The organism is Roseateles sp. PN1, from assembly GCF_038419725.1.
GTDB lineage: Bacteria > Pseudomonadota > Gammaproteobacteria > Burkholderiales > Burkholderiaceae_C > Paucibacter_A.
In genome coordinates this window covers 112602-170272 of sequence record NZ_JBCARA010000008.1, presented here as the reverse complement: position 1 = coordinate 170272, position 57671 = coordinate 112602, and the positions used below count along the sequence as shown (strand labels likewise).

48 protein-coding genes (2 of these 48 cut by a window edge) are annotated in these 57671 nt (G+C 63.3%); 24 read left to right on the top strand and 24 right to left on the bottom strand.

Annotation, left to right across the window (positions count from 1 at the left end; all coding sequences use genetic code 11):
• The 8 genes in view from bamA to AABB87_RS14100 are tightly spaced (at most 14 nt apart) and all read left to right on the top strand, a layout consistent with a single transcriptional unit that may run on beyond the window.
• Window positions 1–1892 carry the 3' portion of an outer membrane protein assembly factor BamA gene (gene bamA, locus AABB87_RS14135; RefSeq protein ID WP_058720369.1) on the top strand. The gene continues 424 nt to the left of window position 1, outside the view, so the window shows 1892 of its 2316 coding nt (coding positions 425–2316); its start codon lies off the left edge, out of view; its stop codon occupies window positions 1890–1892.
• Entirely contained in the window at window positions 1892–2413 is a 522-nt protein-coding gene (locus AABB87_RS14130) for an OmpH family outer membrane protein (RefSeq protein WP_058720368.1), read from the top strand. Before bamA ends, AABB87_RS14130 begins: the two co-directional genes overlap by 1 nt.
• Before the next feature lie 8 nt (window positions 2414–2421).
• Window positions 2422–3492 carry a UDP-3-O-(3-hydroxymyristoyl)glucosamine N-acyltransferase gene (gene lpxD / locus AABB87_RS14125; protein ID WP_341971829.1) on the top strand — a complete coding sequence of 357 codons (1071 nt, stop codon included), beginning with the start codon at window positions 2422–2424 and terminating at the stop codon, window positions 3490–3492.
• 2 nt (window positions 3493–3494) lie between these two features.
• Entirely contained in the window at window positions 3495–3938 is a 444-nt protein-coding gene (gene fabZ, locus AABB87_RS14120) for a 3-hydroxyacyl-ACP dehydratase FabZ (protein WP_058722291.1), read from the top strand.
• 14 nt (window positions 3939–3952) lie between these two features.
• Complete coding sequence (gene lpxA / locus AABB87_RS14115; RefSeq protein WP_341971828.1) at window positions 3953–4735, top strand: acyl-ACP--UDP-N-acetylglucosamine O-acyltransferase; 783 nt, start codon at window positions 3953–3955, stop codon at window positions 4733–4735.
• A 7-nt stretch (window positions 4736–4742) separates the two neighbouring features.
• Window positions 4743–5909 (top strand): lipid-A-disaccharide synthase, encoded by a 1167-nt coding sequence (gene lpxB, locus AABB87_RS14110; protein ID WP_341971827.1) that lies wholly within the window; start codon window positions 4743–4745, stop codon window positions 5907–5909.
• Entirely contained in the window at window positions 5875–6507 is a 633-nt protein-coding gene (gene rnhB, locus AABB87_RS14105; RefSeq protein WP_341971826.1) for a ribonuclease HII, read from the top strand. Before lpxB ends, rnhB begins: the two co-directional genes overlap by 35 nt.
• Complete coding sequence (locus AABB87_RS14100) at window positions 6508–7281, top strand: TrmH family RNA methyltransferase (protein WP_341971825.1); 774 nt, start codon at window positions 6508–6510, stop codon at window positions 7279–7281. It abuts the gene before it with no gap.
• A 2-nt stretch (window positions 7282–7283) separates the two neighbouring features.
• Here the strand turns inward: AABB87_RS14100 and AABB87_RS14095 are convergent, their stop codons facing one another.
• Together AABB87_RS14095 and ppsR are read right to left on the bottom strand one after the other, a co-directional pair.
• Window positions 7284–8159 carry an EamA family transporter gene (locus AABB87_RS14095; protein WP_341971824.1) on the bottom strand — a complete coding sequence of 292 codons (876 nt, stop codon included), beginning with the start codon at window positions 8157–8159 and terminating at the stop codon, window positions 7284–7286.
• A 1-nt stretch (window position 8160) separates the two neighbouring features.
• Complete coding sequence (gene ppsR / locus AABB87_RS14090; RefSeq protein ID WP_058720362.1) at window positions 8161–8982, bottom strand: posphoenolpyruvate synthetase regulatory kinase/phosphorylase PpsR; 822 nt, start codon at window positions 8980–8982, stop codon at window positions 8161–8163.
• Between ppsR and AABB87_RS14085 the strand changes: the two genes are divergently transcribed.
• The 9 genes from AABB87_RS14085 (at window position 8969) to AABB87_RS14045 (ending at window position 18555) form a co-directional block, all read left to right on the top strand.
• Complete coding sequence (locus AABB87_RS14085; RefSeq protein ID WP_341971823.1) at window positions 8969–9358, top strand: hypothetical protein; 390 nt, start codon at window positions 8969–8971, stop codon at window positions 9356–9358. The genes ppsR and AABB87_RS14085 overlap by 14 nt on opposite strands.
• Window positions 9307–11715 carry a phosphoenolpyruvate synthase gene (ppsA, locus tag AABB87_RS14080; RefSeq protein ID WP_058720361.1) on the top strand — a complete coding sequence of 803 codons (2409 nt, stop codon included), beginning with the start codon at window positions 9307–9309 and terminating at the stop codon, window positions 11713–11715. Before AABB87_RS14085 ends, ppsA begins: the two co-directional genes overlap by 52 nt.
• A 164-nt stretch (window positions 11716–11879) precedes the next feature.
• Window positions 11880–13943 (top strand): sodium:solute symporter family protein, encoded by a 2064-nt coding sequence (locus AABB87_RS14075; protein WP_341971879.1) that lies wholly within the window; start codon window positions 11880–11882, stop codon window positions 13941–13943.
• Window positions 13944–14113: 170 nt separating this feature from the next.
• Complete coding sequence (rpsF, locus tag AABB87_RS14070; RefSeq protein ID WP_058720359.1) at window positions 14114–14476, top strand: 30S ribosomal protein S6; 363 nt, start codon at window positions 14114–14116, stop codon at window positions 14474–14476.
• 34 nt (window positions 14477–14510) lie between these two features.
• Window positions 14511–14819 (top strand): primosomal replication protein N, encoded by a 309-nt coding sequence (gene priB, locus AABB87_RS14065; RefSeq protein WP_341971821.1) that lies wholly within the window; start codon window positions 14511–14513, stop codon window positions 14817–14819.
• Window positions 14820–14863: 44 nt separating this feature from the next.
• Window positions 14864–15154: a 30S ribosomal protein S18 gene (gene rpsR / locus AABB87_RS14060; protein ID WP_058720357.1), complete on the top strand. Its 291-nt coding sequence runs from the start codon at window positions 14864–14866 to the stop codon at window positions 15152–15154.
• 13 nt (window positions 15155–15167) lie between these two features.
• Window positions 15168–15623 (top strand): 50S ribosomal protein L9, encoded by a 456-nt coding sequence (gene rplI, locus AABB87_RS14055; protein ID WP_058720356.1) that lies wholly within the window; start codon window positions 15168–15170, stop codon window positions 15621–15623.
• Between the two features lie 245 nt (window positions 15624–15868).
• On the top strand, window positions 15869–17317 hold the full coding sequence (dnaB, locus tag AABB87_RS14050) for a replicative DNA helicase (protein ID WP_058720355.1): 1449 nt from the start codon (window positions 15869–15871) through the stop codon (window positions 17315–17317).
• A 44-nt stretch (window positions 17318–17361) separates the two neighbouring features.
• Window positions 17362–18555, top strand: a complete 1194-nt coding sequence (locus tag AABB87_RS14045) for a PA0069 family radical SAM protein (protein ID WP_341971820.1) — start codon at window positions 17362–17364, stop codon at window positions 18553–18555.
• 67 nt (window positions 18556–18622) lie between these two features.
• Here the strand turns inward: AABB87_RS14045 and AABB87_RS14040 are convergent, their stop codons facing one another.
• From AABB87_RS14040 to AABB87_RS14000, 9 genes are all read right to left on the bottom strand, one after another.
• Window positions 18623–18952: a hypothetical protein gene (locus tag AABB87_RS14040; RefSeq protein WP_058720336.1), complete on the bottom strand. Its 330-nt coding sequence runs from the start codon at window positions 18950–18952 to the stop codon at window positions 18623–18625.
• A 172-nt stretch (window positions 18953–19124) separates the two neighbouring features.
• A complete protein-coding gene (locus tag AABB87_RS14035; RefSeq protein WP_341971819.1) occupies window positions 19125–20735 on the bottom strand; it encodes a response regulator in 1611 nt (536 codons plus the stop codon).
• The gene (locus AABB87_RS14030; RefSeq protein ID WP_341971818.1) at window positions 20735–20947 is read right to left on the bottom strand and encodes a hypothetical protein; all 213 of its coding nucleotides are present in this window, start codon (window positions 20945–20947) and stop codon (window positions 20735–20737) included. Before AABB87_RS14030 ends, AABB87_RS14035 begins: the two co-directional genes overlap by 1 nt.
• Window positions 20948–21032: 85 nt before the next feature.
• Entirely contained in the window at window positions 21033–22181 is a 1149-nt protein-coding gene (dnaJ, locus tag AABB87_RS14025) for a molecular chaperone DnaJ (RefSeq protein ID WP_341971817.1), read from the bottom strand.
• Window positions 22182–22299: 118 nt separating this feature from the next.
• Complete coding sequence (gene dnaK / locus AABB87_RS14020; RefSeq protein ID WP_058720333.1) at window positions 22300–24261, bottom strand: molecular chaperone DnaK; 1962 nt, start codon at window positions 24259–24261, stop codon at window positions 22300–22302.
• 156 nt (window positions 24262–24417) lie between these two features.
• Entirely contained in the window at window positions 24418–24951 is a 534-nt protein-coding gene (gene grpE, locus AABB87_RS14015; RefSeq protein ID WP_341971816.1) for a nucleotide exchange factor GrpE, read from the bottom strand.
• A 213-nt stretch (window positions 24952–25164) separates the two neighbouring features.
• Window positions 25165–25605, bottom strand: a complete 441-nt coding sequence (locus tag AABB87_RS14010) for an RNA-binding S4 domain-containing protein (protein ID WP_341971815.1) — start codon at window positions 25603–25605, stop codon at window positions 25165–25167.
• The gene (locus tag AABB87_RS14005; protein ID WP_341971814.1) at window positions 25602–27080 is read right to left on the bottom strand and encodes a sensor histidine kinase; all 1479 of its coding nucleotides are present in this window, start codon (window positions 27078–27080) and stop codon (window positions 25602–25604) included. The genes AABB87_RS14010 and AABB87_RS14005 overlap by 4 nt, the downstream gene beginning before the upstream one ends.
• A gap of 10 nt (window positions 27081–27090) precedes the next feature.
• Window positions 27091–27801: a response regulator transcription factor gene (locus tag AABB87_RS14000; RefSeq protein ID WP_341971813.1), complete on the bottom strand. Its 711-nt coding sequence runs from the start codon at window positions 27799–27801 to the stop codon at window positions 27091–27093.
• A 261-nt stretch (window positions 27802–28062) separates the two neighbouring features.
• Between AABB87_RS14000 and AABB87_RS13995 the strand changes: the two genes are divergently transcribed.
• Genes AABB87_RS13995 through AABB87_RS13985 form a run of 3 tightly spaced genes read left to right on the top strand, consistent with a single transcriptional unit; the run spans window position 28063 to window position 31054 of the window.
• Entirely contained in the window at window positions 28063–29025 is a 963-nt protein-coding gene (locus AABB87_RS13995) for a Bug family tripartite tricarboxylate transporter substrate binding protein (protein ID WP_341971812.1), read from the top strand.
• A complete protein-coding gene (locus AABB87_RS13990) occupies window positions 29025–29558 on the top strand; it encodes a tripartite tricarboxylate transporter TctB family protein (RefSeq protein ID WP_341971810.1) in 534 nt (177 codons plus the stop codon). Before AABB87_RS13995 ends, AABB87_RS13990 begins: the two co-directional genes overlap by 1 nt.
• Window positions 29558–31054 (top strand): tripartite tricarboxylate transporter permease, encoded by a 1497-nt coding sequence (locus AABB87_RS13985; RefSeq protein ID WP_341971878.1) that lies wholly within the window; start codon window positions 29558–29560, stop codon window positions 31052–31054. The genes AABB87_RS13990 and AABB87_RS13985 overlap by 1 nt, the downstream gene beginning before the upstream one ends.
• A gap of 54 nt (window positions 31055–31108) precedes the next feature.
• Here the strand turns inward: AABB87_RS13985 and hemH are convergent, their stop codons facing one another.
• The 11 genes from hemH to argA form a co-directional block, all read right to left on the bottom strand.
• Window positions 31109–32203, bottom strand: coding sequence for a ferrochelatase (gene hemH, locus AABB87_RS13980; RefSeq protein ID WP_341971809.1), 1095 nt, complete (start codon window positions 32201–32203; stop codon window positions 31109–31111).
• 95 nt (window positions 32204–32298) lie between these two features.
• Window positions 32299–33057: a phytochelatin synthase family protein gene (locus AABB87_RS13975; protein WP_341971808.1), complete on the bottom strand. Its 759-nt coding sequence runs from the start codon at window positions 33055–33057 to the stop codon at window positions 32299–32301.
• Window positions 33058–33199: 142 nt separating this feature from the next.
• On the bottom strand, window positions 33200–34078 hold the full coding sequence (locus AABB87_RS13970) for a substrate-binding periplasmic protein (protein WP_341971807.1): 879 nt from the start codon (window positions 34076–34078) through the stop codon (window positions 33200–33202).
• Window positions 34079–34338: 260 nt separating this feature from the next.
• Window positions 34339–35316 carry an adenylate/guanylate cyclase domain-containing protein gene (locus AABB87_RS13965; RefSeq protein WP_341971806.1) on the bottom strand — a complete coding sequence of 326 codons (978 nt, stop codon included), beginning with the start codon at window positions 35314–35316 and terminating at the stop codon, window positions 34339–34341.
• Window positions 35317–35491: 175 nt separating this feature from the next.
• Window positions 35492–37723 (bottom strand): RNA polymerase sigma factor RpoD, encoded by a 2232-nt coding sequence (gene rpoD, locus AABB87_RS13960; protein ID WP_341971805.1) that lies wholly within the window; start codon window positions 37721–37723, stop codon window positions 35492–35494.
• 394 nt (window positions 37724–38117) lie between these two features.
• Window positions 38118–40148 carry a DNA primase gene (gene dnaG / locus AABB87_RS13955; protein ID WP_341971804.1) on the bottom strand — a complete coding sequence of 677 codons (2031 nt, stop codon included), beginning with the start codon at window positions 40146–40148 and terminating at the stop codon, window positions 38118–38120.
• Window positions 40149–40158: 10 nt separating this feature from the next.
• Window positions 40159–43368 carry a bifunctional diguanylate cyclase/phosphodiesterase gene (locus AABB87_RS13950; protein WP_341971803.1) on the bottom strand — a complete coding sequence of 1070 codons (3210 nt, stop codon included), beginning with the start codon at window positions 43366–43368 and terminating at the stop codon, window positions 40159–40161.
• A gap of 440 nt (window positions 43369–43808) precedes the next feature.
• Window positions 43809–44105: an H-NS histone family protein gene (locus AABB87_RS13945; RefSeq protein WP_058720319.1), complete on the bottom strand. Its 297-nt coding sequence runs from the start codon at window positions 44103–44105 to the stop codon at window positions 43809–43811.
• A 176-nt stretch (window positions 44106–44281) separates the two neighbouring features.
• A complete protein-coding gene (locus AABB87_RS13940) occupies window positions 44282–45331 on the bottom strand; it encodes an extracellular solute-binding protein (protein WP_341971801.1) in 1050 nt (349 codons plus the stop codon).
• A 264-nt stretch (window positions 45332–45595) separates the two neighbouring features.
• Window positions 45596–45868, bottom strand: coding sequence for an oxidative damage protection protein (locus AABB87_RS13935; RefSeq protein ID WP_058720318.1), 273 nt, complete (start codon window positions 45866–45868; stop codon window positions 45596–45598).
• Window positions 45869–45955: 87 nt separating this feature from the next.
• Window positions 45956–47296 (bottom strand): amino-acid N-acetyltransferase, encoded by a 1341-nt coding sequence (gene argA / locus AABB87_RS13930; protein ID WP_058720317.1) that lies wholly within the window; start codon window positions 47294–47296, stop codon window positions 45956–45958.
• 27 nt (window positions 47297–47323) lie between these two features.
• Here argA and hrpA point away from each other — a divergent pair, with 27 nt between their 5' ends.
• The 3 genes from hrpA to AABB87_RS13915 all read left to right on the top strand — a co-directional run bounded on the left by hrpA (window position 47324) and on the right by AABB87_RS13915 (window position 53939).
• Window positions 47324–51271, top strand: coding sequence for an ATP-dependent RNA helicase HrpA (gene hrpA / locus AABB87_RS13925; RefSeq protein ID WP_445944868.1), 3948 nt, complete (start codon window positions 47324–47326; stop codon window positions 51269–51271).
• Window positions 51272–51363: 92 nt separating this feature from the next.
• Window positions 51364–53211, top strand: coding sequence for a DUF294 nucleotidyltransferase-like domain-containing protein (locus AABB87_RS13920; RefSeq protein ID WP_341971799.1), 1848 nt, complete (start codon window positions 51364–51366; stop codon window positions 53209–53211).
• A gap of 95 nt (window positions 53212–53306) precedes the next feature.
• Window positions 53307–53939: a 3'-5' exonuclease gene (locus AABB87_RS13915; RefSeq protein WP_341971798.1), complete on the top strand. Its 633-nt coding sequence runs from the start codon at window positions 53307–53309 to the stop codon at window positions 53937–53939.
• A 93-nt stretch (window positions 53940–54032) separates the two neighbouring features.
• Here the strand turns inward: AABB87_RS13915 and AABB87_RS13910 are convergent, their stop codons facing one another.
• Together AABB87_RS13910 and AABB87_RS13905 are read right to left on the bottom strand one after the other, a co-directional pair.
• Complete coding sequence (locus AABB87_RS13910) at window positions 54033–55760, bottom strand: cation acetate symporter (RefSeq protein ID WP_341971797.1); 1728 nt, start codon at window positions 55758–55760, stop codon at window positions 54033–54035.
• On the bottom strand, window positions 55757–56065 hold the full coding sequence (locus AABB87_RS13905) for a DUF485 domain-containing protein (protein ID WP_058720313.1): 309 nt from the start codon (window positions 56063–56065) through the stop codon (window positions 55757–55759). The genes AABB87_RS13910 and AABB87_RS13905 overlap by 4 nt, the downstream gene beginning before the upstream one ends.
• A gap of 586 nt (window positions 56066–56651) precedes the next feature.
• Between AABB87_RS13905 and AABB87_RS13900 the strand changes: the two genes are divergently transcribed.
• Window positions 56652–57671, top strand: partial view of a serine/threonine protein kinase gene (locus AABB87_RS13900; protein WP_341971796.1) — the 5' portion only. Its footprint extends 855 nt past the window's final position; 1020 of the gene's 1875 nt are visible here — the first part of the coding sequence; its start codon is at window positions 56652–56654; its stop codon lies beyond the right edge, outside the window.

Genomic DNA, 57671 nt, shown 5'->3' with positions numbered 1-57671 from the left:
CCGACCGTGCCGAGCAAGAGTTGAAGCGCCAGTACCTGACGCGCAGCTTGTACGGCGCCGAGGTCACAACCACGATCACGCCGCTGGAGCGCAATCGCGTCAACGTCAGCTTCGCCGTGACCGAGGGCGAGCCCGCCAAGATCGGTGAGGTGCGCATCCTCGGCTCCAAGGTGTTCTCCGAGAGCACGCTGCTGGGCCTGATGGAGCAGACCACCTCGGGCTGGCTGACTTGGTACACCAAGACCGACCGCTATTCGCGCTCTAAGCTCAATGCTGACTTGGAAACGCTGCGCTCCTACTACCTGAATCGCGGCTATCTGGAGTTCGCCGTCACCTCCACCCAGGTGACGATCTCGCCGGATAAGCAAAGCATCAGCGTGGCCATCACGGTTAACGAGGGTCAGCCCTACACCGTCACGGCCGTCAAGCTCGAAGGTGAGTTCCTGGGCCGTGAAGAAGACTTCAAGCGCCTGATTCAACTCAAGCCTGGCCAGCCCTATCAAGGCGAGGCCGTGGCCCAGACCACGCGCTTGTTCAGCGACTACTACGGCACCTTCGGCTACGCCTTTGCGCGGGTCGATAGCCGGCCTGAAATCGACAAGGCCACCGGCCAGGTCGTGGTCACCTTCACCGGTGACCCAGCGCGCCGCGTTTATGTCCGCAAGGTCATCATCGGTGGCAATACCCGCACACGGGACGAAGTGATCCGCCGCGAGTTCCGCCAGTTCGAATCGGCCTGGTACGACGGCCAGCGCATCAAGGCTTCGAAAGACCGGGTTGAGCGTCTGGGCTACTTCAAGCAAGGTGAAGTGACCATCGACACCCAGGAAGTCCCCGGCACCCAAGACCAGGTGGACGTGCTGCTGACCGTGGTGGAGCGCCCCACCGGCAACATCATGGTGGGCGCGGGTTACTCCAGCCAGCAAAAGCTGTCGCTGACCGGCTCGATCCAGCAGGACAATATTTTCGGCTCCGGCCATTCCCTGGGTATCCAAGTCAATACCGCATCAACTGGCCGCGCGCTGGTGATCAGCGAGACCGATCCTTACTTCACGGTGGACGGCATCTCGCGCTCCTTCGACGTGTTCTATCGGACTCAAAAGCCAATCAACACCTTGGGCGAGCAGTACGAGCTGATCACCCATGGCGGCTCGATCCGCTTCGGTGTGCCCTTCTCGGAAATCGACACCGTGTTCTTCGGCTTCGGCTATGCCCGTACCCGCATGAGCACGACGGCTGGTCTGCCCAATAGCTATTTGCTCTACGGTCGCCAGTTCGGCAAGGACAGCTCGGAGTGGCCCTTCACCATCGGTTGGGCTCGTGACAACCGCGACAGCATCATCTCGCCCACGGTCGGCCGCTTCGCCCGGGTCAACCTGGAGCTGAGCACTTTTGGTGATGCGCAATACGGCCGCGCCAATGTGCAGTACCAGGAATACATCCCGATCACCAACAAGATCACCCTGGGCCTGAACAGCGAAATCGGCTGGGGCCAGGGCTTGGCTGGCAAGCCTTACCCCATCTTCAAGAACTTCTACGCCGGTGGCCTGGGTTCTGTGCGGGTGTTCGAGGCGGGCTCGCTGGGCCCGGTGGACGTGACCGGCTCCTACTCCGGTGGCAATCGCCGCATCAACATCAATGCCGAGCTTTACCTGCCGGTGCCCGGCGGCGGCAACGACAAAACCTTCCGATTCTTTGGCTTCGTGGACGCCGGCAATGTCTGGGGTCCGCAAGAGAAGGTGGACTTCGACTCATTCCGCTCCTCCGCAGGTGTGGGCTTGAGCTGGATTTCGCCAATGGGCCCCCTGCGTTTGAGCTATGGCTCACCGATGCGCAAGAAACCCACAGATAGAATCGAGAAATTCCAATTCCAGATCGGGAATGCATTCTGATGAAAAGCTTGTCTTTGAAAGCGGTGGCACTGTCCGCCATGTTGTCGGTGTCGGCCTTGTCCGGTGTGTCTGCTGCACAGGCCCAGGAACTCAAGATCGGCTATGTGAACAGCGACCGCGTGATGCGCGAAGCCAATATCGGCAAGGCTGCGGCTAGCAAGCTGGAAGCTGAATTCGGCAAGCGCGAGAAGGATCTGAAGGACACCGAACAAAAGCTGCGCGGCGCTGCCGAGAAGCTTGAGAAAGATGCCCCGACCCTGAGCGAAGCCGAGCGCACCCGCCGCCAACGCGATCTGGTCGAGACCGACCGCGAACTGCAGCGCAAGCGCCGCGAGTGGCAAGAAGACCTGACCCAGCGCAAGAACGAAGAAATGTCGGTGATGGTTGATCGTGCCAACAAGGTGATCAAGCAAATCTTCGACGCCGAGAAGTACGACCTGATCGTGCAAGATGCCATCATGTTCAGCCCGCGTGTGGACATCACCAAGAAGGTGATCGACGCGCTCAACGCGCAGAAGTGATTTCGCCGGTGACCACCACGGTTCACCTAGCTGATCTGATCGCCGCCTTGGGCGGCGATCTTCTTGGTGAGGCGCAAACGCCCATCGCGCGCATCGCGCCGCTGGACGAAGCCGATGGTCAGTCCATCAGCTTTTTGGCCAATCCCAAGTACCAAGCGCAACTGTCGCAAACGCAGGCGGCTTGCGTGATCGTGGCGCCGGCCTTTGCTGAAGCGGCTGCGGCCCGTGGCGCTGATGCCGGTGTCGCCATTTCGGCCGCCATCGTCACGCCCGACCCTTACCTCTACTTCGCACGCCTAACCCAGTGGTGGGCGGCGCGCATGCGCCCACAAGCGCCTGCGCGGGTGCATCCCAGCGCGGTGATTGATCCCTCGGCCCGTTTGGGTGCTGGTGTCGACATCGGCCCGCTGGTGGTGATCGAAGCGGATGTGGAGATCGGTGAGGGCGCGCGCATCGGCCCCCATTGCGTGATCGGGCAGGGCGCCCGCATCGGTGCAGGTACGCGCTTGAGTGCCAGCGTCACCGTGGGTTTTGGCTGCCAGATTGGCGCGCGCGGCATCGTGCATAGCGGCGTTGTGATTGGCGCCGACGGCTTTGGCTTTGCGCCCAATTTCAAGGCCGGTGATGCTTCTGGCTGGGTCAAGATCGAGCAACTCGGCAATGTGCGCATTGGCGACGATGTCGAGATCGGCGCCAACACCTGCATCGACCGTGGCGCCTTGGCCGACACGGTGCTGGAAGACGGCGTCAAGCTGGACAACCAGATTCAGATTGCCCATAACGTGCACATCGGGCGGCATACGGCGATTGCTGGCTGTACCGCGATTGCGGGCAGCACCAAGATCGGCGCCTTTTGCACCATTGCCGGCGCGGCCAATATCGTTGGCCACCTGAGTTTGGCCGACCATGTGCATGTGTCGGCCGCCACTCTGATCAGCCGCAGCATCAGCAAACCCGGGCTCTACAGCGGCGCCTATCCCTTCGAGGAAAATGCCAGCTGGGAGAAGAACGCGGCCACCCTGAGACAATTGCATGCCTTGCGCACCCGTTTGCGCGAGCTAGAGAAAAAGAACACATGACCATGGACATCCACAGCATCCTCAAGAAACTCCCCCACCGCTACCCGCTTTTGCTGGTGGATCGTGTGCTGGAGGTTGAAGCCGGCAAGCGCATTCTGGCGATCAAGAACGTCAGCATCAACGAGCCTTATTTCGTTGGCCATTTCCCGCATCGCCCGGTCATGCCGGGTGTGCTGATTCTCGAATCCATGGCGCAAGTCGCCACCTTGCTGGCCCTGGAAAGCTCGGACATCAAGCTGGATGACAGCACGGTCGTGTACTTCGCCGGCATCGATAACGCCCGCTTCAAGCGGCCTGTGGAGCCCGGTGACCAGCTGCGCCTGGAAGTGACGCTGGACCGCGCCAAGGCCGGCATCTTCAAATTCACCGGCAAGGCCTTTGTGGGTGAAGCCCTGGCGGCAGAAGCGCAGCTGATCTGCACCATGCGCAAGATCGACGCCCTCTGAAAGGTGCAGGGCCCATGAGCTTGATTCACCCGACCGCCATCATCGACCCCGCCGCGCAGCTGGACAGCTCGGTCGCGGTCGGGGCCTACACGCTGATCGGCCCGCATGTGCGCATCGGCGCCGGCACGGTGGTGGGCCCGCATTGCGTGATCGAAGGCCGCACCTCTATTGGCGCCGGCAACAAGATCTTTCAATTCAATTCCATCGGCGCGGTGCCGCAGGACATGAAGTACGCGGGTGAGCCGACCGAGTTGGTGATCGGCGATCGCAACACCTTCCGGGAGTTCTGCACCATCAATCTGGGAACGGCGCAAGACGAAGGCGTGACCCGCCTGGGCAGCGACAATCTCTTGATGGCTTACGTCCACATCGCTCACGATGTGCGGCTGGGCAACCACATCGTGCTGGCTAATAACGCCACGCTGGCGGGCCATGTGCATGTGGGCGATTGGGCCACCATCGGTGGCCTGTCCGGCGTGCACCAGTTCGTCAAGATCGGTGCCCATGCCATGGTCGGCTTCCAAGGCCATGTGGCGCAAGATGTGCCGCCTTTCATGACGGTGGACGGCAACCCGCTGGCGGCGCGTGCCGTCAATGCGGTGGGGCTGAAGCGGCGCGGCTTCTCGGCCGAGCGCATCGCGGTGATCAAGCAGATCCACAAACGCCTGTACCGCTCTTCGCTGACGCTGGAGCAGTCGCAGCAAGCCATTGCCGAGCTGCGCGGGCAGGGCGCTGACGAGGATGTGGACTTGATGCTGAACTTTCTCGCCGCCGCCACGCGCGGCATCGTGCGCTAAAGCAGTCATGACAGAACTTTCGCCTCGGGCCCTGTCCATTGGCATGGTGGCCGGCGAGGCCTCCGGCGATTTGCTGGCCGGCATGATGCTGGCTGGCTTGCGCACGCGCTGGCCCGTGCTGCGCTCGCAAGGCATCGGTGGCCCGCGCATGGCCGAGCAAGGCTTCGAGGCCTGGTGGCCGCACAGCAAGCTGAGCATTTTTGGCTATGTGGATGCGCTGCTGAATCTGCGCGAGCTGCTGTCGATTCGTCGCCAGCTGGGTAATCGCTTGTTAGCCGGCCCCGAGCGGCCGGTCGCCTTCATCGGCATCGACGCCCCCGATTTCAATTTCGGCCTGGAGCAGCGCCTGCGCGAAGGCGGCATCAAGACGATTCATTTCGTTTGCCCTTCCATTTGGGCCTGGCGTGCCGAGCGGGTCGAGAAGATCAAACGCTCGGCCGACCATGTGCTGTGCCTCTTCCCCTTCGAGCCCGAGTTGCTGCACAAGCATGGCATCGCCGCCACCTATGTGGGACATCCCCTGGCTGATGCGATCCCGCTGGAGCCGCCCAAGGCGCAGAGCCGTGCCGCGCTGGGTTTGAGTGAGACGGATACGGTGGTGGCGCTGTTGCCGGGCAGCCGGCGCAGCGAGATTCGTTACATCGCCGAGCCCTTTTTGCAGGCCGCGCTGCTGATGCAGCAGGCCAGGCCCGACATCCGTTTTGTGATGCCGGTGGCTCCGGGTTTGCGCCCGCTGATCGAGCCCCTGGTGGCGCGCTTGGCGCCTAGGCTCAATTTGCAGTTGCTCGACGGTCGCTCGCACGAAGCCCTGGCGGCTTGTGATGTGACGCTGGTGGCCAGCGGTACCGCCACGCTGGAGGCGGCCTTGTTCAAACGCCCGATGGTGATTGCCTACCGCATGCATTGGCTGAACTGGTGGCGCATGCAGGGCAAGAACTACCAGCCCTGGGTGGGCCTGCCGAATGTGCTGGCGCGCGAATTTTTGGTGCCCGAGCTGATTCAAGACGCGTGTACGCCAGAAGCGCTGGCGCGTGAGGGCTTGGCCTGGCTCGCTGAACCTGAGCGTTATGCCAAGGTGCAGGCGCGCTTTGCCCAACAACACGAACTGCTGCGTTGCAATACCGCGCAAAAGGCCAGCGATGCCATCGCCCAAGTCATTGATGGCCGCGCCTGAGCAGCTGGGCCTGGTCTGGGCCGGCGCGGGTTTGCTGGCCGGCGTGGATGAAGCCGGCCGTGGCCCCCTGGCCGGCCCAGTGGTGGCGGCGGCGGTGATTCTGGATGAGGCCGCGCCCATCATGGGCCTGCGCGACTCCAAGATCCTGAGCGAAAAAAAGCGCGAGTTGCTGTTTGATGAAATCCGCGCCAAAGCCCTGTGCTGCTGCATCGCCGAGGCCTCGGTCGAGGAAATTGACCGCCTAAATATTTTGCAAGCCACCATGCTGGCGATGCGGCGCGCGGTCGAGGGCTTGCGTTTGAAGCCCAGCTTCGTGCAGGTGGACGGCAACCGCCTGCCGGTGCTGAAGATTCCGGCCGAAGCCATCGTCAAGGGCGATGCCAAGGTGCAAGCCATTTCGGCCGCTTCCATCCTGGCCAAGGTGCATCGCGACCGCCAATGCATCGCCATGCATGAAGCCCACCCGGCCTATGGCTTCGCCACCCACAAGGGCTACCCCACGGCCGAGCATCTGGCTGCCTTGCGCGCGCACGGCGTCACCGCCTGGCACCGCCGTACCTTCGGGCCGGTGCGTGCAGTTTTAGAGTCAAGCAAGTAAATGAGCCAGCTGCATCACATCACCTCGCGGGACAACCCCGCCCTGCAACGCCTGCGCAAGCTCAGCCAAGACGGTGGCGCTTACCGCAAGCTGGGTTCCGTCTGGCTGGAAGGTGACCACTTGGTGCGCGCCTGCCTGCAGCGCGGCCATGCGGTGACGCTTGCCGTCATCACCGAAGCGGCCGCCCAGGACCCGGCACTGCGAGCCTTGGCCGATGCCGCGCCCAAGATCTTGGTGGTGCCGGCTGCGCTGTTTAAGAGCATCAGCGGCCTGGAGTCGCCGGCGCAGATCGGCTTTGAAGTGCCGCATGACGATGGCCAAGACCTCAGCCCTCGCCTGGATTCCGTCGTGCTGGACCGTCTGCAGGATGCCGGCAATGTGGGCACCATTCTGCGCAACGCGGCAGCGTTCGGCTTCAAGCAAGTGCTGGCTTTGAAGGGCACGGCGGCGCTGTGGTCGCCCAAGGTCTTACGTGCCGGCATGGGCGCGCATTTCGGCCTGCGCTTGATCGAGGGCCTGAGCCCGGCCGATCTGGATCGCCTGCAAGTGCCGCTGATCGCCACCAGCTCCTACGCCGAGTCGCAGATCCACCAAATCGCCTTGCCCCAGCCCTGCGCTTGGGTGATGGGTCATGAAGGGCAGGGCGTGCAGCCTGAGTTGATGCAGCGCTGCGCCTTGACCGTGGGCATCCCACAGCCGGGCGGCGAGGAGTCGCTCAATGTGGGCAGCGCCGCGGCCATTTGCCTGTACGAGAGCGCCCGCCAGCGCTTGTGAATCTATAGGCTCAGGTCGATCACGCCGCCCGCGATGCAGGCCGCGCCGGCCAAGCGCCAGCCGCGCTCGCCTTCCTTCAGCAATTGCCCGCCCAGCAGGGCGGCAAACAGCATCGAGACCTCGCGAGTGGGAGCCACCCGCGACAGCGGCGCCAATTGCATGGCGTAGAGCACCAAGATGTAAGCCAGCGGGCTGCACACCGCCACCAGCAGCACATAGCGCCATTGCTGACTGAGCGCGGCGGCAAAGCCCTGCGGGTCGCGCCACAGGCCGGGCAGCATGAAGGGCACGCGAAGCAGATTGCTGAAATAGTCAAGCAGCAGCGGCGAGATCAGCAAGACCTTGATGGCATAACCGTCCACCACGGTGTAGCCCGCGATCAAGACGCCGGTGATTCCGCCCCAGAGCAGGCCCAGCTTGCGGCGCCGATGGGCCTCCCCCGTGCGCGGGCGCCACAGCCCCGGCCCGGCGGCAATCAAAACAATGCCCAGCACCACCGCCAGCAAGCCCAGGCCGCCGCGCAGGCCCAGGTGCTCGCCCAGCAAGAACACGGCGGCAATGGCCGACATGGCCGGCGCACTGCCGCGCGCCACTGGGTAGACCACGGTTAAGTCGGCCAGGCGGTAGCCCGTCAGCAAGGCATTGAAATAGAGCAGGTGCAGCAAGGCTGTGGCCATCAGCACGCCCCAAGTCTTGCTGTCGAAGCCGGCAACCACTTCCCAGCCGACGATCCAAACGACCGGCAGCCAGATCACGCTGACCGTCAATGCGGAGGCGAGGGCGAAGTGATGGTTGCCGCCGGCCTTTTTGGCCGCAAAGTTCCACAAGGCATGCAGCAGCGCGGCGGCCAGCACCAGGGCAAGAGCGGAGCCGGGCACCTCAGTAGATCAGGCGGTCGGGTCGCAGGTCGCGCAGAATGGTGGTGGCGATCTCTTCGATGGATTTGTGCGTGGACGACAGCCAGGCAATGCCGTCCTTCTTCATCATCGCCTCGGCCTCGTTGACCTCGTAGCGGCAGTTCATCATGTCGGCGTACTTGCTGCCGGGGCGGCGCTCGTTGCGGATCTGGCTCAGGCGCTCAGGGTCGATCGTCAGGCCAAAGCATTTGCGCTTGTGCGCCACCAGCATCGAGGGCAGGCGGCCGCGCTCGAAGTCTTCGGGGATCAGCGGATAGTTGGCGGCCTTGATGCCGTGCTGCATGGCCAAGTAGAGCGAGGTGGGTGTCTTGCCGCTGCGCGACACGCCGACCAGGATCACATCGGCCACATCCAGATTCTTGGCCGATTGGCCGTCGTCATGGGCGAGAGAGAAGTTGATGGCCTCGATGCGGTCGTGGTACTCCTGGCTGCGCGCCACATCGGAGAAGCGGCCGACGCGGTGGTTGCTCTTGACCTCGAACTCTTCTTCCAGCGGCTCGATAAAGGTGCCGAACATGTCCATCACCCGCGCTTGGCAATGGTCGCGCACGATTTTGAGCACATCGCGATCCACCAGGGTGGCGAAGACGATGGCCCGCACGCCTTCGCGCACGCTGGTCTCGTTGATCTCGCGCACCACGGCATAGGCTTTTTCCGGGGTGTCGACAAAGGGGCGGCGCACATGGCGCGGCTTGATGGGGAACTGGGCCAGGATGGAATTGCCGAAGGTTTCGGCGGTGATGCCGGTGCCATCGGAGACAAAGTACACGGTGCGATTGGGCATGGTGGGCGATGAAAAGTTCGGCTTCATCATAGGGCTGTTGGCGCCGCTGCTGCCGCCGAACTGCCCGCTGATGTTGCCTCCGACCTACCGCGTGGCGGGGGAAGCGAAATCAGACTGGCGTGCCAAAAATGTCAGCACGCGCCACTCGGGCTTGCCCGTAGAATCAGCGCCAATCATCCCGTTCAGCCACATGACGCCCCTCAGCCCACAACAAGAATTCGAACTCGCTGGGGAGTGTGCCGTCTGTATCAGCCTGAAGGATGGCGCCGGTGGCGGCGTCGTCATTGCGGGAGCGCCGTTTTTTTATCATCCCGGAGCTTTCCCATGTCACAACGCTACGAGCCGACCGCCCTGGTCGTTCCCTTTGAGAATCTGAGAATGACGGATGTCGAGGTGGTCGGCGGTAAAAACGCCAGCCTCGGCGAAATGATCTCGCAACTGGCCGCCTCGGGCGTGCGGGTGCCGGGCGGCTTCGCCACCACGGCCCATGCCTTTCGCGAGTTCCTCAAGCACGAAGGTCTGGACAAGCGCATCGAAGCGCGCCTGGTCAGCCTCAATACCGACGATGTGCGCGCCCTGGCCGAGGCCGGTGCAGAAATCCGCGGCTGGCTGGAGGCGCAGCCTTTCCCGGCCGATCTGGAAGCACAAATCCGCGCCTCCTTCGCGCAGCTGACCGCTGAGAATCCCGGCGTGTCCTTTGCCGTGCGTTCTTCCGCCACGGCCGAAGACTTGCCTGATGCATCGTTTGCCGGTCAGCAAGAAACCTTCCTGAACGTCGTTGGCATCGAAGAAGTGCTGCACAAGATGAAAGAGGTTTTCGCCTCCCTCTACAACGACCGCGCCATCAGCTACCGCGTGCACAAGGGCTTTGCCCATGCCGATGTGGCCCTGAGCGCCGGCGTGCAGCGCATGGTGCGCTCTGACCTCGGCTCGGCCGGTGTGATGTTCACCATCGACACCGAGAGCGGCTTCAAGGATGTGGTCTTCATCACCTCCAGCTACGGCCTGGGTGAAACCGTGGTGCAGGGCGCCGTCAACCCCGACGAGTTCTATGTTCACAAGCCCGCGCTGGCGCGCGGCAAGCTGCCCATCATCCGCCGCAACCTCGGCTCCAAGCTGATCAGCATGGAGTTCGCCACGCCGGCCGAAAAAGCAGCCTCGGGCAAGCTGGTCAAGACGGTGGATACCGCGCCCGAAATGCGCAACCGCTATTCGCTGAATGACGCCGAGGTGATCGAGCTGGCCAAGTTCGCCATGATCATCGAGAAGCACTACGAGCGTCCGATGGACATCGAGTGGGGCCGTGACGGCGTGGATGGCCATATCTACATCCTGCAAGCTCGCCCTGAGACTGTGAAGAGCCAGATGGAAGGTCAAGTCGAGCACAGCTACAAGCTCAAGGGTCACAGCGCCGTGCTGGCCGAAGGCCGCGCCATTGGCCAGAAGATCGGTACCGGCCCGGTGCGCTTGGTGGAGAGCATTGCCGATATGGACCGCGTCCAGCCCGGCGACATTCTGGTGACGGACATGACCGACCCGAACTGGGAGCCGGTGATGAAGCGCGCCGCGGCCATCGTCACGAACCGCGGCGGACGTACCTGCCACGCCGCCATCATTGCGCGCGAGCTGGGTATCCCGGCCGTGGTGGGTTGCGGCGACGCGACCGAGAAGCTCAAGGATGGCCAACTGGTCACCGTGGCCTGCTCGGAAGGCGACACCGGCTATATCTATGACGGCTTGCTGGAAACCGAAATCAGCGAAGTGCATCGCGGCGAACTGCCTTACTGCCCCGTCAAGATCATGATGAACGTGGGCAACCCGCAGCTGGCTTTCAACTTTGCGCAGCTGCCCAGCAGCGGCGTGGGTCTGGCCCGGCTTGAATTCATCATCAACAACAATATCGGCGTCCACCCCAAGGCGATTCTGGACTATCCGAACATCGACGCTGACTTGAAGAAGGCGGTTGAATCCGTGGCCCGAGGCCACGCTTCGCCGCGCGCTTTCTACGTCGACAAGCTGGTCGAAGGCATTGCCACCATTGCTGCCGCCTTCTTCCCGCGCCCGGTGATCGTGCGTTTGTCTGACTTCAAGAGCAATGAGTACCGCAAGCTGATCGGTGGTTCGCGCTACGAGCCCGATGAAGAAAACCCGATGCTGGGCTTCCGCGGCGCTTCGCGCTACATCAGCGGCGAGTTCTCGGACGCTTTCGCGATGGAGTGCGAGGCTTTGAAGCGCGCGCGTGTCGAGATGGGACTGACCAATATCGAAATCATGGTGCCTTTCGTGCGCACCGTGCGCCAAGCCGAACGCGTGGTGTCGATGCTGGCTGAGCGCGGCCTCAAGCGCGCTGCCACCGGCGGCACCGATGGCCTGCGCGTCATCATGATGTGCGAAGTGCCCAGCAATGCAATTCTGGCGGACCAGTTCCTGGAGCATTTCGACGGCATGTCGATTGGCTCTAACGACCTGACTCAGCTGACCCTGGGCCTGGACCGGGATTCCGGCCTGGAGCAGTTGGCCGGCGACTTTGACGAGCGCGACCCCGCCGTCAAGGCCTTGATTTCGCGCGCCATCAGTGCCTGCCGCTCCACCGGCAAGTACATCGGCATCTGCGGCCAGGGCCCCAGCGACCACCCGGACTTCGCCGAGTGGTTGGCCGACGAGGGCATCGTGTCGATCTCGTTGAATCCGGATTCGGTGATCGAGACCTGGCAGCGTCTGGCCAAGCGTTAATCGCCGCTTTCTGAAAGCTCAACAGCCCCGCGAGGGGCTGTTTTCATATCGGGCGCGGGTTCCTCGCTATCGACAGCCAGCGGCCGCCGCTCGCATGATGGCGGCTCGCTTTTCTTTGATCTCCCGTGAATCCTCAGCAAGAAGCCTCCTCCTCCGCCACGCCCATGCCCGCCTTGCGGACTCGCCTGCATCGCATCTACGCCTGGTACACCTTGGGCTTTGTGGTGTTTGTGCTGGGCTTGGCGGTGTGCGAGTACTTGGGCATGCCCAAGATTTGGATCGGCTTTTGCTTTTTGGCCGCGACGGTGGGCATCTACGCTGTCATCGGTCTGTTTAGCCGCACGACGGACGCCGATGAATACTATGTGGCCGGCCGGCGCGTGCCGGCCATCTACAACGGCATGGCGGCCGGCGCCGACTGGATGAGCGCGGCCTCCTTCATTGGACTGGCGGGCACGCTCTATTTGGCCGGCTATGCGGGCTTGGCTTATGTGCTGGGCTGGACGGGCGGCTTTTGCCTGGTGGCGCTGTGTCTGGCGCCCTATCTGCGGCGCTTCGGGCAGTTCACCATTCCTGACTTTCTGGCCGCGCGCTATGGCGGCCATTCACCACGCCTGATCGGGGCGGCGGCGGCGATTCTTATTTCTTTCATCTACGTGGTCGCGCAAATCTATGCGGTGGGCCTGATCACCTCGCGCCTGACTGGCTTGACCTTTGAGATCGGCGTGTTTGTGGGCTTGGGCGGCGTTTTGGTGTGCTCCTTTCTGGGCGGCATGCGGGCCGTCACCTGGACGCAGGTGGCGCAGTACATCGTGCTGGTAATCGCCTATCTGGTGCCGGTGGTGTGGTTGTGTGCCAAGCAAACGGGGGTGCCTTTGCCGCAGCTGGTCTACGGCTATCAACTGCAAAAGCTCACCCTGCGCGAGCAAGAGCTGATCGACGACCCGAAGGAGCTGCAAGTGCGTGGCCTGTATGCGCAGCAGGCGGCGAACTACGAGAAAAAGCTGCAGGATGTGCCTGTGGCCCTGGCTCAAGACCGCCTGCATGCCTCGCAACTGGTGGCTAAGCTTAAAGCACAGGAAGCGCCCCTGGCCGAGATCCAGGCGGCCGAGAAGGGCCGCGCGGCCCTGCCCAAAACCACCTTGGACGCGGAGGAGCAGTGGCAGCGCGCCAAGCAGTTCAACGACTCGCGCGCCCAGCCGCTGGGCGGCATGCCGCGGCAGGGTCAGGTGTTTGCCGGCGACCCGGCGGGCACGCCTGCTGAGCAGCAGCAGTTTGGTGATTCACGCAGCAATTTCTTGGCCTTGATGTTCTGCCTGATGGTGGGCACGGCGGGCTTGCCGCATTTGCTGACGCGCTTTTACACCACGCCTTCGGTGGCCGAGGCGCGCCAGTCGGTGGCCTGGTCGCTGTTCTTTATCGCGCTGCTGTACTTCACGGCGCCGGCCTTGGCGGTGATGGTCAAGTACGAAGTGCTGACCGAGTTGGTGGGCCAGTCCTTCAGCCAGTTGCCGGACTGGATCGCGCAGTGGAGCCGGGTCGATTCCAGCCTGCTGTCGGTGTCTGACATCAACGGGGATGGCGTTTTGCAGCTTGGTGAGATGCGCATCAGCTCGGACATCATCATGCTGATGACGCCGGAGCTGGCTGGCCTGCCTTTTGTGGTGTCCGGCATGGTGGCGGCGGGTGCGCTGGCGGCGGCCTTGTCCACGGCTGATGGCTTGCTGCTGACCATCTCGGCCGCCTTGTCGCACGACGTCTATTTCCGCACGGTCAATCCGCAGGCGGTGATGACGCGGCGCGTTACCTTGTCCAAGGCCTTGTTGTTGGTGACGGCCTTGGCGGCAGCGGCAGTGGCGGCGCAGCGGCCAGCGGACATTCTTTTCTTGGTGGCGGCCGCCTTCTCGGTGGCTGGGGCGGCGTTCTTCCCGGCGCTGGTGCTGGGCATCTTTTGGCGCCGCGCCAATCGGCAGGGCGCGGTGGCAGGGATGTTGGCGGGCTTGGGCGTTACCGTCTACTACTTGGCGGTGGCCACGCCCTGGATGCGTGAGGCGCTGGGCTTGCCGGGTCCGGTGCAGCTGTGGTGGGGCATTCAGCCGGTTTCGGCGGGTTTGTTCGGTGTTGCCGCGGGCTTTGCCACGGTGGTGCTGGTGAGCTGGCTGACGCCGCGGCCGGACGAGACGCAGATGCAGACGCTGGCCCTGCTGCGCAGCCCGCCGCCGGCTTGATGGGCGAGCTTGCAAGTAAATGCTAGGCGAATCCCTAAAGCTGAGCTAGAATCGCGGGTTCCCCCTTGCCGTGATCACGTCAGTCGACGCCGTGGCACGGCTTCTACAGCTTTCGCAGCTGGCTGAAAACAGTCGGCATTCAAGCGGGCTGGAATCCACAAGGAGTACTTATGCGTCACTATGAAATCGTTCTGCTGATCCATCCGGATCAAAGCGAACAAGTTCCGGCCATGCTGGAGCGCTACAAGAGCCTGATCACCACCGGTGGTGGTACTGTGCACCGCGTCGAAGATTGGGGCCGCCGTCAAATGGCTTACCTGATCCAGAAGCTGGCCAAGGCTCACTATCTGTGCGTCAACATCGAGTGCAGCGTTGAGACGCTGCGTGAACTCGAAACCGGTTTCCGTTTCAACGACGCCGTGTTGCGTCACCTGACCGTTGCCAAGGCCAAGGCCGAGACAACCCCGTCGGTGATGATGAAGACCGTGGAACGCGAAGACGCTCGCAAGGCGCCTCAAGTCGCGACGGCCTAATCAGGCCAGCTGTGCTTGAAGTGATCGCATTGCGTTGAACCATCTGGTATTGCAGGCGCAGCTCTCGGAGCTGGGTTTGGTTCGATACACACCGGCCGGCTTGATGGCCTTGGACTGCTGCTTGAAGCATGAGTCCCAGGTTCAAGAAGCAGGCAAACCCCGCAAAGTAGCCATGGAGCTGAAAGCGGTGGTGATCGGTGAGATGGGAAAACGGCTGCAAAGTTTGGGGCTTGGCGGAGAAGCACTGTTCACAGGCTTTTTGACCACCCAACGCAATGGTCGCGGTGTGATCTTTCACATCACCGGCCTTGAGAAATGCAGCAGCAATAGCGCCATCGTCTGAGCACGGAATTGTTCGAATCCGGATTAAATTAAAGAGGTCACAAAATGGCACCACCACGTGGCAAGGGTCGCTTCTCCAAGGACAAGAAGCCCAAGCGCAATACCCAATCGTTGCTGTTCCGTCGTAAGCGTTTCTGCCGCTTCACCGTTACCGGTGTTGAGCAGATCGACTACAAGGACATCGACACCCTGCGCGATTTCATCGGCGAAAACGGCAAGATCACGCCTGCCCGCTTGACCGGCACGCGCGCTTTCTTCCAGCGTCAACTGACTGTTTGTATCAAGCGTGCGCGTTTCCTCGCCATGCTGCCGTACAGCGATCAGCACAAGGTCTGAGGAGTAGACCACTATGCAAATCATTCTGCTTGAAAAAGTCGCCAACCTCGGCAACCTGGGCGATGTCGTCACCGTCAAGAACGGCTACGCACGCAACTTCCTGATCCCGACTCGCCAGGCACGTCGTGCCACCGAAGCGGCCATCAAGGAATTCGAAGCCCGCCGCGCTGAGCTGGAAAAGGCTGCTGCTGAGAAGCTGGCAACCGCCGTCGCTCTGGGCGAGACCCTGACTGGCAAGACCGTTGTCATCAGCCAAAAGGCTGGCGTGGACGGCCGTTTGTTCGGTTCGGTCACCAACGCTGACATCGCCGACGCACTGGTCAAGATGGGCTTCGCGTCCATCGTCAAGTCGCAGATCCGTCTGCCCTTGGGCCCGCTGAAGGCTGTGGGCGAGTTCGCCGTGAACGTGGCTCCTCACACCGACGTGGTGGTGGAGTTGAGCGTTCAAGTGCAGCGCGAAGCTGAGTAATCAGCGAACGAAAATCGCGAAAGAAATTTCGCCTGCGTGCTGACCCGCTTGGGTTAGCATGGAAAAGCCGACGCTGATCAAGCTGTCGGCTTTTTGCATTTTGGGGCGCTGACTTATCCCCGCTTGTCCCGGTCTTGTCCACAGCTTTGTCCACAGCGCTTTTGTGGCAAGCTGAGCGGCCGGGGCAGGCCCCGAGGTCAGCCGCCCAACCCAAATACTGCACCGTCCACCGCCGAGTCCTCCCGATGAGCGCCACTTTCTCTTCTCCGTCCCTGCCTTCCTTGCCTGGCTCCGGCGGCAGCGCCGAACGCCGCGATGACGAGGTCGCCCGCCTGCGGGTGCCACCGCACTCCATCGAGGCTGAGCAAAGCGTGCTGGGCGGCTTGCTGATTGACAACTCGGCCTGGGACCGTGCCGGTGACATGCTCACCGAGAGCGACTTCTACCGCTTCGAGCACAAGCAGATCTACCTCGCCACCGGCAAGCTCATCAACGCGGCCAAACCGGCCGACGTGGTGACCGTTTTTGAGGAACTCACCTCGATTGGCAAGGCGGAGGAATGCGGTGGCCTGGCCTATCTGAATGCCTTGGCGCAAAGTGTCCCAAGCGCCGCCAATTTGCGCCGTTATGCCGAGATCGTGCGCGAGCGCGCCATTCTGCGCAAACTGGTGACAGCCAGCGATGAAATCGCGACCGCGGCCCTGGCGCCTCAAGGCCGCGCCGTGACCCAGATCCTGGACGAGGCCGAGGGCAAGATCTTCCGCATCGGTGAAGAAGGCTCGCGCAGCCGTCAGGGTTTCCAGAGCATGGACAACTTGGTGGTGGCGCTGATCGACCGGGTCAACGAACTGGCCGAAAACGGCGCTGAAGACGTGACCGGTGTGCGCACCGGCTTCTTCGACTTGGACCGCATGACGGCCGGCTTCCAGCCCGGCGACTTGATCATCTTGGCCGCGCGCCCATCCATGGGCAAGACCGCATTCGTGGTGAATATCGGCGAGAACGTGGCCATCAACGAAGGCCTGCCCGTCGTCATTTACTCAATGGAAATGGGTGCCGCTCAGCTGGCCATGCGTATGGTGGGTTCGATCGGCCGCATCGACCAGGGCCGCCTGCGTACCGGGCGTTTGAATGACGACGAATGGGGCCGCTTGTCGGAAGCGGTGGACAAGCTCGGCAAGGCCAGCATCTTCATTGATGAGAGTCCCGGCCTGAGCCCTTCCGAGGTGCGAGCCCGTGCGCGGCGCCAGGCCCGCATTTGCGGCAAGCTCGGCCTCATCATCATTGACTACTTGCAGCTCATGAGCGGCAACGGCGGCAACGAGGAAAACCGGGCCACCGTGATTGGCGAAATCTCGCGCGGCTTGAAGGCCTTGGCCAAGGAGCTGCAATGTCCGGTGATTGCGCTCTCGCAGCTGAATCGAAGCGTGGAGCAGCGCCCCGACAAGCGCCCGATGATGTCCGACTTGCGCGAATCCGGCGCCATTGAGCAGGACGCTGACATCATCATGTTCATTTACCGCGACGAGTACTACACCAAGGAAGAGTGCAAGGAGCCGGGCGTGGCCGAGATCATCATCGCCAAGCAACGTAACGGCCCGGTGGGCACGGTCAAGCTCTTCTTCCAGCGCATGCACACCAAGTTCGAAAACTTGGCGCCCGACTACGTGAGCCCGGCCGGCGCGGAATACTGAGTTTTTGGGCTGGACATTATCGCCATACTGTATGAATATACAGTATGCCTGCCAAGCCTAAGCCCCAGACCTCGTCCAAACCCGCCCAGCCCCCGATCTATTTGCCTGCCGAGGCACTGAAAGGCCGCGGCACGGCTTGGGCGCTGGCGCACCGCTTCAGCAGGGACGAGCGCGAGCAATTCGACGACGGCTGGGGTACGCTGACGCAGCAGGCCGATGAGCAAACGCTGCCGCCCCGCACCGAAATCATCGAGGAGCGGGCGCGCAAAATCCTCACCGGCAATCAGTCGCCGGACATCCCCTTCGACTTGTCCATCAACCCTTATCGGGGCTGTGAGCATGGCTGCGTTTACTGCTTCGCTCGGCCGACGCACAGCTATCTGAATCTGTCGCCGGGGCTGGACTTCGAGACGCGCATCATCGCCAAAGTGAACGCCGCCGAACGGCTGCGCGCTGAGTTCGCGCGGCCCAGTTACCGGCCGCAGCTGCTCTGCCTCGGGGCAGCCACCGATGCCTACCAGCCCATCGAGCGCAAGCTGCGCATCACGCGGGGTTTGATCGAGGTGCTGAGCGAACATCGCCACCCCGTGTCCATCGTCACCAAGTCCGCCGGCATTGAACGCGACCTCGATTTGCTGGCCCCGATGGCACAGGCCGGCCTGGTGTCGGTCTATGTTTCGGTGACGACGCTGGATGGGCACCTCGCGCGCATCTTGGAGCCGCGGGCGGCTGCGCCGCAACGGCGTTTACAGCTGATCAAGACCCTGGCCGAGGCGGGCGTGCCGGTGGGGGTGAGCGTGTCGCCGCTGATCCCCTTTCTCAACGAGCCGGAGTTGGAGTGGATTCTGGAGGCCGCCGCCGCGCTTGGCGCGCGCACCGCTTTCAGCATCCCGCTGCGCTTACCCTGGGAGGTCAACCCCTTGTTTCAGGATTGGTTGCAGCAGCATGTGCCGGACAAGGCCGCCCGCGTCATGGCGCGGGTGCGCGAGATGCGTGATGGCCGTGATAACGACAGCCGTTTTGGCCAGCGGATGCGCGGTGTGGGCTTGTGGGCTGACTTGATGCATCAGCGCATGAAGAAGGCTTGTGCCCGCCTGGGTCTGAACCGCGAACGCTTCGCTCTGGACCTGACCCAGTTTCAGCGCCCGCAAGCACTGCCGGGTACGTCTGTACAAGAGCAGGGGGCGGGCCAATGCGACCTCGACTCAGAAGCGTCTAGGCAAGGGCAGCTTTTCTGAGCTCGCAGCGTCGCGCTAGCTTTTGTCCCAGGCTTCACCGCCCCCGGGTAGGGCGCTGTCTTACCGCTCAGGCCGCCGGCGTGCCCAGGCGGTCGCCAAAACGTGCGCGCAGGCGCTCGATGACCTCGTTGATCATGGCCATGGCTTGTTCTTCGCCCAGCGCCACCATGGCGCGATTCTGGTCGGAGTAATGCATCATCAGCAGGCCGCGCAGCTTGGCGAAGCTGGCGGGCTTGTCTTTGCCGCAGACGGCGGGCTCATTGGCAAGTACGCGTTCAATCACGCCGGGGTTCAGCAGCGGCACCTCGCACATCAGGGCCAGGGTGGCGATTTCCTGGTCGATTTCCTCAAAGTGCATGGACCAACGGCCGGTTTGGTAACTGGGTGTGGCGGACATTTGCATACTCCTTGGCTGAAGTGGCGGGGCTCAGTGGCGACTGAACCTCAAGCATGTGACCGAGCCAGTCTAGCGCCCCTTTGTGACGGAGCGGGTTGACAACCGTGGGGTCAAGCGGCCTATGCGTCGGTGCTGGGGCTCGCGGTGCCAGGCCCGGCTTGTCAGCGGACTCTTAGGTCCGCAATGCCAAACCACCAGCGGCGCGGCTGCGGCTATTGCTGATGCCTAGCGGCAGTACGTAGAGCTCTTGCAGCCTGTTGATGCGTTCGGCCAAAGCGGGGGCGTCGTCAATCTTCTCGGCATGGCGCTTGAGCACCAGGGCGGCCATGTCGATCAGCTTGGCATTGCGGGTGGCTTCGCCTTGCTGGATCAGCAGCTCGACGCCGGTGCGGGCCGAGCCGCGCATGGAGTGGCGCATCGCCGTTTCGGCGATCTCGAAAATCTTGGTGTGGCAGGCCTGGAACTCGGCGGCAATGGCTTCGTTCTTCTCGGCCATGGCCACCAGCAGCTCGGTGCTGGACTTGGTGGTGCAAAAACGCAGGCCCAGGTTTTGCATCAAGGTGTCCATCTCATCGAGCTGAATGTCCTGCGCAGCTAGGCGCATCCACAAGCCCACCAGCAAGGTGGCGGCTTCCAGATTGAAGTCCTCATCGTCTTGCTCCGCGGCAAAGGCGCGCGAGAGTTCAAGGGCATCGCCAATCTTGCGATCCTGTAGCTTGCGCAAGGCTTGAAAAACCCGGTCGAAGCGTTGCAAGCGGCGGTCCTTGGGCTTGCGTTCCAGCTCTTGCACCAGCGCGTCCTGCGCGTACTTGAGGCCCTTGGTGTCACGCGCATCGAAGCGCATAAAGCCGACCAGCATCAGGCTCAGCATGTCGAACAACTTAGAGCGCAGGCCGGTGGCCATGGTGCGCTCCAGCATCTTCAGGGCTTCCGTGCGCTCGCCCGCGTAAAAGGCCAGGCTGCCGCAGCTTTGCTGGCGCAGCAGGCAGCCGGGCGTGAGCGAGGCCGCCATGCGGTAGGTGCGCAGGGCGCCGGCGATTTCGCCTTGCTCCATTTGCACCCGGCCCATGACGTCGTAGGAGTCGGCGTAATCGGGGATCTCGCCGATCAAGGTTTCCAGCGTGCGACGCGCGGCATTGGTATTGCCTGTGGCCAACTCGGTGCGTGCCACACCCAGCCGTGCCCAGGGCACGGTGCGGGCCTCGACAATGGCGTCGTAGAGTTTGCGGGCATCGTCATGGCGCGCCAGCCGCAGCATCAGCTCGGCGCCGATACGGGCGGCGTAAAGCCAGAACTCGGCGCGGGCATTGAAGCGCTTGAGACAGTGATTGGCTGCAGACTCGAAATCCTGCGCCTCGATGGCTTCAAAGATGTCTTTGAGCACTCGCTTGCGGTGGCGGGCATGGGTCAGTCGTTCTGACAGCGCGGCGCTGGTGTAGGGCTTGATCAGATAGCCGTCGAGCGCGGCTTCAGCCGCTTCCGCTACTTTGGCGTAGGTGGCCTCGCCGGTGACCATGACGAAGACGGTGGAGTAGGGCAGCAATTGCTCGCGGCGCAACTCATCCAGCAGGTCTTGGCCGGACATCTCGGTGCCGTCGAAGTGGTAGTCGCACAGCACGATGTCATAGGCCTTGTGCTCCAGAATCATGCGGGCGTCATGCACCCGGGTGGCTTGGCGCACAACGGCCACGCCCAGGTCCCGCAGCTGTGCTGAAAGCAGGCTGCGCGAGGTGGCGTTGCTGTCGATGATCAGGGCGCTGGCGCTCTGAATACTGCTGTCCATCAGCGCCATAGGCGTTCCGGCGGGGCAGCGAGGGAGATTTTCATGAGCTTCTTCACTTCTGCGGTATCGGCCGCGCGGCGCAGGACTTGAATGCGGGCTTTTTCCGGCGCCTCTTGTCGGCCCTCTTCCCGGCCCTCTTGTCGGCAGCAATGCGCATTGCCGGGCCCATGAAAAACGCCCCGGCGTTTGGCGGCGGGGCGTTGGGTGCGCATGGGCAATGCACGGCTTTGGCTGAACTGAATCAGCCGGCGACAGCGCGACGCGGGTGAAGCCCGCAACGATCTGTCACCCCGGCCATCATTTGAAGATGTCCTTGACCCGGTCTGTCCAGCTCTTGGCATTGGGCGAGTGGCGCTCGCCGCCATCGCGGAAACTCTTGTCCAGCTCCTTCATCAGCTTGCGCTGATGTTCGGTGAGCTTGACCGGCGTTTCCACGCTGATGTGGCAGTAGAGGTCGCCGGGGTAGCTGCTGCGCACGCCCTTGATGCCCTTGCCGCGCAGGCGGAAGGTCTTGCCGTGCTGGGTGCCTTCGGGCAGCTCGATCTCGGCCTTGCCACCCAGGGTGGGCACTTCGATGCTGCCGCCCAGCGTGGCCATTGTCAGGCCCACCGGCATGGTGCAGTGCAGATCGTCGCCATCGCGCTCGAAGATCTCGTGCTGCTTGATGCGGATCTCGATGTAGAGGTCGCCTGCCGGGCCGCCATTCACACCGGGCTCACCATTGCCGGCCGAGCGGATGCGCATGCCTTCGTTGATGCCGGCCGGGATCTTGACTTCCAGCGTCTTGCTCTTCTTCACCTTGCCCTGGCCGTTACAGGCCGTGCAGGGGTCGGGAATGATCTTGCCGGTGCCATGGCAATGCGGGCAGGTCTGCTGCACCGAGAAGAAGCCCTGGCGCATATGCACGGTGCCCGAGCCATTGCAGCTGCCGCAGCTCTTGGCCGTGGTGCCGGGCTTGGCGCCGGAGCCGCTGCAGACTTCGCAGCCTTCCCAGCTGGGGATGCGGATCTGCGATTCTTTGCCGCGCGCCGCCTCTTCCAGCGTGACTTCCATGGCGTAGCTGAGGTCATTGCCGCGATAGACCTGTTGGCCACCGCCGCGCCGGCCCGCACCACCGCCGCCACCGTTGAAGATGTCGCCAAAGATGTCGCCAAAGGCCTCGGCGAAACCGCCAAAGCCTTCCGCGCCCGGGCCGCCACGGCCGCCCATATTCGGGTCCACGCCGGCATGGCCGTACTGGTCGTAGGCGGCGCGCTTTTGCGGGTCGGAGAGCATCTCGTAAGCCTCTTTGGCTTCCTTGAATTGCTCCTCGGCCTTCTTGGCACCTTCACCCTGATTGCGGTCAGGGTGGTGCTTCATGGCCATCTTGCGATAGGCCTTTTTGATCTCTTCCTCGGTGGCGCCTTTGGCGACACCCAGGGATTCGTAATAGTCACGCTTTGCCATGGGGCGGTTCCGTGCAGTTCAAACAACAGCGCCGCGACGAGCTTTTCGGGCCTGAACCCTGGGCTACGACGCGGCGGCGAAACACCGGCCAGGCGGCTTGAGCGCCTGGCCAGGAGCCTTACTTGGTGTCTTTGACTTCCTTGAACTCGGCGTCAACGACGTTGTCGTCGGCCGGCTTGGCGGAAGCTTGCTGAGCGCCTTGCGGCTGCTCGCCACCGGCTGCACCTGCGGCAGCGGCGGCTGCAGCTTCGGCGCCTTGGGCGTCAGCGTAGACCTTCTCGCCCAGCTTCTGGCTGGCGGTCATCAGGGCTTCGGTCTTGGCTTCGATGTCGGCCTTGTCGTCGCCCTTGATGGCTTCTTCCAGGGCGGTGATCGCAGCTTCGATCTTTTCCTTCTCGCCGGCTTCGAGCTTGTCGCCGTGTTCGGTCAGGGACTTCTTCACTGAGTGCACCATGCCGTCGGCTTGGTTTTTGGCTTGCACCAACTCGACCTTTTTCTTGTCTTCGTCGGCGTTGGCTTCGGCGTCCTTGACCATCTTCTCGATCTCGGCCTCAGACAGACCGGAGTTCGCCTTGATGGTGATCTTGTTTTCCTTGCCGGTGCCCTTGTCCTTGGCGCCGACGTGCAAGATGCCGTTGGCGTCGATGTCGAAGCTCACTTCGATCTGGGGCGTGCCGCGCGGTGCCGGCGGGATGCCTTCCAGATTGAACTCGCCCAGGCTCTTATTGCCGGTGGCCAGTTCGCGCTCCCCTTGGTAGACCTTGATGGTCACGGCCGGCTGGTTGTCGTCGGCCGTCGAGAAGGTCTGCGAGAACTTGGTCGGGATCGTGGTGTTCTTCTTGATCATCTTGGTCATCACGCCGCCCAGGGTCTCAATGCCCAGGGACAAAGGCGTCACGTCCAGCAGCAGCACGTCCTTGCGGTCGCCGCCCAGCACCTGGCCTTGAATCGCGGCGCCCACGGCCACGGCTTCGTCAGGGTTGACGTCACGGCGCGGCTCTTTGCCGAAGAATTCCTTGACCTTGTCCTGCACCTTGGGCATGCGGGTCATGCCGCCGACCAGGATCACGTCGTCAATGGCGGAGATGGCGATGCCAGCGTCCTTCATGGCCACGCGGCAGGGAGCGATGGTGCGCTCGATCAGTTCGTCCACCAGCGACTCCAGCTTGGCGCGGGTCAGCTTGACGTTCAAGTGCTTGGGGCCAGTCGCGTCAGCGGTGATGTAAGGCAGGTTGACGTCGGTCTGGGCCGAGTTCGACAGCTCGATCTTGGCCTTTTCAGCGGCTTCCTTCAGGCGCTGCAGAGCCAGCACGTCCTTGGTCAGGTCGACGCCTTGTTCTTTCTTGAACTCGGCCACGATGTAGTCAATGATGCGCTGGTCGAAGTCTTCGCCGCCCAGGAAGGTGTCGCCGTTGGTCGACAGCACTTCGAACTGCATTTCGCCGTCCACGTCAGCGATTTCGATGATGGAGACGTCGAAAGTGCCGCCGCCCAAGTCATACACAGCGATCTTGCGGTCGCCCTTGCCATGCTTGTCCAGGCCGAAGGCCAGAGCAGCAGCGGTGGGCTCGTTGATGATGCGCTTGACATCCAGGCCAGCGATGCGGCCGGCGTCCTTGGTGGCTTGACGCTGGGCGTCGTTGAAGTAGGCCGGCACCGTGATGACGGCTTCGGTCACTTCTTCACCGAGGTAGTCCTCGGCGGTCTTCTTCATCTTGCGCAGGATTTCGGCCGAGACTTGCGGAGGTGCCAGCTTCTTGCCGCGCACATCCACCCAGGCGTCGCCGTTATCGGCAGCAGCGATGGTGTAGGGCATCAGGTCGATGTCCTTTTGCACTTCTTTCTCGCTGAACTTGCGGCCGATCAGACGCTTGACGGCGTAGATGGTGTTCTTGGGGTTGGTGACAGCCTGGCGCTTGGCCGAGGCGCCGACCAGGATCTCGCCATCTTCTTGGTAAGCAATGATGGACGGGGTAGTGCGAGCGCCTTCGGCGTTCTCAATCACGCGCGTCGTGTTGCCTTCCATGACGGCCACGCACGAGTTCGTGGTGCCCAAGTCAATACCGATGATCTTTCCCATGTGTCTTTCTCCTGAAATCTGTTTGAAGGGCGCTGTGGGGCTTGCCCGGTCAGCGCCGACTTGAATGTGGTGAATCCGATGGTTCTAAGCTGTGGCCCAGACGCCGCCTTTCAAGAGGCTTTGTGCTGCCAATCGCCCGAAATGTCGTAATTTTGTTTAACGCGGGGCCGAAACGGTCACCAAAGCGGGGCGCAGCACGCGCTCGGCAATGGAATAGCCCTTTTGCAGCACGGCCACCACGGTGTTGGGGTCTTGCTCGGCCGGCACCATCGAAATGGCTTGATGCTGATGCGGGTCGAACTTGGTGCCGGCGGCGGGGTTGATCTCCAGCACCTTGTTGCGCTCCAGGGCGCTGGCCAGCTGGCGCTTGGTAGCGTGCACGCCTTCGAGCACCGTTTCCACCTTGGCGTCGGGCATGGCGATGGCGGCTTCCATGCTGTCCATCACCGGCAACAGGCCTTCGGCGAAAGACTCCACGGCGAACTTGCGCGCCTTGGACATCTCTTCTTCCGAGCGGCGGCGGATGTTTTCCACCTCGGCCTTGGCGCGCAGATAGGCGTCAGACATCTCGGACAGGCGGGCTTCCACTTCGGCCAGCTTGGCCTCGACCGTCGGCTCAGCGTTCACCGCTGCGGCGACTTCGGGCTGGTCACTGGAGGAATCGGGGTTGGGTGTTTGAGCTGTTGTCATGATGCTATTGAGAGGCAGTGGCCGACATATGGGCGCGAAAACCCCCAGTTCAAGAGGGCGATTAGGCCGAAAAATGGGCGATTATCGGATGGAAACCCTGGGCGCTCGGACTCCGGCTTGGCTTCGACCCGCGCTTGGCCAGTTTTTGGGCCTGCTGTGAGCATGTTCTTTGGGCCGGAAACTCGCCCCGGTTCGACGGCGGCCGTGGGCTCCTCAGCCTTCGTCGCTGGCGCTCCAGCGGTCCCATTCAGACAGGCGTCGGCGGTCTTGCTTGGTTGGCCGGCCCTGGGTGATGGTTTGGGCGGGTTCGGGGGCGAGGCGGCGCTGTTCGGCGGCATGTTCGCGCAGGGCGATGCTCTCGGGCGTCTCTTCGTACAGGGCTTGGGCTTGTGGCGCGGGGCCGCGGGCGTGACTCAAGCCGCGCACCCACACCTCACGCAAGACCTGACCCTGGCGCAGGCGCACCAAGTCCCCGAGCTTCATTTCGCGCGAGGCCTTGGCCACCAAGCCATTGATCTGCACCCGGCCATGGCCGATCTCCTCGGCCGCCAGGGCGCGGGTCTTGAAAAAACGCGCCGCCCAGAGCCATTTGTCCAGGCGCAGGCCATCGGCCTTGGCGGTTTTCTTGTCTGTGGCGGCGGCTGGGTGCTTCATGTGGCGGCATTGTCCGCCAAGCGCGCCGGGGTCGCGATGGGTAGGCGCACCCGCGCGATCAGGCCGGCGCCCGAGCCCGAGCCTGCGTCGGCCGCGCGGTTTTCCAGGCTCAACTGGCCGCCCATCGATTGCACGATCTCACGGCAGATCGCCAGCCCAAGGCCCGCGCCGCCGGGTGAGCCGCTGGCAAAGGGCTGCATCAGGCGTGGCCGCAGGCTGGGGGTGATGCCAGGGCCGCTGTCGGCAATCGCGAGTTCGGCCTGGCCGCCGCTATTGCGCAAGCTCACGCTCAGCTGGCCCAGCGGCGGGCTGTGTTTGACGGCGTTGTGCAGCAGATTGCGCACCAGCTCGCGCAGCGCCCAGGGGTGACCCAGCACCGGGCAGCTCTGCGTGTCCAGCTCGAAGTCCAGGCCGGCGTCGGCGATCAGGGGCGCCAGATCCAGCGCCACTTCGCGCACGGTGTCGGCCCAGTCTTGCAGCGGTGGGTCGCCTTGCTGGCGCAACTGCTCCACCTTGGCCAGGGCCAGCATCTGGTTGGCGAGGTTGGTGGCGCCGTCCACGGTCTGGCCAATTTCGTTGATCGCTTGCATCGGGCCTAAGTCGCCGCGCTGGGCTGATTGCACCTGCACCTTCAGCACCGCCAGCGGTGTGCGCAGTTGGTGGGAGGCGTCGCGCACAAAGCGCTTTTGGTGCGCGAGCAAATTGGCTTGGCGGTCCCAGGCGGCATTGATGGCGGCGATCAGCGGGCTCAGCTCGGCGGGGGCGGCGGGCGCGTGGATGGGGCGCAAATCGTCGCCCTCGCGGGCGGTGATGGCGCGGCTGAGTTCACGCACCGGCCGGGTGGCGCCTTGCACCACCAGCCACACCACCGCGGCAATCACCGCCAACAAGGCGGCCTGATGCCAGAGCGTTGATTGCAGCACCCTGTGGGCCAGGGTGCGGCGCAGTTGCAGGGTTTCGGCCACCTGGATGGTGGCCACGCCCATGCCGTCTTCATCGGCCACTGGCTGCAGCAGCACGGCGACGCGGACCGGCTCGCCTTGGTAGACATCGTCGTAAAAATCGACCAGGGCTGCGTAGATGCCGCGCGCCGGAATCCGCCCATGCCAGGCGGGCAGGTCGCCAAAACCCGAGACCAGCTCACCCTTGAAGCCGCTGACCTTGTAATACATGCGGCTGCGGTTGTCGGCTTCAAAGGCTTCCAGCGCGGAGTAGGGCACGGTTGCTTGCAGCGTGGGCACGCCGCCGTTATTACGCACATCGAGCTGCTCGCCGATCGCCTTGGCCGAGGCCAGCAGGCTGCGGTCGTAAGCGGTGTCCACGGCGGCCAGGGCGTCGAAGTAAAGCCGGTAGGCATTGAGCCCGACCAACATGCCCACCGGCAGCAAGATGCCGAGCAGCAACTGGCTGCGCATGGACCAGCGACCTATACCTTGGCCGAAACGTTGGCCCAGACCGAGTAGCCACGACTTCATGCGCCGCCGCTCATGGCTCGGCCTTGAGCAAATAGCCCAGGCCGCGCAGCGTCACCAAGCGCGCCTGAGTGGCGCTGAGCTTTTTGCGCAGGCGGTAGGCCACCACCTCGATGGCATCCGGCTGCACGTCCACCGCGTCGCCAAACACCAGGCTGCTCAGGCGCTCCTTGGCCACTGCCTGGCCCGGCCGCGCCAGTAGGGCGCGCAGCAGGGCGGCTTCGCGCGGCGGCAGCTCCAGCGCCAGGCCCATGTGATAGACGGCGCCGCTTTCGTGGTCGGCACGCAGGCCGCAAAAGCTTGGGGCTTCGATAGCCTGCTGCGTCAGGGCTGACGCGCTGGATGGTGCGGACTGGCCGGCGCTGCGGCGGCGCCTGGCCAGTGCGCGCACGCGAGCCTCCAACTCGTCCAGGTCAAAGGGCTTGGGCAGATAGTCGTCGGCGCCGATATTCAGGCCCAGGATGCGATCCCCCACCGTGCCGCGCGCGGTCAGGATGATGACGGGCGTGCTGAGGTTTTCGGCCCGCGCGTCGGACAGCACGTCCAGGCCATCGCGGCCGGGCAGGGAAAGGTCCAGCAAGACCACGTCGGGCCGGCATTCGCGCCAGCGCGCCAGCGCCAAGGCGCCGTCGCCGCAGGTGGTGACGTGGATGCCGCGGCGCTCGAAAGAGCGCTGCAAAGCGGTCTGCATGGCGATGTTGTCTTCGATCAGCAGCAGGTTCATGGCGGCACGATACCAGCGGCGGCGTAGCGTGCGGGCGAGTTTCGTAACCCCAGGTTTACCCGCAGTTCCTGGACAGCAAACTGACAGGCTGACCCAGCACCATGCAGGGCTTGGAACTGAGCGCCGCAAGGGCCTTCTTGCGCTTTGCCGGCGCCCACTGTTTGCAGCCTTGCCGCCGCTTGCAGGGGACATAATTTCTCACCCGTTCCCAGCCCATTGGGCGTGCGCCAAGCTGCCCATTTATAAAACCAGGAGACAAGCATGCGTCGCGATACTTTTCTGAAGTCTTTATTGGCATTGACGGCGGCCGGTGGCCTGCCGCTAGCGGCGCGCGCCTCGGGCGCCAACCTGAAGATGATGTTGCCTGCCAACCCGGGCGGCGGCTGGGACACCACCGGCCGCGCCCTGGGCAAGGCCCTGCAAGAAGGCGGCCTGGCCAATTCGGTCAACTACGAGAACAAGGGCGGCGCGGCCGGCGCCATCGGCCTGGCGCAGTTCGTCAACGCCAACAAGGGCGAGGGCAATGCGCTGATGGTGATGGGCGCTGTGATGCTGGGCGGCTTGATTACCGGCCGCCCCCCGGTGACGCTGGACAAGGCCACGCCCATCGCGCGCCTGACCAGCGAGTACAACGTCTTCGTGCTGCCCGCCAGCTCGCCCTTCAAGACCATGGCCGATGTGATTGCTCAGCTCAAGAAAGACCCCGGCAGCGTCAAGTGGGGCGGTGGTTCACGTGGTTCGACCGAGCACATCGCCGCTGCCATGGTGGCGCGTGCCGCCGGTGTGGACCCGAGCAAGATCAACTACGTTGCCTTCCGCGGCGGCGGTGAGGCCACGGCTGCCATCCTGGGTGGCAATGTCACCATCGGCGGCAGCGGCTACAGCGAGTTCTCGCAGTACATCGAGAGCGGCAAGATGCGCGCCCTGGCCATCACCTCGGACACGCGCCTGAAGGGCGTCAATGTGCCCACGCTGCGCGAGCTGGGCTTGGACGTGGTGATCGGCAACTGGCGCGGCGTTTATGGCGCGCCCGGCATCACCGAGGCGCAACGCAAGGCCTTGACCGATCTGGTCGTCGCCGCCACCAAGACCAAGTCCTGGCAGGAATCGCTGGACAAGAACAACTGGACCAGCGCCTTGCTGACCGGCGCGGCTTTCGAAAAATTCGTCGACGACGAGTTCGCGAGCCTGCGCGCCGTGATGGTCAAGAGCGGCATGCTTTGATGAGCGGCTCGGTCGGCGCTGAAAGCGTCAAGGAAGGCGTCAATTTACGGCAAGTGGCCGTCGCCGGCGGCGTGCTGGCGCTGGCCCTGGTGCTGGGCTGGGGCGCATTGTCGATCTCCAGCGATGCCGGCTATGGCGGCGTGGCGCCTAACTTTCTGCCCTGGCTGGTCGCCGGCCTGCTGACGGCCTGTGCCGCCCGCCTGGTTTGGCAGGCCTGCCGTGGCGGTTTCCCCGATATGGGTGACGCTGACGGGGCCGAGCACGGCCACTGGGCCGGCTTTGCCTGGGTGTCGGCTGGCATGCTCTTGAATGCCTTTGCCATCACCACGCTGGGCTTCATTCTCAGCTGCACGCTGTGCTATGTGCTGGCCATCCGCGGCTTTCGCTCGGCGGAGGACCGGCTGGATCTGAGCCCGCGCATCTGGCTGCTGGATGCTTTGGTGGGCATGGCGATCTCCGCGCCGGTGTTCTGGTGCTTCACCCAATTGCTGGCAATCAGCTTGCCGGGCCTGACGACGAGTGGGTGGATTTGATGTTGGATGTTTGGAATCAATTGCTGCAGGGTTTTGCCACTGCAGGCACGCCGGTCAATTTGATGTGGGCGCTGGTGGGTTGCACCATTGGCACGGCAGTGGGCGTCTTGCCCGGCATTGGCCCGGCCACGGCCGTGGCCATGCTGCTGCCGATTACGCTCAAGGTCGACCCGACCGCCTCGATGATCTTCTTCGCGGGCATTTACTACGGCGCCATGTATGGCGGCTCCACCACCTCGATTCTGCTCAACACGCCCGGTGAAGCCGGTTCGATGGTGACGGCGCTGGAAGGCAACAAAATGGCCAAGAGCGGCCGCGCTGGTGCGGCCCTGGCCACGGCGGCGGTGGGCTCCTTTGTGGCGGGCACCATTGCCACCGTCTTGGTGACGCTGTTCGCGCCCTTGGTTGCCAAGTACGCGGTGCTGCTGGGCCCGCCGGAGTATTTCCTGCTGATGGTGCTGGCCTTCATCACGGTCAGCGCCGTGCTGGGGCAGAGTATGGTGCGCGGGCTGACGGCCTTGGGCCTGGGCTTGGCCCTGGGCCTGGTCGGCATCGACCAGATCTCCGGCCAGGCGCGCTACACCGCCAATGTGCCGGAGTTGATGGACGGCTTCGAAGTGGTGTTGATCGCGGTGGGCTTGTTTGCCGTGGCCGAGGCGCTGTACGCCGTGCTCTACCAGGGCAAGGAAGTGGACACGCAAAACCGCATGGGCAAGGTGCACATGACCCTGTCGGAGTGGAGCCGTTCCTGGCCGGCCTGGCTGCGCGGCACCTTCATCGGCTTCCCCTTTGGCTGCATTCCGGCCGGCGGCAGCGAGATCCCGACCTTTCTGAGCTATGCCACCGAAAAGAAGCTGTCCAAGGACAAGCAGGCTTTTGGCAGCACCGGCGCCATCGAAGGCGTAGCCGGGCCAGAGGCGGCGAACAACGCGGCCATCACGGCCACGCTGATTCCGCTGCTGACCCTGGGCATCCCGACCAGCAACACGGCGGCGATTCTGCTGGGGGCCTTCCAGAACTACGGCATCCAGCCCGGTCCGCAGTTGTTCGACACCAATGGCGCGCTGGTCTGGGCCTTGATCGCATCGCTCTACATCGGCAATGTGATGCTTTTGATCCTCAACCTGCCCCTGGTGGGTCTGTGGGTCAAGCTGCTCAAGCTGCCGAAGGCGCCGCTGTATGCGGGCATTCTGATCTTCGCCACCGTGGGTGTGTACGGCATGCGCCAGAGTGCCTTCGATCTGGTCTTGCTCTACGGCATTGGCATTCTGGGTGTGGTGATGCGGCGCTACCGCTTCCCGACCGCACCGGTGGTGGTGGGCATGATTCTGGGCCCCTTGGCCGAGGCGCAGTTGCGCAATGCCATCTCGATCGGCGAAGGCCACTGGGGTGTGTTCATGGAGCGGCCAATGTCAGCCTTCTTGCTGCTGGTGCTGGCCACACTGATCGTGCTGCCACGCTTGCTGGCCTGGCGCAAACAGGCGCGCAGCCGCTGAGCGAGCTAGCCCCAACAAAAAAGGCGCACTTCACAGTGCGCCTTTTTTGTTCGATCAGTTCGCGGCACCCGCCTGGATGGCTCGCTCACGCTGGCACTTCAGGGCGGCCGTATCGACCGGCTCCTTGGTGGGCCAGCCTTGCAGATGGCGCTCCGTCAGCGCCGCCAGGGCGCGCATGCCTTCGGGGGAATCATTCAGGCAAGGGATGTAGTCGTAGCGCTGGCCGCCGGCGTGCAAAAAGGCCTCGCGCGCTTCCATATTGATTTCTTCCAGCGTCTCCAGGCAGTCGGCGCTGAAGCCGGGGCAGATCACCGCAACATGCTTGAGGCCATCCGCGGCCAGCTTTTTCAGCGTCGGCTCGGTATAGGGCTGCAGCCATTTGGCCTTGCCGAAACGGCTCTGGAAGGTGACGGTGTATTCCGAGGCGCTGAGCCCCAAGCTCTCGGCCAGCAAGCGGCCGGTCTTCAGACACTCGCAGTGGTAGGGATCGCCCAGCTCCAGGGTGCGTGCGGGCATGCCGTGGAAACTCATCACCAGGCGCTCGGGGCGGCCGTTGGCGGCCCAGTACTGGCGCACGCTTTGCGCCAGCGCGGCGATGTGGCCGGGATCGTCGTGGTAGCGGTTGACGAAGCGCAGCTCGGGCAGGTGGCGGGTGCGCAGGGCCCAGCGCGCCACATCGTCCACCACGCTGGCCGTGGTGGCGCCGGAGTACTGCGGGTAGGCCGGCAAGACCAGCACCCGGGTCACACCCTCGGCCCGCAAGGCATCGAGTGTGGCGGCAATTGCCGGTGAGCCATAGCGCATGGCATAACGCACAGATACAGCGTGGCCGCGCTCGCCCAACAGGCCTTGCAGCAGCTTGGCTTGCTTCTCGGTCCAGACCTTGAGCGGCGAGCCTTCACTGGTCCAGACGCTGGCGTATTTGGCCGCCGATTTGGCCGGCCGTACGCGCAGGATCACCCCGTGCAGGATGAGCTTCCAGACCAGGCGCGGGATCTCCACCACGCGTGGGTCACTGAGGAACTGGCCCAGGTAGCGGCGCAGTGCGGCGGGGGTGGGCGCGTCTGGCGTGCCGAGGTTGCAAAACAGCACGGCAGTCTTGGGGGCTGTGCCGTGGGCGTAGGGGGCTTCGGGTTTGGGGGCGCTCATGGGGGCATTGTCGCAAGCTCGGCGAAGTCTTGCGGTGAGTGGCCTGCCGTACGGGTATTCACCTCACAAGCAGGTGCGCGATAGCCGCTGCTCGCTCAGTGGCTGGGGTCTGCTTGCATGGACGCGGGCGGCATCGCCGGTGGCGCGACGCTGTGCAGGCAACTCATCAGTCCGCTCAGGTCCGCGGGCGGCCTGGGCTGATCGCTGCGGTCGATCACCAGATAGCCCCGTGCCTTGGTGGTGGACGGGTCGGGCACCTGCATGGCCTGCCACAGGCGCGCCAGTGGCACCCAATGCGGTGGGTATTTGAACCGGGCTACGTCCAGCACCAGCACCTGTTGGCTAGCCGCATGCCAAGCCGCCAGGGGCGAGAAATGGCCGGCCCCTGTTTGCCCGAGCGCGGCGCGGTCGTAGTTGGCCACCACAAAGGGCCCGGCAGGCGCCCGCAGGGAAGACAGCAAGATTTCTGTGAAGGCGGCCAGGCCGCCTTCTTCGGCATGCTGCAGCTGCGTGGAGGCGCCATTGCATTGCGCTAGGCAAGCCACTTCGGTCAGCGAAAGGCCTTCGGCGGCGGCCAACTCCATCGATTTGCAGCAGTTCAACAACTCCTCGCCAAAAAAGCGCCAAGCACCTTTCCAGACGCGGCCGGGGTCAATCTCCAGGGCGTTGAGCACCGTGACCAAGGTGCCAAAACCGCACCAGGCAGGTTCGGCCTGAGTGTGCAAATGCGCGACCAGCGGATAGAACGCCGCGCCGTCTCCCGCCGCCAGCGATTCAATCAACATGGCCCGCCCGCGCGGGCTGGCAAAGGCGATCAAGTCATCGGGAAGGCTGCGGCGGTGAAATGAAGTCATGGACACAGTCTAGCCAAGCGACCGAGCTCCGGATCTGCTGCAAGCCTTGTCAATTTGAATCGCAGCGCTGCCATTGGACGTCGGGCCAACGTGGGTCTTCATTCAGCTGCTGCGCGTGGCCAGGCCGAGTGGCGAACCGGGCTTAGAACCAGTCAGCGCTGCGCTTGAGGATCCTGGCCATATCGCCGCTGTCACGCAGCTCGGCCAAGCCTCGGTTGATGTCGCGCAGCACGGCAGGGTGATCAGCGCGGCGCCGGGTCAAGGCCATATGCAGCGGCATGTCCGCAAGGGCTGGCTCCAGCCATTGGAACTGCGCGGCGACGCTTTGCAGCTGTGTTTGCAAGAGATGAAAGGCGACGCCTTTGTCGATCAGCACCAGATCAACGCGGCCCGCCAGTAATTTGCGCAGATTGCTGACGTCATCGATCGCCAGGTCGGTCTGGAAACCCATTTCCTCGAAGCGTGGTGGATTGGCGTATCCCCGCACAGTGCCGATGCGCAGCCCGGGCACTTGCCGCAAGCGAAACAAATCATCGACAGCCATCATGCTGCCGACGCGGGCGATGAAACCGATTCGGTTGCTGATGCCCAGCGCCTGCGAATAGGCGAGATAGCGCTCGCGCGAGGCCTCATACCAAATGCCCAGAACCCCATCGGCGCCGCCTCGCTCGGCCTCCGCGATGACGCGAGCCCAGGGCCTGAACTGGATTTCCGCCGCGATGCCGGCACGCTCCAGCGCGGCGCGGCCCAGGGCGAGCGCCACGCCGCCATCGGCACTGCTGCCGCTCATATAGGGCGCGTACTCCGTGGTCAAGAGAAGCAGGCGAGTGGGCGTTTGCGCTGCCGCACGCGCACGTGTGGGTGCGGCCGTGGGCGAGGCTGAGAGTGCGGGTGAAAGCGTCTCGCGCGGCTCCGCCGCCTGGCTTTGCGGAGGCTGCGCCGCCCTTGCCGTATGGCCGGCGCATAGCGAACCCAGCACGGGGGCAGCCAATCTCAACAAGGTGTTGCGGCGCGTCAGCATGCCGGATGGTAAGCGCGCGGCGAGCCCATTTTCGGCCTGGGGTTGTTGCCGCGACTTGTCATGCTTGCGCGGGCCAAGGCGGGGCTAAGGTGCTGCATCAGGCGTTGAATCGGGCGCTGCATTCAGCGCTTGCGCGGCGTTGGGTCGTGCAGCCATGCCAAGGCCAGTTTGAGGCGGCGCTCAGCCTCGTGACACGATGCTTGCTGCTGGGCGCGAACGCCCCGGCCGAGCCGCGCATGATGCGAAAGCGCATAGGGGGTTCAAAGTCGGCTGCGTGCGGACGTGCCGAGGTGTTGGGGTTGGGTCTCTGCAAAATGCAGCACCTCAAAGCGCACCACCGGCGAGGTGGCGTCGATGGGCGGGCTACCGAGGCCGATGACGCCGCTGCCATGTAGGGTGCAACTGCCGCGCTTGAGACTGACGGTTTCGCCGGCGCTGCCAAAGCGGACAAAAGTGCCGTTGTAGCTGAGGTCGGTGATGGAGAAGCTGCCACCATGCCAGTCGATGCGGGCGTGTGAGCGGGATACGCGGCCGTCGGTGATGCAGTAGGTGGCTTGCACACTGCGGCCCAGCACGATGGGCATGCTGTCGATATCAAACACACGGTCCAGGTCCAGCCACTGTAGGCGTATGCCATCGGGTTCAACTGACTGCATCACCTCGCCGAACTGGGTGGCGGCCATGTCGCCGGTGGCGCCGTGGCTGGGTTGGTCCAGCACATGCACATGCACGGGTTCGCTGCGGCCACGCACCGCGATCAGGTCCAGGCTGCGAAAGCGCGACCTGAGCACGCTGCCCAGGCCTTGCAGCACCTCGGCGGTGATCAGGGTTTCGTTGTCGCCGGCATGATTGAGCAAGCGGGCGGACACGTTGACGGCATCGCCAAAGCAATCGCCATTCATCTCCACCACTTCGCCGCGCGCCAGGGCCACTTGCATGCGCAGCGAGCGCAGGCCGGCCGAGGCGCCATGTTGCTTGCCGCGTGCCACCACGCGCTCCAACAACTCGTGCATGCGGATAGCGGAAAGCACGCCGTCTCGCGGAACCTCAAAAACGGCCATCAGGCCATCGCCCAGGGTCTTGATCAGCTTGCCGTGACATTCGGTGACGGCTTGCCCCACCAAATTGACGGTGTGCGTCACCACCGAGGTGGCTTCGGCATTGCCCAAGGTTTCGAAAAGCGCTGTGCTGCCGCGTAGATCGGCAAACAAGACAGTGCGCTCCCGGATTTGGGTCATGGTGAAGGCTGAGGGCTAAACAGCAAATTTTTTCGCAGTTTAGCTGCGCGCTTGCTGAGCAATGACTTGAAAAGCCCAATAAAAAAGGGCTGGATTGCTCCAGCCCTTTTTGCAGTCTATCAACGATCTTTCTGTATCAAGCAAGCGCTAGGCGCTCAGCTACCTATTCATCCAATCAGAGATTGTCCAGATACGTACGCAGCTTGTCCGAACGGCTCGGGTGCTTGAGCTTGCGGATGGCCTTGGCTTCGATCTGGCGGATGCGCTCGCGGGTGACGTCGAATTGCTTGCCGACTTCTTCCAGCGTGTGGTCCGTGCTCATTTCGATGCCGAAGCGCATGCGCAGCACCTTGGCTTCGCGCGGGGTCAGGCTGTCGAGGATGTCCTTCACCACATCGCGCAGGCCGGCTTGCATCGCTGCTTCGATTGGCGCGGTGTTGTTGGTGTCCTCGATGAAGTCGCCCAGGTGGCTGTCGTCGTCGTCACCGATCGGCGTTTCCATGGAGATCGGCTCTTTGGCGATCTTCATGATCTTGCGGATCTTGTCTTCAGGAATCTCCATCTTCTCGGCCAGAGTCGGGGCATCCGGCTCAAAGCCGAATTCCTGCAAATGCTGGCGCGAGATGCGGTTCATCTTGTTGATCGTTTCGATCATGTGCACCGGGATACGGATGGTGCGGGCCTGATCGGCGATCGAACGGGTGATGGCCTGACGGATCCACCAAGTGGCGTAGGTCGAGAACTTGTAGCCGCGACGGTATTCGAACTTGTCCACCGCCTTCATCAAACCGATATTGCCTTCCTGGATCAAGTCCAGGAACTGCAGGCCACGGTTGGTGTACTTCTTGGCGATGGAGATCACGAGACGCAAGTTGGCCTCGATCATTTCCTTCTTGGCGTCGCGCGAGGCCTTTTCGCCCTCGTTCATCTTCTTGTTGATGTCCTTGAGGTCATCAATCGGCACGACGGCCTTGCTCTGGATGTCGATCAGCTTTTGCTGCAACTCTTGCACCGGCGGCAGATTGCGCGCCAGCACATTGGAGTAAGGCTTGCCGGCGGCGACTTCCTTCTCGGCCCATTCGCGGTTCAGCGCATTGGGCGGGAAGCTCTTGATGAAGTACTCCTGCGGCATGCCGCACTTGTCCACCACGATCTTGCGCAGCTCGCGCTCGTAGCGGCGCACATCGTCCACTTGCGAGCGCAGCAGATCGCAGAGCTTTTCAATCGTCTTGACGGTGAAGCGGATGGTCATCAGCTCGGCGCTGATGGCGTGCTGGGCCTTGTTGTAGGTGGCCGACTTGTAGCCGTCCTTCTCGAAAGCCTTGCGCATCTTGTCGAAGTTGACGGCCAGCGAGTCCAGCTTGACCAGGGCGGCGTTCTTCAGCTCTTCCAGCTTCTTGGTCAGGGCCTTGGAGCCGCCATTGCCGTCGTCGTCGTCTTCTTCGTCGAATTCGTCGAAGTCTTCTTCGGCCACATAGTCGTCGGCCTCATCGGCGGCGACGAAACCGTCCACCACTTCCGAGATGGTCTTCTCGCCGGCGCGGATCTTGTCGGCTAGGTCGATGATGTGAGCGATGGTGGTGGGCGAGGCCGAGATGGCCAGCATCATGGCTTGCAAGCCGCCTTCGATGCGCTTGGCGATTTCGATTTCGCCTTCGCGGGTCAGCAGCTCAACCGTGCCCATTTCGCGCATATACATGCGGACCGGGTCGGTGGTGCGGCCGAATTCCGAGTCCACGGTGGACAGGGCGGCTTCGGCGGCTTCTTCGGCTTCTTCTTCGGTCGAGGTGGCGGTGGCGCTGCCCTGGATCAGCAGGGTGGCGGCGTCAGGCGCCTGCTCGTAGACCGCGATGCCCATGTCGTTCAACATGGAAATGATGGCCTCGAGGATTTCCTCGTTGACCAGCTTTTCGGGCAAGTGGTCGTTGATTTCCTGGTGCGTCAGGAAGCCACGCGTCTTACCCATCTTGATCAGGGTCTTCAGCTCGTGGCGGCGCTTGGCGGCCTCTTCTTCCGTCAGCGCGGTTTCTTCCAGGCCGAACTCACGCATCAGCGCGCGCTCTTTGGCGCGGCTGACCTTCATGCGCAGGGGCTTGGCCTTGGGCTTGTCTTCGGTGGCTTCGGCCACTTCAGCTTCGGCTTCCGGCTCGCCTTCGAGGTCGGCCTCGAGGTCGGAGAAGTCTTCTTCTTCCACCTCAGCCTTGGCCTTGCCGGCGGGCTTTTTGGATTCGGTGGCTGCCTTGGGCTTGCGGCCGCGCTTGGGCTTGTCTTCAGCGGCGGCCGCTGCTGCTGGCGCTGCTACTGCTGCGGCAGTCTTGGCCGCAGCCTTGACGACGCGCACGACTTTGGGCGCGGGTTTCTTGATCTCGTCAACTTCGGCCGTAGGCGTGGTCTTCTTGGCAGTCATGCAAATCCTCGGGTGGATGGGGGCGGGCGGGCCAGAAACAAAGGATCGAGCTTTGAAAAATCTTTTCAGAGCCGAAAAAATTTTGTAAAAAAATCGATCAGGCAATGCAGTAGCCACCTGGGGCCGTTTACTACGCTTTTCAAGGCGGAGCTCGGCCCAGGTGGCTTTCTAACGCTTTGTTTGCTCGCGCAAGCGGGCAGGGACAAAACGTGGCGCGAGCAAGTTAGCGTGACCCTTTATCAGTGCAGCGCTTGGCGGATACAGGTGGCCTTGATGCCTCAAGGGGCGCCCAGTGTCGCTGGGTGGCCGGGTCCGGCAAATCGCTGCGGGCACTCTTGCCGCGCGCGGAAAACGGCGAATTATCGTCCAAATGCGGGCAATGGTCAAAACAGGCTCAAGCTGCGGGCGTGCTGACTGCCTCCAGGGCACGAATGCGCTCCAGCAATTGCTTGAAGCGCTCGAACTCCGCGCCTTGCGGATTGCTGGCGGCCAGGCGACTGGATTCGGCCTTGAGTTGAGACAGCCACAAGGCCTTGATGACGCTTTGAAAGTCCTCGAACTTGGACTCGTCCTCGCTGTACAGCTCGCCGGTGAAGCGTTTGGCCTCGGGCAGCAAGCCTTCATCGGCCAGGGCGGCTTCGAGCACCGACCAAGGGCTGGCGCCGTGGTTGACCATATGGCGCTCTAACCAAGCCACCAACTCACCGTGCACGCCGGGTAGTTCGTGCAGCAGTTGATGATCGTCCGGGCTCAGGCGCGCCCACCAGTCGCTGTTGAGCAGCAACATGCGTACGGCGTGGTCGGCCTTGGCGGCGGGCTGGCGGCGCGGCGTGCCTATGGTTTCGTCCTCGGGCTCGCCACGGCGCTTCCAGTTGCCGCTGGGTTTCCAGTCTTTTTTCCACTCTTTCTTTTTCCAGGGCTTGGCGGCACCGCCACCGGCCGGTTCCTCTGCGTGGGCGGAGGGCTCGGGGAGGTCGTAGTGCTCGTCACCGCCGTGGCTGTCGAAAACGTCGAGGTCAGGGTACTGGTCGTGACCGAATTCGTCGTGATGTTGCTGCGACTGTGGCGGCTTGGCGGCGCGCTGGTTGCTCCGCTGTCCGCCGCCACCTGTTGTGCCGCTGACTTGCCACAAGCCCATCAACTCCTGATCAGGCAATTGCGTGCGGCGCGCCAAATCGCCCAGCAATTGGCGCTTGAGCAGGCCATTGGGCAGGGCCTGCCAGAGCGGTTTGGCATTGGCCAGCATGCGGGCGCGGCCTTCGGCGCTGCCGAGGTCGCAGCCTTCGGCGCTGGATTCCATTAATTGGCGCGACAAGGGGATGGCCTCGGTCACGCATTGCTCAAAGGCCTCGGCGCCGTACTCCCGCACATAGCTGTCCGGATCATGTTCGGCCGGCAGGAACAGGAATTTGATGCTGCGCACATCGGTGGCGTGGGGCAGAGCGGCTTCCAGGGCGCGCCCGGCAGCGCGGCGTCCGGCGGCGTCGCCGTCGAAGCTGAACACCACCGATTCGGTGAATCGGAAGAGCTTGTGCACATGCTCGGCCGTGCAGGCGGTGCCTAGGGTGGCCACGGCATTGTTGAAGCCGCTTTGCGCCAGGGCTACCACGTCCATATAGCCTTCCACCACCAAGGCGTAGCCGCGTTGGCGCAGGCCGGCGCGGGCTTCGAACAGGCCGTACAACTCGCGACCCTTGCTGAACACCGGAGTTTCGGGCGAGTTGAGGTATTTGGGTTCGCCCTTGTCTAGCACCCGGCCGCCGAAGCCGATGGTTTCGCCGGTGACGTTGCGGATCGGGAACATGATGCGGTCGCGGAAGCGGTCGTAGCGCTTTTGCTCGGCCTCGGGGCCGTCCGCGTTCTGCACGATCACCATGCCGGATTCGGCCAGCAGCGGGTCGTCATAGCTGGGGAAGGCGCTGGCCAGGGTGCGCCAGCCTTCGGGGGAGTAGCCCAGGGCAAACTGCGCAGCGATCTGGCCGGTGAGGCCGCGCTTTTTCAAGTAGTCGATCGCCCGCGGCGACTTTTTCAGCTGCAAACGGTAATGCGCGCTGGCTTTTTCCAGCACATCGGTGAGGGTGGCCTGGCGCTGCTTTTGCTGGGCGGCGCGTTCGCGCTCTTCGGCCGAGCGCTCGTCTTCCGGCACCACCATGCCGACTTGCTGAGCCAGGTCTTGCACGGCTTCGACGAAGCCCAGGCCGCTGTGCTCCATCAAAAAGCCCACCGCATTGCCGTGCACACCGCAGCCGAAGCAGTGGTAGGTCTGGCGGGTCGGGCTGACGATGAAGCTGGGCGACTTTTCGCCGTGGAAGGGGCAAAGGCCCTTGTGGTTGATGCCGGCTTTTTTCAGCTCGACATGGCGCCCCACAATGTCGACGATGTCGGTGCGGGAGAGTAAATCTTGGATAAAGCCGGGAGGGATCACGGCCGGAAGTCTAAGCCAAGCCGGGCACGTGGCCGATGGCCTGCGCCGCCCAGCGTGACTTGCTGAAGCCGCGAACCCAGTCCGGCACCTCTTCGGCCGGCATGGCGTGGGCGATGCCATTGCCCTGGCCCAGCACGCACCCCATGCTGAGCAAGGCACTGGCGTGGGCCACCGATTCCACGCCTTCGGCCACGACGCTGCAGCCGAAAGTCTGGGCCAGGCTGATCACGCCTTCGACCAGGGCGCGGTCCTGGGCATCGACCAGCAGGTTGTGGACGAAGGAGCGGTCGATCTTGAGCTCGTCCACTGGCAGCCGTTTCAGGTAGGTGAGGGTGGAGTAGCCGGTACCAAAGTCATCCAGCGCGAAGCGAACGCCATAGGTGCGGCATTGCTGGATCAGGGTGTAGGTGGCGTCTACATCAGCCAGGGCGGCGGATTCCAGCACTTCCAGACATAGGTGCTGGGCGACAGGCTCGGGGTGGCGCTTGATCAGCTCCAGCAGGCGGACCGAGAAGTCGGGCGATTGCAACTGCAGCGCCGTGACGTTGACGCTGACGCTCAGTGACAGGCCCTCGGCCAGCCATTGGGCGCTTTGCTTGAGGGCTTGGGCGATGACCCAGTCGCCCACTTGCGCGGCCAAGCCGGTGGCTTCGATCAGAGGCAGGAAATGCAGGGGTGGCAAGAGGCCGCGCTCCGGATGCAGCCAACGCAGCAAGGCTTCCATGCCTTGGACCTGGCCGGTCTGCATATCCACCTTGGGGTGGTAGTACAGGCGCAGCTCGCCGGCGTCCAGGGCTTGTTGCACCCGGGTCAAGGCGATCAAGCTGGCTTCGTCGCGCAGATGCTTGGCGGTGTCAAACATCTGGTAGCCATTGCGCCCGCTGTGCTTGACGCGGAAGAGGGCGTGGCCGGCATGGCGTAACAGCGTCTCGGCGTCGGAATTGTCCTGCGGGAACAGCGTGGCGCCGATGCTGGCGGTGAGCGCGAGCTGAAGCGCTTCGGTGTTGCCTCCGGCCGGATCGGGCTGGCGCTCCAGCCGGTAGGGTTGGCTCAGCACCTTGAGCAGGCGCTCCAGGGCCAGCTGTCCCTCATCGGCGCCGCTGCTGCGCAGCAAGAGGGCGAATTCATCGCCGCTCAGGCGTGCGACCGTGTCTGACCATTGGGGCGCGCTGCGCAGCGCGGCGCGCAGGCGCTGCGCCACTTGCTTGAGCAAGGCGTCGGCGGTCTGGCTGCCGTATCGGCTATTGATGTGTTTGAACTGGTCCAGGTCCACCCGGCAGATGCTCAGGCGAAAGCCTTCCGCCTCCGCCTGCTGCAAGCCACTTTGCAGGCGCTGCATGAACTCATCGTGATTGGGCAGCTGGGTCAGGGTGTCGAAGCGGCTTTGCTGCTCCAGCGCGGCTTGTTGCTGCACCGTGCGCGTCATATCGCTGACGGTGACGACCCGGTAGCGCAGCGGGCCGTCGGGCTCGGGGATGGTCGACACGGTCAGTTGCAGCTGGCAGGGCGAACCATCGGCCCGCTCGGTTTGCACCTGCGCTTGCCAAAAGCCTTGGGTGTGCAGGGCCTGTTGCAAGGCTTCAGGGCTGAGGCCCGAGCGGCGCAGGGTCAGCGGCGTCAAGGGGGTGGCGCTTTGGCCCACCAGCACATCGCGGGTGCTGCCCAGCATCTCGCAGTAGCTGGGGTTGACGTCCAGCACCCGGTTATTCATATCGGTGACCAGCAAGCCTTCGTGCAGATGCTGGAACAGGCTGATGCTCATGCGTTGGCGTTCTTCGGCGGTGTGGCGCCAGTCCACATCGTTCAGGGTGCACTGCAAGTGCAGCGCCTGACCTCGCCGCGCGCCTTGCCCGCGACGCGCCAAGACCTGGGCGCTCAGATCAAACCAGCGCCAGGTCTTGCCGTGGGCCAGCAGGCGCAGGGTGATCTGGCTGCTGTCGGCGCCGGCGGGCGCTTGCATCTCGCTCAAGGTTTGGCGGACGCGCTCTTTGTCGAGCGGGTGCACGGCTTCGAGCCACATGGTGTGGGATTGTGCTGGGCCTATATGGGGCCCGAGCAGGTCCCGCCACAGCTCGGAGGCGCTGAGCAGGCGGGCGCCTTGGCGACCCAAGTGCCATTCGGCCTGCGCCAGATTGGCGTGCTTGAGCGTCTGCAGCCAGCGCTGCTGGCGCTGCTGCTGCCAGGTCTTCAGGCTGTCGGTCAGCATAGGCAGTGCGGCCATGCTGGCCATCAAGCCCCACAAAGACCACAGCGCCGCATCGCCGGCTTTGAGTGCGAATGGGCCCAGGCCAAGACTCGTGGCCAGCACGGCGATGGCGTTGATGAGGAGGGCGGTCAGGCTGGCGAGGCGGTTGACTGGCCCCAGCGTGCTCAGGCCCAGCAAGAGCGCCGAAGCGAATAGCCAGGGGGCTACGGCTGCGCTGGCGCTGCTAAAGGGGGCATTTCCGGCGACGTGACCCGCGAGATCAAGCGAGTACTCGCCCAGAAACACCCAGGCGGCCAAGCCGATTGCCGCCAGGCTGCAGATCGATTGGCTCGCTCGCGCCACCGCGCTGGCTTGGCCGTGCGTGGCCGGGGAATCCTGCGCATTGCTCCGAGCGGGTCTGGCAAAAGCCGCCAATGACAGCAAGGCCGGTGCCAAGCACATCACGCTGGTGGCTTGTGCGCCCCAGTCCCTCGCCATTGCTGACCAATCGAATGGTGACCCATCAAGCGGCAGCGCCGTCCATAGGTTGGCAGCTGCACCGCTCAGCAATGGCCCCATCACAAGCCCGAACAGGGCGAACAGCAGCAGGTCGCTGCGGCTCCCCATGGGGGCGTGGAAGTCAAAATGTTGCCACGCGGCGCTGGCTGCGGCAGGGCCGATCAATTGCAGCAATTCCGCGCCGGCTTGGCTCAGAAGCCCGGCGCTGCCCAGCGCCAAGCTAGGCTGAGCCAGCTGGAACCAGGCAAGAAACAGCGCCTGTGAAAGTGCTACACCGACCAAGAGCCCCGGCCATGCTCGTCGGCCCCAGGCGTGGCAACTCAGCAGGGTGATCACCATGGGTGGCCAGAGCAGCAGCGTGGCGCTGGGGCTGCCGGCATTCAGCGTCAAGTAGTGCCTGGCCAATGCTGCACTCAAGGCGTAGACGAGTGCCAGCAAGGCGCCGCCCAGCAGCGCGCGCAGACTGGGATGCGCCTGGGCGGAAACTTGGCTGGACTTGCGGGCTAAATCGTTCACGTCATGACGACTGGGCTAAACGGCGGCGGAGGAAACTTGGGATGCCCATGTCGTGTTATTGGGAAGTTATGTGCCTTTGCGCCCTGATATATCGCCGGTCTGCAATCCCTGGCGCGAACGGGAATTGCCAAGGCCGCCGCTCTAGCCGGGCGCAAATGTTGAGTATTTGGGTGATGCCGCGCCGAAAGGGCGCACTGCTGGCCCCTATCTCAAGTCGGGGTCACGCAATATGACTTAACTGCAGCACATAAGCAGCCGGAGAATCCTAGCAGTGACCGCAGGGCCTGCCGCGGCCTATTCCCCCCAGTTTGAATGGGCGGTTAACCCTGAGTCGGCCGAATAAATCTGAGTCAAGCGGACCGAGCGGGCAAAAAAAAGCCACCCGTTAACAGGTGGCTGATTCAATTCAAAGGCATTTTCACGCCCTTGAATCTGGCCTATTAGACGTGGAAATCAGCCAAGCTGGCGCCAGCCGAAATGGCTGCCTTCAGCCACTTGGGTTGCAGGCCACGGCCGCTCCAGGTTTCGCCAGTCGCTTGGTTGCGATACTTGACGGCCACCTTGGATGTTTTTGCTTGCTTGGCCGGGCGGCTACTCAGATCCGCTGCCGTCAAGCCATAGTCGCTCATCAAGGACTTGACTTTCGCAATCGCATCCGCGCGCTCACGTTCCTTGGTTTCCGAAATTTGCTCGTCAAGAGCGGCTCGTTGAGCCAAAAGGTCTTTCAGTGATGCCATATGCAAACCCTCGCGAAATATGGATAAATCCAAACTGGTGCCAGCCATTATAGGCACAAGCCGCGCGGAACATCTATACGGGTATTTTGCGGATAGGTTTGCAAGGGCGGCGGGATGTTGTCAGCCTGATACATCTGCCGCCCGCTTGTTCGCACTGATACTCGCGCCGATTCCGCTTATTTGTAGCCGACGCGATCCAGCATTTGCTGCACCTTGGGCAGATTGGCGCCAATCTTGCCAACCGGAATGGTTTCGCTCTTGAAGCTGCCCATCGCCTCCAGCGCTGGGTTGGCAGGGCGCACGCCAGGCACGGCCGGCCATTCATTATTGCCGTTGGCGAAATAGCCTTGCGCTTCGTTGCTGCTCAGATACTCCAAGAACTTGACCGCGTTGTCGCGGTGCTTGGCATGCTTAGCGACCGCGCCGCCGGCAATATTCAGGTGCGTGCCCCAGGATTGTTGATTCGGGAACACAAGGCCCACCTTTTCCATCGCTGCGCGATCGTCCGGCTTATCCGAGCGCATCATCCGGGCCAAATAATAGGTATTGGTGATGGCAATGCCGCATTCACCGCTGGCCACGGCCTTGATCTGGTCGGTATCGCCACCCTTGGGAGCGCGCGCCATATTGGCGACCATACCCTTGAGCCAGCTTTCCGTGGCTTCGGCGCCCAAATGCTCGTAGACGGCGCCGAACAGTGACAGGTTATAGGGGTGCGAACCCGAGCGGGTGCACAGCAGGCCTTTGTTTTTCGGGTCGCCCAAATCCTGGTAGTTCGAAACGTCGGCTTTCTTGACGTTCAACTTGTTGTAGACAATCACGCGGGCACGGGTCGACAGGCCAAACCATTCGATGCCCTTATCGTCGGCTTGGGCGCGCAGATTGGCGGGAATGCGCTGTTCCAGCACGCTGGATTTGATGGGCTGAAACAGGCCGTCTTGGTCGGCTTGCCAAAGGCGCGCCGCATCGACCAACAAAATCACATCGGCGGGGCTGGCCGCACCTTCGCTTTTCAGGCGTGCCAACAGACCTGCATCATCGGTATCCACACGATTGATTTTGATGCCGGTAGCTTTGGTGAAATTGGCATACAGCGCCTCATCGGTTTGATAGTGCCGCGCCGAATATAGATTGAGGACTTGTTGGTCCTGCGCCGAGGCTTGCAGCGCAATACCGCTGAGCAAGGCGAGAGAGAGCAGGGGCTTGACGAGCTTGGGCAGACGCATGAGAACTCCGAACCAAAAAACAGGATGGATCGGAGTCTAACTCAAACAAGAATGATTCTTGTTTGAGTTTCGTGGGTGTTGGCTGCTTGCCCATGGTGCTGGGCGAGCGGCCTGACCGGGTCTTTCAGTTCGCTGGCTGCGCCTGCCGAGGGTGCGCTGATGGCTCAATTGGCGCCATTGGCCCGGCAGGGCAGCTCAACGCTGGCGCATGGCGCCCCAGATGCTGAGCATGAGGGGCGGCGCAGGGGAGGGGCTGAGTCGTGCTCAGGCCGCCGGCGGCACGTAGCCAGCCACGGCTTCGGCGCCGGTGCCGAAGAAGAACTGCTCCATCTGGCGGGCCAGGTATTGGCGGGCGCGCAAATCGGCCAGGTTCAGACGGTTCTCGTTCACCAGCATGGTCTGGTGCTTGAGCCACAGGGCCCAGGCTTCCTTGCTGACTTCTTGATAGATGCGCTTGCCCAGATCACCGGGGTAGGGCGCGAAGTCCAGGCCCTCGCCTTCCTTCTTCAGATGAACACATTGCACGGTGCGAGCCATGGCTTTACCTCTTCTCAGCTTGAAAAAATCATGGCGCGCCTGGGGCGCGCCGGGGAAAAAATTTGTTGGCGTGGACGGCCGGCGGACTTAGCTCAACTTCTTGACCAAGACCTGCGAGCGCCTGTCCCAGTTGTATTTTCGCTTGCGTTCCTCGGGCAGCCACTCGGGGTCGACCTGGACAAAGCCGCGCTTGATGAACCAGTGCATGGTGCGGGTGGTCAGCACAAAGATGCTGGGGATGCCCATGGCCTTGGCGCGCTGTTCGACCCGCTTCAAGATGCGGTCGCCATCGCCCTGGCCTTGCACCGCCGGCGATACCGTCAGCGCCGCCATTTCCGCGGTTTTCGCTTCCACATAGGGGTAGAGCGCGGCGCAGCCGAAGATCACGCCGTCATGCTCGATCACGGTGTAGAGCTCGACATCGCGTTCGATCTCGGTGCGGTCACGTTTGACCAAGGTGCCGTCGCGCTCGAAGGGCTCGATCAGGTTAATGATGCCGGCCACATCGTCCGAGCTGGCTTCGCGCAGGCTTTCCAATTTCTCATCCACCACCATAGTGCCGATGCCGTCGTGGGTGTAGACCTCTTGCAGCAGCGCCCCGTCCACCGCCAGCGGCAGGATGTGGGAGCGCTCCACGCCGCCTTGGCAGGCGCGCACGCAGTGTTGCAGATAAAAGCCCACATCCAGCGGCGAGGTTGGTTTGGGCGCGGCGGCCAGCATGCGCTGGGCGTCTTTCAGGGCCAGTTCGGTGTCGATGGCGCTGGCCGGGTCGCTCGGGTCTTCGGGAACACCGTCCACCTCGCACACAAACAGCAGCTTGTCGGCTTGCAGGGCGATGGCGGTGCTGGTGGCCACGTCTTCCATGCTCAGATTGAAGGCCTCGCCGGTGGGCGAAAAGCCAAAGGGCGAGAGCAAGACGATGGCGCCGATGTCGATGGCTTTTTGAATCGCGGTGGCGTCCACCTTGCGCACCACGCCGCTGTGCTGGAAGTCCACGCCGTCCACGATGCCCACGGGCCGCGCCGTCAGGAAGTTGCCCGACACCACCCGCACGGCCGCATTGGCCATGGGCGTATTGGGCAAGCCTTGCGAGAAGGCGGCTTCGATCTCGAAGCGCAGCTGACCGGCGGCTTCCTGGGCGCAGTCCAGCGTCACGGCATCGGTGATGCGCATGCCCTGGGCGTAGCGTTCGGGCTGGCCCTTGGCGGCGAGCTGCTCGTTCACCTGGGGCCTGAAGCCGTGCACCAGCACGATCTTGATGCCCATGGCATGCAAAATCGCCAGATCCTGCACAAAGGCGTTCAATTTGCCTGCGGCGACCAGCTCACCGGTCATCCCGACCACAAAGGTTTCCCCTCGGTAGGCGTGGATATAGGGCGCGACGGAGCGAAACCAGGGGACGAAGGTGTGGGGGAAAACCAGGCTCATGCCCGGATTGTGCCGCAGCGACAAGCGATGCTTACGGCCAGCGGCCTCGCCTGCACGGATAATCCGCGCCTCGTGAACGAAAAGACCACTCCCCCCCAGCCGCCTAAGGCGACAGCGCAGCGCAAGAACCCGACGGCCGCCCGTGCCGTGTTGGCCAATCCGCTGCCCCCCATCACCTTCCCGGAATCGCTGCCCGTCTCTGCCCGGCGCGATGACATTGCGCGCGCGCTCGCCGAGCACCAGGTCATCATCGTCTGCGGTGAGACCGGCTCCGGCAAAACCACCCAGCTGCCCAAGATCGCCCTGGCCCTGGGCCGCGGCCGCGCCAACACCGGCAAGCTGATCGGCCACACCCAGCCGCGCCGCATTGCCGCCAGCAGCGTGGCCAAGCGCATTGCCGACGAGCTGAAAACGCCGCTGGGTGAGATCGTGGGCTACAAGGTGCGCTTCCAAGATCGCCTGCAGCCCGGCGCCAGCGTCAAGCTGATGACCGACGGTATCTTGCTGGCCGAGACGCAGACCGACCCGCTGCTCAAAGCCTATGACACCCTCATCATCGACGAGGCCCATGAGCGTTCGCTCAATATCGACTTTCTGCTCGGCTATCTGCGCGAGGTGCTGGCGCGCCGGCCCGACCTCAAGCTGATCGTCACCTCGGCCACCATCGACGCCGACCGTTTCGCCAAGCATTTCGAATCCAGCAAGGGCCCGGCGCCGGTGCTGATGGTTTCGGGTCGCACCTTCCCGGTGGAGCAGCGCTACCGCCCGTTTGAAGAGTCCCGCGAGTACGACCTCAACAACGCCATCTGCGATGCGGTGGACGAGTTGTGGCGCGAGGGCGGCGGTGATGTGCTGGTCTTCCTGCCCGGCGAGCGTGAGATTCGCGAAGCCGCTGAGGCCTTGCGCAAGCATCATCCGCCTGGCGTGGAGGTCTTGCCGCTGTTCGCGCGCCTGTCGCAGCAAGAACAAGACCGCGTGTTTGAGCCGCATGGCCAGCGCCGCATCGTCTTGGCCACCAATGTGGCCGAAACCTCGCTGACCGTGCCCGGCATCCGCTATGTGATCGACCCCGGCCTGGCCCGTGTCAAGCGCTACAGCTATCGCAACAAGGTTGAGCAGTTGCAGATCGAGCCGGTCAGCCAGAGCTCGGCCAACCAGCGCGCCGGCCGTTGCGGGCGGGTGAGTAACGGCATCTGCATCCGGCTGTACGAGGAAAAAGACTACCTCGCCCGGCCGCGCTTCACCGACCCCGAAATCCTGCGCTCATCCCTGGCCGGGGTGATTTTGCGCATGAAGTCGCTGGGCCTGGGGCAGGTGGATGATTTTCCCTTCATCGAGCCGCCACCCCGCAAGGCGATTGCCGACGGCTATCAACTGCTCAATGAGTTGGGCGCGGTGGATGAGGCCAATGACTTGACGTCCATGGGCAAGGAATTGTCCAAACTGCCGCTGGACCCGCGGGTGGGCCGGATGATTTTGGAAGCGCGTTCGCGCGAGGCATTGAATGAGGTGCTGATCATCGCCAGCGCCCTCAGCGGCCAAGACGTGCGCGACCGGCCGATGGAGCAGCAACAAGCCGCCGACGAAAAGCACAAGAAGTTCGACGACGAGAAGTCGGAGTTCATGGGCTATTTGAAGCTGTGGAAGTGGATCGAGGAGGCCAAGGGCGGGCACGGCGAACATAAGCTTTCAAATCGACGGTATGAAGCCCTGCTGCGCGAAAACTTCGTCAGCCCGCGCCGCGTGCGCGAGTGGAAAGACATCTACTCGCAACTCCACACCGTGGTGGCCGAACATGGCTGGCGCCTGAACGGCAGCCCGGCCACGTACGAGCAATTGCACCTGAGCATGTTGGCCGGCTTGCTGGGCAATTTGGGTTGCAAGAGCGACGAGGACGAGTGGTACCTGGGCGCGCGCGGCATCAAGTTCTGGCGCCACCCCGGCGCACACCTGAGCAAGAAACCGGGGCGCTGGATCGTGGCCGCCGAGCTGGTGGACACCACGCGCTTGTTTGGCCGCGGCATTGCCAATATCGAACCGCAATGGTTGCCGGGCATTGCCGGCCACCTGATCAAAACTCAGCTGCTGGAACCGCATTGGGAGAAGAAGGCGGCCGAGGTGATCGCACTGGAGCGGGCCACGCTCTATGGCATCGTCATCTACAGCAACCGCCGGGTCAATTTCGGCAATGTCGATGCCAAGGCGGCGCGCGAGATCTTCATCCGCGAAGCGCTGGTGAACGGCGAGTGGGAGAGCCGCTTGCCCTTCCTGGCGCACAACGCCAAGCAAATCGCCAAGGTCGAGGAGCTGGAACACAAATCGCGCCGCCAAGACGTGTTGATCGACGATGAGCTGATCTACGCCTACTACGACAGCCAGCTGCCCGCCGATGTGTGTTCCGGCGCCACGCTGGAGCGCTGGTACCGCCATGCTTCGAAGTTAGAACCCAAGCTGCTGCATCTGAGCCGCGAGGAGTTGATGCGCCACGAGGCCGCCGGCGTCACCACCAGCGCCTTCCCCAAGATGATTCGCTTGGGTGGCGTGGACTGCGCGGCCGACTATCTGCATCAGCCGGGCGATGCGCGTGACGGCGTCACCGTCACCGTGCCCATTTACGCTTTGAACCAGGTCAGCGAAGAGCGCTCCGAGTGGCTGGTGCCCGGCATGCTGGAGGCCAAGGTAATGGCCTTGCTCAAGAGCTTGCATCAACGCCCGCGTTCGCGCTTGGTGCCCTTGCCGGACTTCATCAAGGAGTTCGTTGCCACGCACCCATTCGCGCAGGGGCCGCTGGTCGATGTGCTGCTGAAAGCGGTGAAAGAGCGCAGCCAAATTGCTGTGCAGCGCAATGACTTCAAGCTGGAGCAATTGCAGCCGCATTTGTTCATGAACTTCCGCGTGGTGGACGAACATGGCCGCCAGCTGGGGCAGGGCCGGCATTTGGCGGCGCTCAAGTCCGAGTTGGGCGGGCAGGCACGTTCGGCCTTCCAGGCGCTGGCGGCTTTGAAGATGCCGGCCACGGCTGCGTCTGCGGCGCCCGCCGCTCCATTGCCACCGGTGGCCAAAGGCGGCATTCGCGCCGAAGTGGCGACGCCGCCCAAAGCTTCGGCTGCGGCAACAGCCACGGCCAGCAAGACCTACACCGCCTGGACCTTTGGCGAGCTGCCCGAGCTGATGGAAGTGCGCCGTGGCGCGCAGACGCTGATTGGCTTCCCGGCGCTGCTGGATCGCGGCACGCATGTGGAGATTGAGGTGTTTGACGAGCCCGAGGTGGCGGCCGCCAAGCACCGCCTGGGCCTGCGCCGCTTGGTCGCTTTGCAGCTCAAGGAACCGCTCAAGTTCCTGGAGAAAAACATCCCGGATCTGCAAAAGATGTCGGTGCTCTATATGAACCTGGGCACGGCCGAAGAGCTGCGCGAGCAGATCATCGGCGTGGCGCTGGAGCGGGCCTTCCTGGCCGAGCCCTTGCCGCAAGATGAGTTCCAGTTCAAGGCGCGGATCGAAGAAGGCCGCGCACGCCTGAACCTGATCGCGCAGGAAGTGGCGCGCCAGACCGGCGTGGTGCTGATCGAGTTTGCCGCCGCCAGCCGCAAGCTCAAGGACGCCCGTGCGGCCAAGGAGGTGGGCGATGACATCACCGCCCAGCTGCAACGCCTGGTGCCCAAGAACGTCGTCACCGCCACGCCCTGGGCTCAGCTGCAGCATCTGCCGCGCTACTTGAAGGCCATCACCGCGCGGCTGGACAAGCTGCGCGCCGACCCCGCGCGCGATGCCAAGCTGCTGGCCGAGCTGCGCCCGCTGGAGCAGCGCTATCTGCGCCGCGTCATCGAGCTCAAGGGCACGCAGGATGGGCGCTTGGTGGACTTCCGCTGGCAGCTGGAGGAGTTGCGCGTGAGCCTGTTTGCGCAAGAGTTGCGCACGCCGCAGCCGGTTAGCGTGAAGCGGCTGGAAAAGGTGTGGGGCAGTTTGACGACTTGAGTCTTGTGCGCGGGGCAGGGCTGAGGTGCTCGCTCAGGCTCATGTCAGCCAGCCATGCCCACAATGCTGGCTTAGCCTGAGCTTCTAGCACCGTGCCCAACGCCTTCAATTTCAACACCTCGCCCTTTGACTGCCTGAGCCTGGCAGAGCGCCAGCTGGTGCGCGATCAGCTGGACATCGCCTACTTCCGCCCCGGCGATGTGCTGTTGGCGCCGGGCGTGGCGCCTGAGCACCTGTTCATCATCATCAAAGGCTTTGTGCAGCAGTTTGAGGGCGGGGGCGGGGGCGAGGAGCATGTCGCCACCTTCGGGCCTGAGGATACTTTTGATGGCCGTGCCCTGGTGGCCGGCAAGGTCAGCGGCCGCTTCGTGGCGGCGCAGGAGGTGCTGGCCTATCAGCTGGCGCGCGGCGCGGTCAATGAGCTGATCTCCAGCAATGCCACCTTCAGCGCCATGCTCTTCGCCGATCTGTCGAAAAAGATTAGCGCCCTGGCCGCGCGTGGCAGCCAGCATGAGATGCAGTCCTTGGGGCTTGCGCGGGTGGCGCAGGCGGGCGTTCGGGCCGTGCATCAGCTGGCGGCGGACACCGACATCGTCAGCGTGGCGCGCTGCTTTGCCGAGCAGCGCTGCGACCATGTGCTGGTGCTGGATGCACAAGCAGAGCCGCCCCGCATCGGCCTCTTCAGCAGCAATGATTTGCAGCGCGCCATTCTGGATGGCCGGCCGCTGGATCGCCTGGCCGTGGGCGAGTTGGCCAGCTTCAATCTGGTCTGGGTGGCTGAGACCGACTATCTTTTCGACGCCCTGATCACCATGATCCGCCACAAGGTGCGTCGGGTGGTGGTGCGGCAAGCCGATGCGCCGGATGCGCGCATCCTCGGCACCCTGGATCAGCTCGATTTGCTGAGTTTTTTGACCAATCACTCCTACCTCATCACCCGCCAGATTCAGGAGGCGCAAGGCCTGGAGGCGCTGCGCCTGGCGGCCGCGCAGATCAATGCCTTGATCGCCTTGCTGTACCGCGGCGGCACCAAGATCAATTTGATTGCGCGCCTGGTGCAAGAGCTCAATGCCCAGCTGTTTGAGCGGGCCTGGCAGCTGATTGCGCCTGCAGATTTGCAGGCCAATAGTTGCTTGTTCGTGATGGGCAGCGAGGGCCGTGGTGAGCAATTGCTCAAGACCGATCAGGACAATGGCCTGGTGCTGCGCGATGGCTATACGCCGCCGGCCGACCTGGCCGAGATCTGCACGCGCTTCTCACAAGCCCTGGCCGATTTTGGCTACCCCGAGTGCCCTGGCGGCATCATGCTCAGCCGCCCCGAATGGCGCCACAGTGCCACCGAATTCGCGCAGACCGTGCGGCGCTGGCTGCTGATGCCCACGGCCGACAGCTTGATGGCCCTGGCCATCTTCATCGACGCCCATGCGGTGGCCGGCGACGCCATGCTGCTGGAGGCGCTGCGGGCCGAGGCGTTCAAACAAGTGCTGGACAACGACGCGCTGCTGGCGCGCTTTTGTGCCGTCATCAACGCTTTCGAGCAAGGCCAGGGTTGGTGGAACAAGCTGCTGCATCTAGGCGACAGCCACGGCCAGCAACTGGACCTGAAGCGCGCCGGCACTTTCCCGCTGGTGCATGGCGTGCGCAGCCTGGCGCTGGCCCACCGGGTTGCCGCCACCAGCACCGTGGCACGCATCGAGGCGCTGGCGGCGCAAGACCATTTGCCGGCCGATCTGGCCACCGATCTGATCGACAGCTTGCACTTCTTCATGGGCCTCAAACTCAAGACCGGCCTAGCCGCGCTGGAGCAGGGCCAGCAGGGTGGCGGCATCGCGCTGGATCAGCTTTCCAGCCAGGATCGCCACCTGCTCAAAGACACCCTGGGCGTGGTCAAGCGCCTGCGTGCTTTGCTGCATCTGCGTTTCCGATTGGATATGTTGTGATGGGCAGCTGGGTTGACGCGGTGGCGCGTTACGCCAAGCTGCCAATCGGGCAGCGTAGCGCGAGTCCGACGTATGCCTCCTCAGGCGGGCAGTAGATGTTCTGGCAACAAATCAAACGCCGCTGGTTGCTTTACCACCTGGGTGAGCCGGCCTTCGCGCCCATGTTCGAGGCGCCGCCGGTGGACGAGTGGGTGTCACTGGACTGCGAGACCACCGGCCTGGATCCGCAGCGCGACGAGATCATCGCCATTGGCGCGGTGCGCATCAAGGGCAATCGGGTGCTGAGCAGTCAGCGCCTGGATCTGCTGGTGCGGCCCGAGAAGAAAGCCATCTCGGCGGAGGCCGTCAAGGTTCATGGCCTGCTGGCGCAAGACGTGGCGGGTGGGGTGGACATTGACACGGCGATGCGCCAGTTGCTGCACTTCATCGGCCCCCGGCCCTTGGTGGGCTACTACCTGGAGTTCGACGTGGCGCTGATCAATCGCGCCATCTTTCCGCTCTTGGGCCTGGGGTTGCCGCAGCCCAAGCTGGAAATCTCGTCGATGTATTACGACTGGAAGCAGCGGCACCTGCCGCCCTACCAGCATGGCGCCAGCATCGATCTGCGCCTGGCCACCTTGATGCAGGACCTGGGCCTGCCCGAGCGCAAGGCTCACAACGCACTCAACGACGCCATCATGGCGGCGCTGGCTTTTGTGAAGCTGCGCAATTTGCTGGCCGAGAAGTAGCTCTGTCAGGCGGCTCGCGGTTAGCGCTGAGTGCCGAGCGGGCACAAAAAAACCGGGCCAAGGCCCGGTTTTGTTTTGGCGAAAAGCTTGAGATCAGTGGCCCGAAGCGCCCGCCGAACCCAGGCCAGTTTCCGAGCGAACTTGCTGGGCATCGAAGTCCGCACGCTCCTTGGCGGCTTGCGGGCTGCGATCCAGCAAGCTCACCAGCCAGATCGTCACGAAGGCGATGGTCATGGAGAACAGCGCGGGCGAGGAGTAGGGGAACCAGGCCGAGCCCTTGGGATTGCCCAGCGTGGCTTCCCACACCGAGGGCGAGACGATGGTCAGGCCCACCGACGTCACCAGACCCACAAAGCCGCCGACCACGGCGCCCCTGGTGGTGCAGTCCTTCCACAGCACGCTCATGAACAGCACGGGGAAGTTGGCCGAAGCGGCAATCGCGAAAGCCAGCGACACCATGAAGGCGATGTTCTGCTTCTCGAAGGCGATGCCCAGCGCCACGGCAATCACGCCCAGGCACAGGGTGGTGATGCGCGAGACGCGCAGCTCTTTGGCGCTATCGGCCTTGCCCTTCTTGAACACGGTGGCGTAAAGGTCATGCGAGACGGCTGAGGCGCCCGACAAGGTCAAGCCCGCGACCACAGCCAGGATGGTGGCGAAGGCCACGGCCGAGATGAAGCCGTAGAACACATTGCCGCCCACCGCCTTGGCCACCAGCACGGCCGCCATATTGGCCGTGCCCGCGCCGCCCAGGATCACGCCCTTGGCCACATTGGCGTACTCGGGGTCGGTCAGCACCAGGGTGATGGCGCCGAAGCCGATGATGAAGATCAGCACATAGAAGTAGCCAATCCAGGTGGTAGCCCAGAACACCGACTTGCGCGCCTGCTTGGCGTCAGGCACGGTGAAGAAGCGCATCAGGATGTGCGGCAAGCCCGCAGTGCCGAACATCAGCGCCATACCGAAGCTGATGGCCGAGATCGGGTCCTTCACAAAGCCGCCGGGGTTCATGATGGAGGCGCCGATCTGGGCGGCTTCCTCGGCTGTTTTGCCCGAGTTGGCGGCCACGGCGGTCTTCACCTCCACGCCCTTGGCAAACAAGGCTTCCAGGCTGAAGCCGAATTTCGACATCACCATCACCGCCATAAAGGTCACCCCGCACAGCAGCAAGCAGGCCTTGATGATCTGCACCCAGGTGGTGGCTGTCATGCCGCCAAAGAGCACGTAAATCATCATCAGCGCGCCGACGATGACCACCGCCATCCAATACTCCAAGCCGAACAGCAGCTTGATCAACTGGCCGGCACCGACCATTTGCGCGATCAGGTAGAAGGCCACGACGACCAGCGTGCCCGAGGCCGCGAAGGCGCGGATCGGGGTTTGCTGGAAGCGGTAGCCGGCCACGTCGGCAAAAGTGAATTTGCCGAGATTACGCAGGCGCTCCGCCATCAAGAAGGTGATGATGGGCCAGCCGACCAGGAAGCCGATCGAGTAGATCAGACCGTCGTAGCCACTGGCCATGACGGCGGCCGAGATGCCCAGGAAAGAGGCGGCGGACATATAGTCGCCCGCAATCGCCAAGCCGTTCTGGAAGCCGGTGATGCCGCCGCCGCCGGTGTAGAAATCGGCCGCTGAACGGGTCTTGGCGGCAGCCCATTTGGTGATCCACAAAGTGCCCACCACGAAGACGGCGAACATGGAGATGGCCGTCCAGTTGGTGGCTTGCTTGGCCACCTGGCCCATATCGGCGCCGGCGGCGAATGCCGCGGATGCGAAGCCGACCAAGGCGCTCAGGACGAGAGTTTTGCCGAGCTGATTCATTTCACTTCCTCTTCCAGAATTTCACGCGTCAGGCGGTCGAACTCACCGTTGGCGCGGCGCACATACAGGGCCGTGATCACGATGGTGAAAACGATCACCCCGAAGGCGATCGGCACACCCACCGTGGTCACGCCGGCACCGATCTTTTGCGAAAGGAATTCCTTGTTGAAGGCAATCAGCGAGATGTAGCCGAAATAGACCACCAGCATCAGCACCGTCAGCAGGCGGCCAAAACCGTCGCGTTTGGTTTTGAGTTCCTGGTACTTTGGATTGGCCCGAATTCGGGCCACGACGCTGTCCGTCATTTTTTGTACTCCTAGTTTGTGAATGCGCTCAGCGCACGGCAACTGCATGGCCGGCGCTTAGATACATGCACAGTTTCTGGTCTCAGACTGACCGACAACTGACCCGGCCGAGGGCCTTGATTGGTTTGGGGTGAAAACCACGGTGCGTCGCTTGGCAATGAGTCAAGTGAATGACACTTTCCAGCTTCTTGCTCACGCCGCCCGTCGCTGGTGGTACCAGCCGGCTGAGTAGAAGCGCCAGCCAAGGCAGTAAAAGCAGTAACGAATCAATTCAGCGGCATCGCCGACCCTGTGCGACTTGGGTCGCGGGCTTGCGTGAATGCCGCTCGGCATCGCAAAGTGGGGCTGCCGTGCAGCTCCGTCCAAAAATAGCGTGGCGAAACTGCCTCAAGTTGCTGGTTCAAACCTGTAAGTTTTTGTGTCCAATAGGCGCAAACTAACAAGATACCAATCGTCCGCATTGGTCTGCCTGCCATCCATGTCCGCTCCTGACTCCACTGCGAGCACTACCCCTGATTCGGGCGCCGCGCCGAAAGCGCCGTCAGCGGCGCCAACTGCGCCTGCCCCATCGCCCAGCGCGACGCCGATGCGCCGCTTTGGCCGGTTCGAGTTGCGCGCCTTGCTCAGCAAGAGCGCGCGCAGCATGTTGTGGCTGGTGTTTGATGCCCGCCTGGGCCAGGAGTTGATTCTTTGCCTGCCGCGCACCGCGCCCAACTCGCCCGAGGCCATGAGCCACTGGTTGAAGATGGCCAATGGCGTCTCGCGGGTGCAGCACCCCAATCTGGCTCATGTGATCGAGGTGGGGCAGGTGGAGCAATGGCCCTATATTGCTTACGACCGGGCCTTGGGTGAAACGCTGGACGAGCGCCTGGCCCGCCAAGCGGTGCCGGTGCCGCTGGAAGCAGCCGACTGGGTCTGCCAGTTTCTGGAGGGCCTGGCTTTTGCCCATGAGGCGGGGCACGCGCATCGCGATATTCAATGCGCCAGCTTGATCATCAGCTCCACCAACCAGGTGCGCGTGTTGGGCCTGGAGGTGGCGCAAGAGGTGTTCCCGGCGTCGGCCGACTTCAATACTGTGACGCGCCGTGCGGTGCGCGAATCGGCCGAGGAGGATGTGCTCTGCGTGGGCCTGATCCTGCACCGCATCCTCAGCGGCCGCCCCGCCTTGGACCGCGCCGATTTGCAAGCCGCTGTGCAAGAGATGCAGCCCCTGGGCCGCGAGTTGGTGCGCATGGGTTGGGAGACGCCCAACCCCATCCCCGACCCGCTGCGCGCCATTTGCAATCGGGCCACCGACCGCCAGGCTCGCCAGCGTTATCACATGGCGCGCAGCTTTTTGCGCGCGCTCGATGGCTGGCGCACCGCCGCCGGCCAGGATCAGGGCGGGCCGATTGCTCTTCTGATGGACAAGTTGCAGCGCATCGGCCACTTGCCCAGCACCAGCACCGCCTTGCAGCGGGTGGGCCAGTCCTCGGCGATGGAGCGCCAGCATGCCAGCGCCTTGTCCGGCCTGGTTTTGCAGGATATGGCGCTGAGCTTGGAGCTGCTGCGCCGGGTCAACAATTCCTTGAAGCAAAACGGCTCGGCGGGCGGCGGCGCGGTGCTG

Excerpts from the sequence above, each read along its gene's own strand:
- AABB87_RS14130 (WP_058720368.1), top strand. The coding sequence starts at position 1,892 with ATGAAAAGCTTGTCTTTGAAAGCGGTGGCACTGTCCGCCATGTTGTCG.
- fabZ (WP_058722291.1), top strand. The coding sequence starts at position 3,495 with ATGGACATCCACAGCATCCTCAAGAAACTCCCCCACCGCTACCCGCTT.
- lpxA (WP_341971828.1), top strand. The coding sequence starts at position 3,953 with ATGAGCTTGATTCACCCGACCGCCATCATCGACCCCGCCGCGCAGCTG.
- lpxB (WP_341971827.1), top strand. The coding sequence starts at position 4,743 with ATGACAGAACTTTCGCCTCGGGCCCTGTCCATTGGCATGGTGGCCGGC.
- rnhB (WP_341971826.1), top strand. The coding sequence starts at position 5,875 with ATGCCATCGCCCAAGTCATTGATGGCCGCGCCTGAGCAGCTGGGCCTG.
- AABB87_RS14100 (WP_341971825.1), top strand. The coding sequence starts at position 6,508 with ATGAGCCAGCTGCATCACATCACCTCGCGGGACAACCCCGCCCTGCAA.
- ppsR (WP_058720362.1), bottom strand. The coding sequence starts at position 8,982 with ATGCCCAATCGCACCGTGTACTTTGTCTCCGATGGCACCGGCATCACC.
- ppsA (WP_058720361.1), top strand. The coding sequence starts at position 9,307 with ATGTCACAACGCTACGAGCCGACCGCCCTGGTCGTTCCCTTTGAGAAT.
- AABB87_RS14075 (WP_341971879.1), top strand. The coding sequence starts at position 11,880 with ATGCCCGCCTTGCGGACTCGCCTGCATCGCATCTACGCCTGGTACACC.
- rpsF (WP_058720359.1), top strand. The coding sequence starts at position 14,114 with ATGCGTCACTATGAAATCGTTCTGCTGATCCATCCGGATCAAAGCGAA.
- rpsR (WP_058720357.1), top strand. The coding sequence starts at position 14,864 with ATGGCACCACCACGTGGCAAGGGTCGCTTCTCCAAGGACAAGAAGCCC.
- rplI (WP_058720356.1), top strand. The coding sequence starts at position 15,168 with ATGCAAATCATTCTGCTTGAAAAAGTCGCCAACCTCGGCAACCTGGGC.
- dnaB (WP_058720355.1), top strand. The coding sequence starts at position 15,869 with ATGAGCGCCACTTTCTCTTCTCCGTCCCTGCCTTCCTTGCCTGGCTCC.
- AABB87_RS14045 (WP_341971820.1), top strand. The coding sequence starts at position 17,362 with ATGCCTGCCAAGCCTAAGCCCCAGACCTCGTCCAAACCCGCCCAGCCC.
- AABB87_RS14040 (WP_058720336.1), bottom strand. The coding sequence starts at position 18,952 with ATGTCCGCCACACCCAGTTACCAAACCGGCCGTTGGTCCATGCACTTT.
- AABB87_RS14035 (WP_341971819.1), bottom strand. The coding sequence starts at position 20,735 with ATGGACAGCAGTATTCAGAGCGCCAGCGCCCTGATCATCGACAGCAAC.
- AABB87_RS14030 (WP_341971818.1), bottom strand. The coding sequence starts at position 20,947 with ATGCGCACCCAACGCCCCGCCGCCAAACGCCGGGGCGTTTTTCATGGG.
- dnaJ (WP_341971817.1), bottom strand. The coding sequence starts at position 22,181 with ATGGCAAAGCGTGACTATTACGAATCCCTGGGTGTCGCCAAAGGCGCC.
- dnaK (WP_058720333.1), bottom strand. The coding sequence starts at position 24,261 with ATGGGAAAGATCATCGGTATTGACTTGGGCACCACGAACTCGTGCGTG.
- grpE (WP_341971816.1), bottom strand. The coding sequence starts at position 24,951 with ATGACAACAGCTCAAACACCCAACCCCGATTCCTCCAGTGACCAGCCC.
- AABB87_RS14010 (WP_341971815.1), bottom strand. The coding sequence starts at position 25,605 with ATGAAGCACCCAGCCGCCGCCACAGACAAGAAAACCGCCAAGGCCGAT.
- AABB87_RS14005 (WP_341971814.1), bottom strand. The coding sequence starts at position 27,080 with ATGAAGTCGTGGCTACTCGGTCTGGGCCAACGTTTCGGCCAAGGTATA.
- AABB87_RS14000 (WP_341971813.1), bottom strand. The coding sequence starts at position 27,801 with ATGAACCTGCTGCTGATCGAAGACAACATCGCCATGCAGACCGCTTTG.
- AABB87_RS13995 (WP_341971812.1), top strand. The coding sequence starts at position 28,063 with ATGCGTCGCGATACTTTTCTGAAGTCTTTATTGGCATTGACGGCGGCC.
- AABB87_RS13990 (WP_341971810.1), top strand. The coding sequence starts at position 29,025 with ATGAGCGGCTCGGTCGGCGCTGAAAGCGTCAAGGAAGGCGTCAATTTA.
- AABB87_RS13985 (WP_341971878.1), top strand. The coding sequence starts at position 29,558 with ATGTTGGATGTTTGGAATCAATTGCTGCAGGGTTTTGCCACTGCAGGC.
- hemH (WP_341971809.1), bottom strand. The coding sequence starts at position 32,203 with ATGAGCGCCCCCAAACCCGAAGCCCCCTACGCCCACGGCACAGCCCCC.
- AABB87_RS13975 (WP_341971808.1), bottom strand. The coding sequence starts at position 33,057 with ATGACTTCATTTCACCGCCGCAGCCTTCCCGATGACTTGATCGCCTTT.
- AABB87_RS13970 (WP_341971807.1), bottom strand. The coding sequence starts at position 34,078 with ATGCTGACGCGCCGCAACACCTTGTTGAGATTGGCTGCCCCCGTGCTG.
- AABB87_RS13965 (WP_341971806.1), bottom strand. The coding sequence starts at position 35,316 with ATGACCCAAATCCGGGAGCGCACTGTCTTGTTTGCCGATCTACGCGGC.
- rpoD (WP_341971805.1), bottom strand. The coding sequence starts at position 37,723 with ATGACTGCCAAGAAGACCACGCCTACGGCCGAAGTTGACGAGATCAAG.
- AABB87_RS13945 (WP_058720319.1), bottom strand. The coding sequence starts at position 44,105 with ATGGCATCACTGAAAGACCTTTTGGCTCAACGAGCCGCTCTTGACGAG.
- AABB87_RS13940 (WP_341971801.1), bottom strand. The coding sequence starts at position 45,331 with ATGCGTCTGCCCAAGCTCGTCAAGCCCCTGCTCTCTCTCGCCTTGCTC.
- AABB87_RS13935 (WP_058720318.1), bottom strand. The coding sequence starts at position 45,868 with ATGGCTCGCACCGTGCAATGTGTTCATCTGAAGAAGGAAGGCGAGGGC.
- argA (WP_058720317.1), bottom strand. The coding sequence starts at position 47,296 with ATGAGCCTGGTTTTCCCCCACACCTTCGTCCCCTGGTTTCGCTCCGTC.
- hrpA (WP_445944868.1), top strand. The coding sequence starts at position 47,324 with ATGCTTACGGCCAGCGGCCTCGCCTGCACGGATAATCCGCGCCTCGTG.
- AABB87_RS13915 (WP_341971798.1), top strand. The coding sequence starts at position 53,307 with ATGTTCTGGCAACAAATCAAACGCCGCTGGTTGCTTTACCACCTGGGT.
- AABB87_RS13910 (WP_341971797.1), bottom strand. The coding sequence starts at position 55,760 with ATGAATCAGCTCGGCAAAACTCTCGTCCTGAGCGCCTTGGTCGGCTTC.
- AABB87_RS13905 (WP_058720313.1), bottom strand. The coding sequence starts at position 56,065 with ATGACGGACAGCGTCGTGGCCCGAATTCGGGCCAATCCAAAGTACCAG.